At 26.3% G+C, this 43,632-nt stretch carries 35 protein-coding genes; 29 read left to right on the top strand and 6 right to left on the bottom strand.

Annotated features, from left to right (window positions below; all coding sequences use genetic code 11):
- Positions 1–176 precede the first annotated feature (176 nt).
- Positions 177–986, top strand: coding sequence for a tetratricopeptide repeat protein (locus NG918_RS00175; protein ID WP_252212230.1), 810 nt, complete (start codon positions 177–179; stop codon positions 984–986).
- Between the two features lie 58 nt (positions 987–1,044).
- Here NG918_RS00175 and NG918_RS00170 read toward each other — a convergent pair whose 3' ends face one another.
- Positions 1,045–1,434, bottom strand: a complete 390-nt coding sequence (locus tag NG918_RS00170) for a bacteriohemerythrin (RefSeq protein WP_252212231.1) — start codon at positions 1,432–1,434, stop codon at positions 1,045–1,047.
- A gap of 226 nt (positions 1,435–1,660) precedes the next feature.
- Between NG918_RS00170 and NG918_RS00165 the strand changes: the two genes are divergently transcribed.
- The 8 genes from NG918_RS00165 to NG918_RS00130 all read left to right on the top strand — a co-directional run bounded on the left by NG918_RS00165 (position 1,661) and on the right by NG918_RS00130 (position 12,554).
- Positions 1,661–2,128, top strand: a complete 468-nt coding sequence (locus NG918_RS00165; RefSeq protein ID WP_252223851.1) for a hypothetical protein — start codon at positions 1,661–1,663, stop codon at positions 2,126–2,128.
- A gap of 135 nt (positions 2,129–2,263) precedes the next feature.
- Positions 2,264–4,045, top strand: a complete 1,782-nt coding sequence (locus NG918_RS00160) for a M3 family oligoendopeptidase (RefSeq protein WP_252223849.1) — start codon at positions 2,264–2,266, stop codon at positions 4,043–4,045.
- A gap of 214 nt (positions 4,046–4,259) precedes the next feature.
- A complete protein-coding gene (locus NG918_RS00155; protein ID WP_252212234.1) occupies positions 4,260–5,603 on the top strand; it encodes a TrkH family potassium uptake protein in 1,344 nt (447 codons plus the stop codon).
- A gap of 403 nt (positions 5,604–6,006) precedes the next feature.
- Positions 6,007–7,218, top strand: a complete 1,212-nt coding sequence (locus NG918_RS00150; RefSeq protein ID WP_252212235.1) for a sensor histidine kinase — start codon at positions 6,007–6,009, stop codon at positions 7,216–7,218.
- Between the two features lie 193 nt (positions 7,219–7,411).
- Entirely contained in the window at positions 7,412–8,128 is a 717-nt protein-coding gene (locus NG918_RS00145) for a response regulator transcription factor (RefSeq protein ID WP_252212236.1), read from the top strand.
- Positions 8,129–8,369: 241 nt separating this feature from the next.
- Positions 8,370–10,781, top strand: a complete 2,412-nt coding sequence (locus NG918_RS00140) for a glycyl radical protein (RefSeq protein WP_252223845.1) — start codon at positions 8,370–8,372, stop codon at positions 10,779–10,781.
- A 67-nt stretch (positions 10,782–10,848) separates the two neighbouring features.
- On the top strand, positions 10,849–11,781 hold the full coding sequence (locus NG918_RS00135) for a glycyl-radical enzyme activating protein (RefSeq protein WP_252212238.1): 933 nt from the start codon (positions 10,849–10,851) through the stop codon (positions 11,779–11,781).
- 212 nt (positions 11,782–11,993) lie between these two features.
- On the top strand, positions 11,994–12,554 hold the full coding sequence (locus NG918_RS00130) for an NUDIX hydrolase (protein WP_252212239.1): 561 nt from the start codon (positions 11,994–11,996) through the stop codon (positions 12,552–12,554).
- Between the two features lie 56 nt (positions 12,555–12,610).
- Here NG918_RS00130 and NG918_RS00125 read toward each other — a convergent pair whose 3' ends face one another.
- Positions 12,611–13,063: an NUDIX hydrolase gene (locus NG918_RS00125; RefSeq protein ID WP_252212240.1), complete on the bottom strand. Its 453-nt coding sequence runs from the start codon at positions 13,061–13,063 to the stop codon at positions 12,611–12,613.
- A 240-nt stretch (positions 13,064–13,303) separates the two neighbouring features.
- On the opposite strand from NG918_RS00125, the gene NG918_RS00120 reads away from it, so the two are divergent.
- Positions 13,304–13,918 (top strand): superoxide dismutase, encoded by a 615-nt coding sequence (locus NG918_RS00120; protein WP_252212241.1) that lies wholly within the window; start codon positions 13,304–13,306, stop codon positions 13,916–13,918.
- A gap of 38 nt (positions 13,919–13,956) precedes the next feature.
- On the opposite strand, the gene NG918_RS00115 is transcribed toward NG918_RS00120, so the two are convergent.
- The 3 genes from NG918_RS00115 to NG918_RS00105 all read right to left on the bottom strand — a co-directional run bounded on the left by NG918_RS00115 (position 13,957) and on the right by NG918_RS00105 (position 17,643).
- Positions 13,957–15,063: an amidase domain-containing protein gene (locus NG918_RS00115; RefSeq protein WP_252212242.1), complete on the bottom strand. Its 1,107-nt coding sequence runs from the start codon at positions 15,061–15,063 to the stop codon at positions 13,957–13,959.
- A 28-nt stretch (positions 15,064–15,091) separates the two neighbouring features.
- Positions 15,092–15,997, bottom strand: a complete 906-nt coding sequence (locus NG918_RS00110; RefSeq protein WP_252212243.1) for a M15 family metallopeptidase — start codon at positions 15,995–15,997, stop codon at positions 15,092–15,094.
- Positions 15,998–16,149: 152 nt separating this feature from the next.
- The gene (locus NG918_RS00105) at positions 16,150–17,643 is read right to left on the bottom strand and encodes a phytoene desaturase family protein (protein ID WP_252212244.1); all 1,494 of its coding nucleotides are present in this window, start codon (positions 17,641–17,643) and stop codon (positions 16,150–16,152) included.
- 317 nt (positions 17,644–17,960) lie between these two features.
- Between NG918_RS00105 and NG918_RS00100 the strand changes: the two genes are divergently transcribed.
- The 18 genes from NG918_RS00100 (at position 17,961) to NG918_RS00015 (ending at position 42,230) form a co-directional block, all read left to right on the top strand.
- The gene (locus NG918_RS00100; RefSeq protein ID WP_252212245.1) at positions 17,961–18,380 is read left to right on the top strand and encodes a hypothetical protein; all 420 of its coding nucleotides are present in this window, start codon (positions 17,961–17,963) and stop codon (positions 18,378–18,380) included.
- A 243-nt stretch (positions 18,381–18,623) separates the two neighbouring features.
- Positions 18,624–20,555 (top strand): ABC-F family ATP-binding cassette domain-containing protein, encoded by a 1,932-nt coding sequence (locus NG918_RS00095; protein ID WP_252223839.1) that lies wholly within the window; start codon positions 18,624–18,626, stop codon positions 20,553–20,555.
- Positions 20,556–20,568: 13 nt separating this feature from the next.
- A complete protein-coding gene (locus NG918_RS00090) occupies positions 20,569–20,757 on the top strand; it encodes a hypothetical protein (RefSeq protein ID WP_003374128.1) in 189 nt (62 codons plus the stop codon).
- A gap of 22 nt (positions 20,758–20,779) precedes the next feature.
- Positions 20,780–24,040: a DEAD/DEAH box helicase gene (locus tag NG918_RS00085; protein ID WP_252223836.1), complete on the top strand. Its 3,261-nt coding sequence runs from the start codon at positions 20,780–20,782 to the stop codon at positions 24,038–24,040.
- Between the two features lie 270 nt (positions 24,041–24,310).
- Complete coding sequence (locus NG918_RS00080) at positions 24,311–25,009, top strand: MgtC/SapB family protein (RefSeq protein ID WP_035787225.1); 699 nt, start codon at positions 24,311–24,313, stop codon at positions 25,007–25,009.
- A gap of 249 nt (positions 25,010–25,258) precedes the next feature.
- Positions 25,259–25,984, top strand: a complete 726-nt coding sequence (locus NG918_RS00075) for a glycerophosphodiester phosphodiesterase (RefSeq protein ID WP_252212249.1) — start codon at positions 25,259–25,261, stop codon at positions 25,982–25,984.
- A gap of 164 nt (positions 25,985–26,148) precedes the next feature.
- Positions 26,149–26,847, top strand: a complete 699-nt coding sequence (locus NG918_RS00070; protein ID WP_252212250.1) for an MgtC/SapB family protein — start codon at positions 26,149–26,151, stop codon at positions 26,845–26,847.
- A 244-nt stretch (positions 26,848–27,091) separates the two neighbouring features.
- The gene (locus NG918_RS00065) at positions 27,092–28,570 is read left to right on the top strand and encodes a methyl-accepting chemotaxis protein (protein ID WP_252223832.1); all 1,479 of its coding nucleotides are present in this window, start codon (positions 27,092–27,094) and stop codon (positions 28,568–28,570) included.
- A 421-nt stretch (positions 28,571–28,991) separates the two neighbouring features.
- Positions 28,992–30,014: a spore photoproduct lyase gene (gene splB, locus NG918_RS00060; protein WP_252223829.1), complete on the top strand. Its 1,023-nt coding sequence runs from the start codon at positions 28,992–28,994 to the stop codon at positions 30,012–30,014.
- A 327-nt stretch (positions 30,015–30,341) separates the two neighbouring features.
- Entirely contained in the window at positions 30,342–33,182 is a 2,841-nt protein-coding gene (mutS, locus tag NG918_RS00055) for a DNA mismatch repair protein MutS (RefSeq protein WP_252223827.1), read from the top strand.
- 27 nt (positions 33,183–33,209) lie between these two features.
- A complete protein-coding gene (locus tag NG918_RS00050; RefSeq protein WP_252212254.1) occupies positions 33,210–33,377 on the top strand; it encodes a hypothetical protein in 168 nt (55 codons plus the stop codon).
- Between the two features lie 157 nt (positions 33,378–33,534).
- Positions 33,535–34,941 carry a PTS system trehalose-specific EIIBC component gene (gene treP / locus NG918_RS00045; protein WP_252223824.1) on the top strand — a complete coding sequence of 469 codons (1,407 nt, stop codon included), beginning with the start codon at positions 33,535–33,537 and terminating at the stop codon, positions 34,939–34,941.
- Between the two features lie 34 nt (positions 34,942–34,975).
- The gene (gene treC, locus NG918_RS00040) at positions 34,976–36,634 is read left to right on the top strand and encodes an alpha,alpha-phosphotrehalase (RefSeq protein WP_252223821.1); all 1,659 of its coding nucleotides are present in this window, start codon (positions 34,976–34,978) and stop codon (positions 36,632–36,634) included.
- A 36-nt stretch (positions 36,635–36,670) separates the two neighbouring features.
- Complete coding sequence (gene treR / locus NG918_RS00035) at positions 36,671–37,384, top strand: trehalose operon repressor (RefSeq protein WP_252223818.1); 714 nt, start codon at positions 36,671–36,673, stop codon at positions 37,382–37,384.
- Positions 37,385–37,617: 233 nt separating this feature from the next.
- Positions 37,618–39,648, top strand: coding sequence for a DNA mismatch repair endonuclease MutL (mutL, locus tag NG918_RS00030; protein ID WP_252223815.1), 2,031 nt, complete (start codon positions 37,618–37,620; stop codon positions 39,646–39,648).
- Between the two features lie 3 nt (positions 39,649–39,651).
- Entirely contained in the window at positions 39,652–40,581 is a 930-nt protein-coding gene (gene miaA, locus NG918_RS00025) for a tRNA (adenosine(37)-N6)-dimethylallyltransferase MiaA (RefSeq protein ID WP_252223812.1), read from the top strand.
- A gap of 50 nt (positions 40,582–40,631) precedes the next feature.
- Positions 40,632–40,865: an RNA chaperone Hfq gene (gene hfq / locus NG918_RS00020; RefSeq protein ID WP_252212260.1), complete on the top strand. Its 234-nt coding sequence runs from the start codon at positions 40,632–40,634 to the stop codon at positions 40,863–40,865.
- Between the two features lie 75 nt (positions 40,866–40,940).
- Complete coding sequence (locus NG918_RS00015; protein ID WP_252223808.1) at positions 40,941–42,230, top strand: methionine gamma-lyase family protein; 1,290 nt, start codon at positions 40,941–40,943, stop codon at positions 42,228–42,230.
- A 169-nt stretch (positions 42,231–42,399) separates the two neighbouring features.
- On the opposite strand, the gene lexA is transcribed toward NG918_RS00015, so the two are convergent.
- Complete coding sequence (gene lexA, locus NG918_RS00010) at positions 42,400–43,005, bottom strand: transcriptional repressor LexA (protein WP_252212262.1); 606 nt, start codon at positions 43,003–43,005, stop codon at positions 42,400–42,402.
- Between the two features lie 168 nt (positions 43,006–43,173).
- On the opposite strand from lexA, the gene NG918_RS00005 reads away from it, so the two are divergent.
- Complete coding sequence (locus tag NG918_RS00005; RefSeq protein WP_252212263.1) at positions 43,174–43,605, top strand: hypothetical protein; 432 nt, start codon at positions 43,174–43,176, stop codon at positions 43,603–43,605.
- Positions 43,606–43,632 lie beyond the last annotated feature (27 nt).

Below are 43,632 nucleotides of genomic sequence, written 5' to 3'. Positions count from 1 at the left end.
AGTCCAATTACAATGCCACTTTACCTATTGCATATATCAACACTCATTTAAAACAGAGCCTAAAATAAAAATATATAAAATGGAAAAACATATTGTTTTTAAATAGTGTATAATAATATTGAATCAAATTTATATGCAAATTAAATTTTAATTTGTAATAAATGGGGGATGAAGCAGTGGGTGGAATAATAACAATAAAGAACATTATAGATAATTATAAAAATGCAGATATAGATTTTGAAAGTTTAAGCTTAGAAAAAATAAGAAAATATGCAGATAGAGAAAACAAAAAAGCACAAAATGTTTTAGGTGATAGATATTATACTGGTGAGGAGATTACGCAGGATTATGAAGAGGCTGTTAAATGGTATATAAAATCTGCTAAGCAAGGCTATGATGTTGCACAATATAATTTAGGAGATATGTACTATTGTGGAAATGGAGTAAAGCAAGATTATGAAAAAGCTATAGAATATTTTAAATATTCAGCTAATCAAGGAAATCCAGATGCACAATGTAATTTAGCATGTATGTATGAAGAGGGATTAGGAACTGAAGTAAACTATGAAGAAGCTATTAAATGGTATGAAAAAGCCGCATTACAAGAAGATTTTTATGCACAATATAACTTAGGTAATTTATATATGTATGGAAAAGGCGTTGATACAGATTATAAAAAGGCATTTAAATGGCACATGCGAGCTTCAATTTTAGGCTATGAGAAGTCTCAAAATACATTAGGTTATATGTATGAACAGGGTATTGGAATAGAAAAAAACTATGAAGAAGCTGTTAAGTATTATAAAAAAGCTGCATATCAAGAATACTCATATGCAGAATATAATTTAGCTACTATGTATTATTTGGGAAATGGAATAGCTCAAGATCGTAAAACTGCATATATATGGTATAAAAAAGCTGCAAATCAAGGATTAAAAAAAGCAATGATAGCTTTAAAAACTAAATATAAAGAAACAAATATATAATTTAAAATAAAGTATAAAAAGTAAATAAAAAAATAATACTATNNATAGTATTATTTTTTTATTTTCCGATAAGTTTATCGCTATATAATATATGTTCAGTTAACCAAGTATTTAAAAATTCTAGTATTTTTTTTATACCTTCATCTTGGTTTTCATCCACAATTTTTAAATCCACATTATTAAGTTCTTCAATGAATTTTTCATGTGCGATTTTTTGAGAGAATCTTCGCTTGTAATTTATACTATCCATGTATTCTTCTTCAGATTTAAAATGAAATGTTGTATAGTCTTTTAATTCTTCAATAATATTTACAACAGAATCATATTTATCTAATGTGAAATTATTGGTTAGTAAATTATATGCCTTATCAGCTATCTCAAAGAGTTTTTTGTGTTGTTCATCAATAAATTCAATGCCTGTTTTAAATTCTTCTTTCATTTTATACATTTATAATAAACCTCAACTTTCTTTAGATAAATAATATATTATAATTATACATTGAAAACTTATATTTTTCTATAAAATTAAGTTAATATATATTATTAATTATAATGCAATATATTACATTAAATAATAAACAGTGTTATAACAAAAATATAATTATATGTACATAGCAAACAATAACAGTATGTATGGTTATATGCATAAAATATAATTGAAAGGAATTTATTGTATGGGATATAATGGAATTGATATCATTGATAAAGCTATAAATATTGAAGAAAGAAGAAAAATAATAATTAATAGTGTTGTAAATGAAAATACTAATAATCCTGCTGTAAAAGTAATAGCAAAAGTATTATCTAATCAATTAGATGCAATGATAAAACATTATGAAGAATTAAGAAATGAAGTGAGTAATACAGAACTTGAAGAAATAGACATTATGACTTATGATAAAATGTCTTTTTTAATAAATGAATTTAACAATAAGTTATATAATCCAAAAGTGAATAATGTTAGGGAATATTTAGAATTCTCACTTAATTTAGCTAAAGATAAATATTCTTTATTTGTTGATATACAAGGTAGACTTGTAAATAATACAAAAGACACTCAGCCAAAAACTTATGAAATATTAAGCAATATAATAAAAACTATAAGTAAACAAATAAGAACTATTGAAAAAACATTAATATAATAAATTTAAAGAGGAATAATTTGAAACAAAAGCTTATAATCCATTATTTACATGATACAATATATAATGGTTATGTAGATTATTGATTTAGGCAAATTTTACATAGCTAATAATAATGAAGTAGAGGTAAAGAGAATGGAATTAAATTGGAGTTTAAAAGAAATATATTCATCATTTAATAGTGAGGAATTTAAAGGTGATTTAGAATCGCTTAACTATATGATAGAGAATATTAATGAGTGGAGTAAAGAGATAACTTTAGATAAAGAAAACTTAAAAATTAAATTAGAAGAATATATAAAGAAGTTTACTAAATTTACTGATTTAGCAAGTAAATTATCAATATATATAAATTTGGTTTTAAGTGTTGACACTACAGATAAAGAAGGTTTAAAATATTCAGATGTTATAGAGAAAAAGTTAACAGAAATTGTTGAAAGCAGTACTAAATTAGAAAGATGGATTAGTAGCATAGAAAATATAGATGAAGTTATAAGTAATTCAAGATTACTTAAAGACCATGAGTTTATATTAAAAAATATAATTGAAAATAGTAAATATTTACTTAGTGAGAAAGAGGAAAATATAATTGCTAGTATGAAAAATACGGGATCTAATGCTTGGCTTAAACTTAAGGATAAACTAATTTCTAACTTAAAAGTAGAAATTGAAGAAAATGGAGAAATTAAATCTATACCACTAACTTTAGTCTTAAATATGGCATATGATAAAGATTCAACTGTTAGAAAAAAAGCATATGATGCTGAAATAGCTTCTTATAAAAAGGTTGAGGAAGGGGTAGCAGCAGCTCTTAATGGAATAAAAGGAGAAGTTTTAACTGTATGTGATTTAAGGGGATATAAATCTCCATTAGAACAAACACTTAAAGATTCAAGAATGGATGAGGAATCCTTAGATGCTATGATTTCTGCAATGAAAGAAAGTTTACCTATTTTTAGAAAGTATTTAAGAAGAAAAGCCGAAATTTTAGGATATAATAATGGATTGCCATTTTATGAATTATATGCACCGATTAATGATGCTGATATGAAGTTCAGTTATGAAGAAGGAACTAAATTTGTTATTAAAAATTTCAATACTTTTAGTAATAACTTAGCTGATTTTGCTAAGAAAGCTATAGATAATGCATGGATAGATGTAATGCCAAAGTCTGGTAAGGTAGGAGGAGCATTTTGTGAAAATCTACATTTTATAGGTGAAAGTAGATTCTTACTTAATTATGGTGAAAGTTTTGGTGATGTTGTAACACTTGCTCATGAATTAGGTCATGGATTTCATGGTGAGTGTTTAAATAATGAAACAACATTAAATTCTGATTATCCTATGCCAATAGCAGAAACTGCATCGACTTTCTGTGAAACTATAATAAAAAAAGCAGCTATAAAAGAAGCTACTAAAGATGAGGCCTTATCAATATTAGAAACTGAAATAAGTGATTGTACTCAAGTAATAGTTGATATATATTCAAGATTTTTATTCGAAAAATCATTTTTTGAAGTAAGAAAAGAAAGCGCTCTAAGTGTAGATAAAATTAAAGAATTAATGTTAAATTCTCAAAGAGAAGCTTATGGTGATGGATTAGATCAAACTTACTTACATCCATATATGTGGACTTGGAAGCCACATTATTATTATGCAGATAGTAATTTTTACAATTTTCCATATGCGTTTGGGTTATTATTTGCTAAAGGGCTATATGCTGAATACTTAAAAAGAGGAGAGTCATTCCCTAATGAATATGAAAAATTACTTTCAATTACAGGTAAAAATAAAATAGCAGATGTAACAAAAGTTATGGGAATAGATATACATGATAAAGAATTTTGGAAAAACTCTTTAAAGACAATAGAAGAAGACATAGAAGAGTTTATGAAACTTAGTGATAAATTATTATAAATTAGATGTAAAATAAAGTCAGCTATTGACCAATTAAGCATATAAATTTAAATATTAATCATAGAAGTATAACATTTACAACGCTATTTTACCATAAGGTTCAAATTTTGTAGTAAAATAGCGTTATATTTATGTTAAATAATATATTAATTGGTCATTAATGATAAAAAATATATTATAATATATGAATACTATATTATGTGGAGTGATCGTTATGTCAATAATAAATAATAAATTTAAATTAAATCCTGTGCAGATACTAGCAATAGGTTTTGTCATACTAATTTTTATAGGAGGATTATTATTATCTTTACCAATGTCATCAGCTTCGGGAGAATCAACTAATTTTTTGGATGCGTTATTTACGTCTACATCTGCAAGTTGCGTAACTGGTTTAGTTGTAAAAGATACAGGTACATATTGGAGTAGCACTGGACAAGTAATAATTTTAATACTTATTGAAATAGGTGGCTTAGGATTTATGTCGTTTGCTACATTTATAGCTATGCTATTTGGTAAAAAAATCACACTGAAAAATAGATTAGTTATGCAAGAAGCTATGAATACATTAAGCATACAAGGTCTTGTAAAGATGTTAAGGTATGTTATGGGAATTACTTTCTCAATACAGATATTAGGCGCATGCATTTTATCAACACAATTTGTACCTGAATTTGGATTGAAAAAGGGTAGCTTTTATAGCATTTTTCATTCAGTATCTTTTTTTTGTAATGCTGGATTTGATGTAATAGGGAATTTTGAAAGTTTAACAAGATATTATAATAAGCCTGTTGTATTATTAACAGTTAGTAGTTTAATTATTATTGGTGGATTAGGATTTACTGTTTTACTTGAAATATATAATTTCAAAGGTATAAAAAAATTATCTAGTCACACTAAGTTGGTTCTTTTAGTTACTGCTGCATTAATAGTATTTGGAGGTGTTTTCATATTTGCATTAGAATATACTAATTTAAATACAATTGGTAATATGAATTTAAAAGATAAAATATTTAATTCATTGTTAGCATCAGTATCGCCAAGAACAGCAGGGGTTAATAGTATACCAATAGATGAAATGCATACTGCAAGCAAGTTTTTTACCATTATACTGATGTTTATTGGTGGATCGCCAGGATCAACTGCTGGAGGACTTAAGACTACTACTTTTGGCGTGATAATTCTTACTGTTCTTTGTGTTATAAAAGGGAAAGAAGATACTGAACTTTTTGGTAGGAGATTTCCAAAAGAATTGGTATACAAAGCTTTTTCATTGTTATTTATTGGTATGACTTTAGTTATTGTTGTTACTATGATATTAACAATAACTGATCCTAATGAATCTCTTATTTCACTTTTATATGAAGCTACATCAGCTTTTGGTACCGTGGGGTTAACTACAGGAGTTACTCAAAGGTTAAGTAGTATGGGTAAAGGTATGATAATTATAATGATGTATTTAGGAAGAGTAGGACCTTTAACAGTTGCATTAGCATTAACTAAGAGAAGAAAAAGGACTTTATATAAATATCCAGAAGCTAAAATACTAATAGGATAAATATGAGCATTAAATTTTCAGTTAAGTGAAGACGATATTATAAGAATCACTGAATTAGATGAAAATATTAGATGTTGATCAGATCCAGACAGTATTTATTCACAAGGTCATAAATAATTAAACAGCAAAAAATAAATTAGTATTAATATACTAATTTATTTTTTGTGATTTTTGTTAAAAAACTAATTTGGATATTTTATATTATAACGTTAATGTAACATACCTTTAAAACATAACTCCACAATAAAATAAAAGATAAAAAAACAAAAGAAAACACAAAAAAGTAAAAAACCATCAAATTCTTGACAGCATAAATTAATATGGGATAATATTATTAGAATTAGCTGTGGAATAAAAAAGATTAAATGTAAAAAATATACTAACCAAAAGGTGGTTAATTTAAATGATTGGTAATAGAAATTTAAATGATATAATTGATATTAATTTATTAAAATCAATACAAGATAGATTAGCTGAAATTACTGGACTTGCATATAATATAGTTGATTTTAAGGGTAATCCAATTAATAATTATTCAAACTTTTGTGATTTTTGTAGTAAAGTTAGAAATACTAAAGAAGGTATGAAAATATGTTATGATACAAATGCGCATGCAGGATTAGAAGCGGCTATAAGACAAAAACCATATGTTTTTAAATGTCCAGCAGGTTTAGTAGATGTTGCTATTCCTATTATTGTAAATGGTAATTATCTTGGCGCAGTTTTTTTTGGACAAGTTAGAACTAATAAAGATAAGCTTGAACCAATTAGAAAATCAAATTATTATTCTAAAATGTGTAGAAATGATAATGAATTATTAAATGACTTCAATAGCACAAAATTTATAGATTATTCTAAGATTGAATCAATATATTCTTTAATTAATATAATTGTAAATTTATTGGTTGAAAAATCTGAACTTAGTTCAATTCAGGAAGAATTAAGCTTTAATAATATAAAGCTTATTAGAGAAAAACAGGAAAGAAAAGAATTAGAAGAAAAACTTAAGTTTTGTGAATTGGATTCTTTGGAGACACCTATAAGTTTTGAATTTATTCTTAATACATTAAACACAATATCTAGTCTTGCACTAATAGAAGATGCTCCTAAAACTCAAGAAATGATATATTCTTTAACAAAACTATTTAGATATAACTTTAAAAATATTGGTAACTTAGTTTCTATGGAGAAAGCTATAGAAAACATCAAAACATATTTAAAGATACAATCAACTAGATTTGGTGAGAGAATAAGATATGAAATTAATATAGATGAAAAAATTAATCACATTAAAATACCAACTATGATTTTTTTACCATTTATAGAATATTCAATATTAAATGGACTATGCCCTAAAAAAGATGGAGGAACTATTTTTATTAAAGGAGACTGCTGTGAAAATAATGCTACTATTTTAATTCAAGATAATGGCATAGGAATTTCTGAAGATGAATTATTTTCAATATTAAATGGTAAATGCAAAAAAGGCTCTTTAGGAGCAGGCATATATAATGCTAATAATGTTCTCGTTAAATATTATGGAAAAGAATATAAAGTTAATATAAAAAGCGAACTAAATATAGGGACTAATGTGAGTTTTAAACTACCATTATAGATTTTTTTAGTAAAACGTTGATATATGTATAAGTGTATAGGCAAAATAAGGACTTAGTAATTGGAATTAGGAATACTAAAATGTATAGTCTAATTACAAGAAAACTTTACCTAAACAATATATCAACACACATTAAAAATAGAGTCTAAAATTAAAAAAATCAGGGAAATGTAAAGGGGGGGAGAGCATTAGTATGTGTAAAGTATTAATAGCTTCTGATGACATTTTAGAACTTGAAGCTTTAAAAATAATTATATATAAAAAGATAAAAAATATTAGTATTGTTGGATTAGCTTGTAATAGTGATGAAGTAATTAGCATGAATAATAATTTAAATCCAGATATAATTTTTTTAGATACTATGCTTCCAGGAAAAGATGGATTTGAAGTAACTAAAATTATAAAGAAAAATTATAAAGAGAAAATAATTGTATTAATGAGTATTTATGATAACTTTGAATCTTTACAAAGGGCTTTAAAAGTAAAGGCAGATGACTATTTATTAAAACCAGTCAAACCAGAAAAGGTTATAGAGATACTAAATGAATACATGAAAAATAATGAGTGTATGCTTTTAGATGAAAATCTATCTAATGAATATAAGTTAAATCAAACTTTAAATTATATAGAAAAAAACTTCAAAAAAAATATAACACTTAAAGAAGTAGCAGAGTATATGAATTATAGTACAGCATATTTTAGTAAGAGCTTTAAAAAATATGTGGGTGTTAATTTTAATAAATATATAACACAAATAAGAGTACAAGAAGCAAAACGTGTATTAAAAGAAACTAATATTAGCATAAATGATTTGGCATTTGATATGGGGTACAATGAGCCTAATTATTTTTGTAAAGTATTTAAAAAAGAAGAAGGCATTACCCCATCTGAATATAGAGAAAAAGTATGACATAAAAATATAGCTTATAGTTAAATAATTACTTAAATTTAATAAAAAACAGCGATTATAATATTTACTGGAAAAATATTATAATCGATTGGACACATAAGTATTAAAAAATATCTAAGTCAACCTGTATTATAGTATATAAGAAATAAATTATTTGAGCTAAAATAAGTAAACGTATTCTTATAAAAATTACCTTGATTAGCTTACAAATAAAATATCTTGTAATAAGAGGGGGAGAACTATGGATATATTAGCAAAAGGATTTATAAATCCTACTAAAAGAGTAGAAAAATTAAAAGAAGAGATATTTTCAGCAATTCCATGTATTGAAGCTGATAGAGCAATAATATTAACTGAATCATTTAAAGAAACAGAAAATGAACCTATAATTATTCGAAAGGCTAAATCTCTTGAGAAGATACTAAGTGAAATACCTATAGTAATTAGAGATAATGAACTTATTGTAGGAAGCTTAACTAAGAATCCTAGATCATGTCAAGTTTTTCCTGAATTTTCAAACCAATGGTTAGTAGATGAATTTGATAAATTTGAGAAAAGAACTTCAGATTTATTCAAAATTCCAGAAGAAACAAAATCTAAGCTTAAAGAAGTTTTTAAGTATTGGCAAGGAAAAACAGTAAGTGAATTAGCTACATCTTATATGTCTAATGAAACTAAAGATGCTATGAATACAAAAGTATTTACAGTGGCTAATTATCATTTTAATGGTTTAGGTCATATTTCTGTAGATTATCCTAAAGTACTAGAAAAAGGATTTTTAGGAATTATAAATGAAACAGAGAATGCTATAATTAATGCTGATAAAAGCAATCCTGAATATGTTAAAAAGAAAGTATTCTGGGATTCTATAATAATTTCATGTAAGGCAGCAATAAAATATGCAAATAGGTATAGTGAATTAGCTAAAAAATTAGCAGGCGAAACACTAGATATAGATAGAAAAAATGAATTGTTAAAAATTGCTGAAATCTGTAGCAAAGTTCCAGCTAATCCAGCAGAAACATTTTATGAAGCATGTCAATCATTTTGGTTTGTACAAGCTATAATTAGCTTAGAATCTAACGGACATGCTATATCTCCAGCACGTTTTGACCAATATATGTATCCTTATTATAAGAATGATATTGATAATAAATTTGCAACTAAAGAAATAAATACAGAAATTCTTCATTGTTTGTGGGTTAAATTTAATGATCTTACTAAAGTTCGTGATGAAACAACAACTAAAGCTTTTAGTGGCTATTCTATGTTCCAAAACTTAATTGTGGGTGGACAAACTCCAGATGGAAAGGATGCAACAAATGAATTATCTTATATGTGCCTTGAAGCTACTGGAAGTTTAAAATTACCACAACCATCTCTTTGTGTTAGAATATGGAGCAAAACTCCTGATGAATTTTTAATTAGAACTTGTGAATTAACTCGTTTAGGAACTGGTCTGCCAGCATTTTATAATGATGAAGTGGTTATTCCAACCTTGATTAATCAAGGTTTAACAATAGAAGATGCTAGAGATTATGCAATTGTAGGATGCGTTGAACCTCAAAAGCCTGGAAAAACTGATGGTTGGTATGATGCTGCATTCTTTAACTTAGCAAAGATATTAGAACTATCTATGAATAATGGTAGACTTAATGGCAAGCAAGTTGGTCCTGAAACTGGTGAGTTTACTTCATTTAAAAATATAGATAATTTTATAAATGCATATAAAAAACAAATAGAATATTTTGTATTCCATATGGTTGCAGCAGATAATTGTGTTGATATAGCACATGCTGAAAGGGCACCACTTCCATTTTTATCATCTATGCTTGATGATTGTATTGGCACAGGAAAGTCAATTCAAGAAGGTGGAGGACACTATCGTTTTTCAGGACCTTTAGGTGTTGGAATTGCAAATGTTGGTGATTCATTCATGGCTATAAAGAAGCTTATATTTGATGAAAACAAAATTACTTTATTAAAATTAAAAGCTGCTGTTGATAGTAACTTTGGTGAAAATGAAGATGATCCAATTAAAAAAGCAGAATATGAAGATATAAAACAATTAATTTTAAATAGAGTTCCTAAGTTTGGTAATGATATAGATGAAGTAGATGAATTTACACGTGATGGTGCACTTATTTATTGTAAAGAAGTATTAAAATATACAAATCAACGTGGAGGAAAATTCATTCCAGGATTATATCCGGTTTCAAATAATGTATATTTAGGCAGTCTTGTTGGTGCAACACCTGATGGTAGAAGTGCATTTAAACCTTTAGCAGATGGAGTATCTCCAACTAGAGGTGCAGACGTTAATGGACCAACAGCTGCTGCAAATTCAGTATCTAAATTAGAACATTTTGCAGCTCCAAGTGGAACATTATTTAATCAAAAGTTCAATCCAAATTCTCTACAAGGAGATAATGGGTTGAAAAACTTAGGATCTTTAATAAGAAGCTATTTTGATAGAAAAGGTATGCATATACAATTTAATGTAATAGATAAAAAAATTCTTCTTGAAGCTCAAGAACATCCTGAACAATATAGAGATTTAATAGTACGTGTTGCTGGTTATAGTGCTCAATTTATTTGTTTAGATAAGGGCGTACAAGATGATATTATAAAGAGAACAGAACAAAATTTATAAATAAGTTACTATAAGTAAATTTTAAATATAGAAATAAATATAAATACTCTTATGAAAGGAAAAAGCTATGCTAAAAAACGAAGTGGATTTAAACAAAATAGGTACTGTTTTTAATATACAAAGATTTTCAGTAAATGATGGACCAGGCATACGCACTATAGTATTTTTAAAAGGATGTCCATTATCTTGCCATTGGTGTAGCAATCCTGAATCTCAAAATGTAAATAAACAATTACTTTTTAATATAAAGAATTGTACAGGATGCCATAAGTGCGAAACTATATGTGAATATAATGCTATTGATTTTAATAATCTTAATAGAATAGATAGAGATAAATGTATTAGTTGTGGAAAATGTGCAGAAAACTGTTATCCAGGAGCTCTTGTTGTTTCAGGAAAAGAAATGAGCGTTAAAGAAGTTTTAGATGAGTTAAATAAAGATTCCTCTCAATTTAGAAGATCTAATGGTGGAGTTACACTTTCAGGTGGAGAGCCATTATTACAACATGAGTTTGCGCTAGAAATATTAAAAGGATGTAAAAGCATAGGAATTCATACAACGATAGAAACCACAGGGCATGTAGATAAAGAGGTTTTTAAAAAAATAGCACCTTGGGTTGATTTAGTACTTTTAGATATAAAGACACTTAATGAAGATAAGCATATAAAATATGTTGGAGCAAGCAATAAGATAATACTAGAAAATGCAAAGTTAATATCAGAATTGGTAACTAGTACTATTATTAGAGTTCCTGTTATACCTCAGTTTAATTGTGATGAAAAAAGCATACAAGATATTGCTAAATTTACAAAAAGCTTAAACAATATAACAGAGATTCATTTATTACCTTATCATAAATTAGGTTTAAATAAATATGATTGCTTAGGTAAAGAATATTTAATGCAAAATGATATTAATACCCCAAGTGAAGAAGTAATGTTAAATTTCAAAAAAATTGTTGAAGATATAGGACTAACATGTAACATTGGAGCCAATTAACCCCATTTAATATAATAGGACTATGTTAAAAGAATTATTTTAAGATAGTCCTATACTTTTATAAATTATTGTGTTATTGGAATTAGAATTTTTAAGTAATAACAATAATAAAGTCGCAAACATTTCTTACTAAAGATGGATATGTTACAATAAAAACAGATGGATAATCTATAAGTATAGACCCAAATAATATATATAAGGGGAAGATTTTAATGAATTGGATTAGAGAAATAGAGAATTATAATCCATATAATAAGCAGGAAGCTAGTGATAAAAAATTTATATTAGACTGTATAAATCAATATGATAATTTGCTTACTAGAGAAAATTCATTGGCTCATATGACCAGCTCTGGATACATAGTAAATAAAAACAGAGATAAAGTATTAATGATTCATCATAATATATATAATACATGGGCATGGACTGGTGGTCATACTGATGGTGATAGTGATTTTCTACATGTTGCAATAAAAGAAGCTCAAGAGGAAACTGGTGTTAAAAATTTTAATGTAGTTACTAATGAGATTTTATCATTAGATGTATTACCTGTTAAAGGACATTTTAAAAAAGAAAATTATATATCTGCACATTTACATTTATCAGTGGCTTATGTTTTAGAATGTGATGAAAATGAAGAACTTATAATAAAGAAAGATGAAAATAGTGGTGTTAAATGGATTCCTATAAGTGAAATTAATTTATATTCAAATGAACCTGATATGATTGAACTTTATAATAAATTTAATGAAAAAATTAAAAAGCTTTATTAAAGAAAAGTGTGCTATATATTAAAAATACTAAATATATAGTACACTTTATATTATTTCTATCTTTTATTTAAATTTTCGTTAAAGATAGCTCCTTCTTTTATAGCCCAAGCTTGATGTGCCAAAAACATTTTACTATATGCTTCTTCAATATTAAGCCAAACTAACTCATGATCTTTTTCTATTGGATTTGCTACTTTTTTTAATGAATCTGCTAAATAAAAATTACCAATGCTATGAATATAACCATTAAATCTACGTCCCCAATGATAAGAAGAACCTATACATACAAATTTTTTTATGTTTATTGTGCAACCTAATTCTTCCATACATTCTCTTCTTAAGCATTCTTCATTACTTTCATTTTGTTCTATACCACCACCAGGTAAGAAATATCCACCTGGCAATTTTATAACAGCTACTTTATTTTCTTTAAAGATTAGTGCATATGCACCAATTCTTTGCCTGTATTCTTTATCTTTAAGTTTTTCTCCAAATGTCATTTGTTTCATATTTATAAACCTCTTTTTATTTAATTTACCCAAATATTAAGAAATTATAATTCTATAGATTATAATAGTTGAAATTAATTTATTATTAAATAATTATATGAAGTGTGGAATAGAAAGTAAACAATAATATTAAAATTTATATATTTTATTAAATGAAAATAGAGTAATTTTATAACTAAAATCAATTTTTAGAATATTAATATAATATAACCAAAATATTGTTGTTGAAAGGGGAAACACATGTTTGATAAAATAAAATTACCATATGAATATAATGCATTAGAACCATATATAGATGCTGAAACACTAAATATACACTACAATAAACATCTTCAGACTTATGTTAATAACTTAAATAAAATATTAGAAAAACATACAGATCTGGTTGAAGGGAAAACCTTAGAGCAAATACTATTAAATGTAGAATCTTTTCCAAAAGAGATAAGGCAAGATATAATAAATCAAGGTGGAGGAGTTGCTAATCATAACTTATATTTTTATAATTTATCTCCAAATCCTAAATTAAAACCAGAAGGAACTTTATTATATGAGATAAATAGCAAGTTTGCAGATATAGAGAATTTGAAAATTCAATTAACTAATTTGGCCATAAGTCAGTTTGGATCAGGTTATGGATTTTTAGTAAAAGATAATAATGGAAATTTATCAATTTTAAAAACCTTAAATCAAAATAGTCCAATTAGTAATGGGTTAACTCCAATTCTTTGTATAGATGTTTGGGAGCATGCTTATTATTTACAATATAAAAACTTAAGAGCAGATTATGTCAAAAATATATGGAATATAATTGATTGGAATAAAGTTCAAGACTTATACGAAAATTACATTATTTAAAAAAGTAGGCTATGTTTTAACGTAGCCTACTTTTTTATCTAATAGTGAACCCTAATTAGCCAAAATTTCATTTTTTTATCGCTCCAGCCTAAATCCCAAGGGACATTATTTCTATCTGTATTGTGACAAGTAACTAGACTATAACCTTTAGAGTCAGCACCAGTAACAACAGAGACATGCGTTATATGACCTTTTTTTTCATAAGCTATAAAATCTCCAGGTAGTAATTTATAAGAGGCTTTGTAAACTCTCTCATAATTACCAGTAGCTATAACAGAAGCTCTACCACTGTTTAACATATAACGAGTAAATTTATCAGCATTTACCCATGGACCAGTAGCACTACCTTTATCATAATTCCAAACAGAATTTTTTTTAAATTTACCCCCTTCATGAAGCACTTGGGAAGCAAAATTTGCACAATCTCCACCTTCACAATTAAAATTTTTATATTTTTTATTGTATTTAAATTTATGTTCATCTAATGAAGATACACCACAATGTTTTTCAGCATATTCTAATGCATTCTTTCGTTTCTCATCTAAAGAAGAAAAATCTCTTGAAGTCTGATTTTTAATATGTTCTTTAATATCATCTACTTTAATGTTTTCTAAACTTAATGAATCAGCAAAGGGATCATTGTACCATTCTTTTGTTATTATCCATTCATCATCATATTTAGTGAGTCTCATTGAATGTGAAGTCCCAATTCTAGAACTGTTAATTATATTAGGTTTGTCTAAATATTCATACTTATACTCAGTGTCACATAACACATAAAAAGAACATATTTTATCACCAATATTACATTTGGTAATTTTTATTTTTGGTATTATATCTAAAAACTTAACTCCTTGCTTTTCTGCCCAGTTATTTATATATTTAACTTTCTTTTCTTCATATTCATAGGCCCATTGAGCAATTTTTGTATTATCACAATATAGACTTCTTAGACAATCTAAATCTTGAGTTAATACAGCTCTACTCTTTATTAAAAAAATATTTTCTATATGTTTTTTTAACTCATCTTCTGTGTCACTAGCAAAAGCATTTTTAAATGAAAATATATTAAATAATGTTAAAATTATAGTAAATAATATAATTGCTTTTTTTAGAGATAATTTAGTGAATTTAAATATGTACATATATTACTACCTCTTTCTAAATAGTATTTTAAGTTAATGCTTTTTCAATAATATCAATATAATTTTTTGTAGTTTCATCTTCTAAAAGAACTCCATAAAACCAATTCTCTTCATTATTCCAATTAGTAAAATACTTAGCTTTTAAAATAATTTCAGGCCTATATTCAAAGTGTAATATATCGAAATGCCCCCATTTTCCACCCCAAACAAAGTTATTATTTTCAAATGTTTCTACTAAATCTTTAGGATATTCAGAAAGCCTTTTTTGTGCATCTTTTTCAGAACCCCATTTCCAATAATCTCTTTTATCACTTTTTAAGTCAATTGCTATTCCATAAGAATGAGGACTTAACCTACCAGTACCAGATATTACTCTATAATTGTAAGTTCCACTAGCAGGATAAAGTATACTAGCTATATCATTTCTAGTTTTGCATAAAGGAACAAGGTCTTTTAAGGCATTATCTAAAGAGGCGTTAGCATTATTTTGTTTATTAAATTGGTAATTTGTATATCCATATTTTAAGTTCTTTAAATTTTTTTCTATGGCATTTCTTGAACTACCGTATACTTCATTTAATAATTCATAATTTCTACCTCTTCCAGGATCAATGCTTTTATCCATAATTACATCATTTTTATCAAGGGGATAGTACTGTTCTAACATATCTTGAAGGTCTGGATTTGCTAATTTTTCTTCATGACTTTTTTGAATTTTATCATCATATAAGATTTTTTTTCCAGATTTCATAACAATATAAACTTTATCATCGCTTTTTTCAATTCCTACAATGTCGTTAGGATATGATAACATTAAGACCAATAAATCTTGTTTCATTTGTACTTCATAATCTCTAATTTCTTCAGCCTTTGATATTATAGGTATATTAAAAAGTATAATAAAGCATATAAAAAAAATGCTCAATTTTCTCATAAATTTTCACCACCATTTAAAATTAATATGAATGTAGTTTATCCAAATAAGAGTATGTTTATGTGTTAAAGAAATTCTACTTATCTTAATATTTAAAGTAAAACTATAATATAAATAAACTTATATAAATAGACTTAAGATATATTTTCACTCTATTTATATAAATCACAGATTCTATCACTACAAATTTTAGAAGATTTAATAACCATGGACACTCCATTACCTGGATGAGTAGAAGCACCTGTAAAGAATAGATTATTAATATTTTTGATTTCACATTGAGGTCTAAATATATTAGTCTGATTTAGTGTATGACTTAAACCAAATGCAGTTCCACCATATGTATTGAATGCGTACTTAAAATCAAGTGGCGTTAAATATTTTTCAAGTATTATATGTTCCTTTATATCACTAAGGGTATCTATTGATGATAATATATCTAAAAGTTCTTTCTTTATCATATTTTTGGTTTTTAAATTCCAAGTAATATTATTGTAAAGTAAATTAGGAACTCTAATCATAACATTAATACATTCATATCCATTTGGACAAATAGTGGTATCTACTGAACTAGGGCAATAAATATATATTGATGGATCTTTTGAAAGTATTCCTTTAAAAGGAGCTTTTAAGTTTTTCTTGAAATTTTTATTTATATAGATATTATTTACGTTAAGCATAGGATATTTCTTATCTAAGCCTAAATATAAAATAAATGTTGAACAAGAATATTTTAATTGTTCTACTGGTTTAACTGAATCTTTTATATCCTTATCCTGTATAAGATTATCAATTGTATAAGAGTAATCACTACTGCAAATTACTGCATCTGCATTTAATTTTTGATTATTAACTATTACCCCTATAGCTTTCTTATCTTCAAATAATATTTTCTTTACATTACAATTAGTATTTATAATTCCACCTTGATTTAATATTAAATTTTCTAATGCTTTTATGTAAGAATATATTCCTCCTTGCATATGATATAACCCTTCTATTTGAGTTACAGCTGGAATTGAATTATATATGTTTGATAAAGTGTATGGTGATCCTCCTATATACATAGTTTGAAACATAAAATAATTTATAAGCTTTTCATTTTTAATATATTTCTTACAATCCTTATAAGATGAATGAAGTATTTTCAAATCAAGATGTGTATTACTAATTATAGATTTAAAAAAATTATTATTATTAGAAAAATTTTGGTTTAAAAAATACTTGTTTACAATTTGATATTTTTCATAATTAGAAGATAAAAAGTTAAAATAACCGTATATGTCCTCTATATTTCCATTTGTAATTTGGTTGATATTTGAAGAAAGTGATGAAAATTTATTTGAAAAATCATAAATGCTATTATCAGAATAAAACACTCTATAGAGTGTTTCTATAGGAATAAGAGAAAAATAGTCCTTATAATTTTTATTACAATACTCAAAAACCTCAATATAGTCTCTAAAAAACATGATTAATGATGCTGTTAAATTAAATTTAAATCCATTAACTTCAAAAAAGTTAGTTTTCCCTCCTATTGTTAAATTTTTTTCTAATACTGTAACATTAAAACCCCTTGATAAAAGGCGTGCAGCTACAGATAGTCCACCAATACCGCTTCCAATTACTATGATTTTTTTATTCATATCTAATACCTCATACAAAAATTAAATAAGTAGAAAAACCAATATTTTATTGATTTATTCTTTAATTTTATTGTTATTATTGTCAAATAATCAACAAATAATCTTGGTAAAATTATACACACTGAAAAGGTGATCGATAAAGCATAATACAAGTTAATTAAAATAAAATTATTAGTTAATTAAAATAAAATTATTAATTAATTTGAAGGAATGAAAAATAGTGTTATAATGAGGTATCATAGTTATGAAACAAAGCTATGTTTTATAATTGATATTTTAAAACATAGCAAATAAAAAAAGAAAAGTGAGAAGATTAAATGAAATTTGAGAAATTAGAAAAAACAATAAATAAACTAGATGCTGATATTGAGGCATTAAGGAGAGTTAAACACTATTTGTCAAACATAGATGAAATTAATGAAATTTCTGATCTTTTAAATAAGGAAAGACAAGTATATTCAGATGAGTTATATTTAGAAGATCCAATGGCTTACAACAAATGTTGTGAAAAAATAAGAGACTTATTAGATCAAAAAATTGAAAAAAATGAACAAATAGAATTATTAGAATTTATAAAAGAAGTTCATGGAAGAAAATCGCCTAATGTTAGTAAAAAAAGTCATGGACTTAATGCTTGGCTTAAATTTCTTGATATTGAATGTAAGTGGATTCAAAATCCAGAAACTGATTGGTCAGTGTTAATAATAATTGATATTGGAGCACACAATCAAAAATAATACATATTAATCCTTATGCATATATCAACACTCTGCTAAAACAGAGCCAATAAAAAAACAAAAGTAAGAATAGAGTCAGTGTTTCTTTTATAAGAAATGTTGACTCTATTTGCTATAATCATAGATATATAATTATTTAAATTCTATTGGATCTTTCTTTTATAAGGTGGAATTTTTAAAAATGTGTTAAAATAAGAGGTAGATTATTATTATGAAGAAATACATGAAGGAGTTTTAATTTTAATGAATATAATTACTTTAGAAAATATATATAAAAGTTACAGTGAAAAAATATTATTAAACAATATATCGTTAGGAATTAACGATGGTGATAAAATTGGACTTATAGGCATTAATGGAGCTGGAAAATCAACATTTTTAAAAGTTGTAGGGGGAAAAGATGAATTTTTTGATGGCTCTATAACAAAAGGAAAAAATGTTAGAATAGAATATCTTTCTCAAAACCCAGATTTTAAAAGTGGAGCCACAGTTTTAGAACAAATATTTAGAGGTGACACTAAAGAAATGAAACTTCTTATGGAATATGAAGATATATTAGTAAAGATAAACGCTTGCAACGGTGAAGAATTTAATAAATTAAATGATAAACTCATAAAACTTCAAGGTCAAATTGATTCTTTTAATTTATGGGACTTAGAAAGTGAAGCTAAAAGTATTTTAAATAAGCTAGGAATATCTAACTATAATGAAATAATGGATAATTTATCTGGTGGACAAAAAAAGAGAGTTGCCCTTGCATCAGCTCTTATAACACCTTGTGAATTACTTATATTAGATGAGCCTACAAATCATCTTGACGCTGAATCTATAGAATGGCTTGAAGAATTTTTAAACACAAGAAAAGGTGCACTTTTAATGATTACTCATGATAGGTATTTTCTTGATAGAGTTACTAATAGAATAATTGAATTAGATAGAGGAAACCTTTATACATACCCTGGAAATTATACTGCATTTCTAGAAAAGAAGGTTGAAAGACTTGAAACAGAACAAGTTAAAGAAGAAAAGAGAGACGCATTAATTAGAAATGAATTAAAATGGGTACGAAGAGGTGCTAAAGCTAGAACAACTAAGCAAAAAGCAAGATTACAAAGGTTTGATGAATTAGTAAATACAAAATCTATTGAAATAAAAGATAATGTTGATATATCTTTTGTAGGAAGTAGATTAGGTAAAAAAATAGTTGAGTTATATGATATAAATAAATCTTTTGATGAGAAACAAATTATAAAAGATTTTAATTATCTATTTTTAAGAGATGACAGAATAGGTATAGTTGGAGAAAATGGAGCTGGAAAAACAACTTTAGTTAACTTAATTAGAGGTTTAATACTACTAGATAGTGGTAGAATTGAAATAGGCGACACTGTAAAGATAGGTTGCTTTGCACAAGACAATGCTCATATTGATCATAATTTAAGAGTTATAGATTATGTAAAAGAAGGTGGAGAGTATATTCCAACTGAGGATGGAACTAAAATAACAGCCTCTTCTATGTGTGAAAGATTTTTATTTGATAGCACAATGCAATATACTCCAATTGAAAAATTATCTGGTGGAGAAAAAAGAAGATTACATCTTTTAAGAGTATTAATGGAATCTCCTAATTTCTTGATATTAGATGAGCCTACAAATGATTTAGATATTGAAACTTTAAAAATTCTAGAATCATTTTTAGATGAATTTATGGGTATTGTAATTGTTGTATCACATGATAGATACTTTTTAGATAGAATCTGTAATAAAATATTCTCTTATGAAGGCGATGGATTAATTAAAGAATATAATGGTAATTATAGTGATTTCTTAATAGCAAAAGAGATAGAAAAAAATAATAAATCTTTAGAAAATGAAAAGTCTACTAATAAAGTGAAAAAAGAAAGAATTAAAAATAAAGAAGATAAACCTAAGTTTACCTTTAAGGAACAAAAAGAATTTGAAACTATAGATGGAGATATATCTACTTTAGAAAGTAAGATAGAACAGCTTGATAAAGATTTAGAGAAAAATGCTACTAATTATGGAAAGCTTAATGAATTGATGAAGGAAAAAGAATCTCTTGAGCAAGAATTAGAGCAGAAGTATGAGAGATGGGAATATTTAAATGAAATTGCAGCTTCAATAGAAGAATATAATTTAAAGAAAAAACAATAATGGAGGATTTATAGTGGAACTACAAGTTTACTTAAAAGGAAAGAAAGAACCTCTAATATTTAAAGGTGATAGAATCGATGTTTTAGATATGGAGCTTCAAGGGAAAAAGTATAAGCAGATAAGATATTTTAGAAAAGGATTTTCTAAATCTGAGTATATAGAATCTTCTTTAATAACAAGAATGAGAGAAATAAATAAGTAATTTATAAATATGGTGATAATTTATGATAAAACAAGTATTAATGGAAGGATTCAATAATAGCATAAGCGGACGAAATAGAGTTAAAGCTGAGGTAATACTTAAAAATGATTTAGTAAAAGATATAAAAGTTAATGTAGATAATCATATGATAGATATTATCTCTTCTGTAATATCAGAAAGTCTTTTTAATGAATATTCCTGTAAAATAGAAATTGATAGTAAAACAAAAGAGGTTATAGGTACATATTGTAGTTGTACAGATTTTGAGAAAAAAGAATTTTCAAAGGATAATTACTGTTGTAAGCATTTAATAGCATCTTTTTACTATTTTTTAAATAGTTTAGATAATGATAAAGAGTTAAAAGAAAAGTTATTATTTTTGCAAGAGAGCAAAGATGATGATAAGAGTTTTTTTTCTAAAGCAGCAAAATCTCAAGATTTATTAAGTTCACTATTAGAAGATAATAAAGAAAATGTTAAATTTGAGATAACCTTAAATAGAAATACATGGTCTTCAAAACTTCAAGCCGAATTTAAAATCGGTTTAAAAAGTTGTAATAATAAAATGTATGTGTTAAAAGATATAAATCAATTTTTAACATGTATGTACAATAAAATGCCCATCAAATATGGAAAAGATTTTATTTTTGATATAAGGAAGCAGAATTTATCATTTGATGATAGAAGACTTATTAAGTTTATTTATAGATTGAGTGAAAAAGAAAATTTACAAAGCTCATTTAAAAGAAGTCAAGATAAAATTATAAATGGAAAAACTTTAACTATACCTGATATCTTAGTTAAAACTTTTTTAGATATAATAAAGAATCACAGAATATATTTAGGCGATGGGTTTTTCTGTAGAATAATCGATTCAGAAATACTTTATGAAGATATACCAATTCCTTTTTCTTTATGTGACAGTGGAAATAATATAATATTAGAAGTTCCTAATGGTATGCCAGAAGCACTTACACAAGATGAAGATGTATTTCTTTATGGTACTTCAATATATGTTCCATCTACAGAACAAAGTGAAAGATTAGTTCCTTATCTTAAAGTATTTAATAATACACAGAGTATAGCATTTGGACAAAATGATGAAAAAAGAGTGTTAAAAGAGCTTATACCATCAATACAAAATGTAAGTAATGGATTAAATTTATCTAAAAAACTTAAAAACAAGGTTGTAATAGCGCCTGTTATTTTCAAATTTTACTTTGATAAAGACAGGGAAAATGTTTATTTAACATTAAAGGTTTCATATGGTGGTTATGAATTTAATTACTTTGAAGAATTCAAAGAAAAAGTTATATATAGAGATTCTCAAAAAGAAAAAGAAGTATATAAATTAGTAAAAAAATTTGGATTTGAAGATGTAAATAATAAATTTATCTTTTTAAAAGATGATGATTATATATTTAGATTCTTCAAATATGATATAGAAAAATTTCAGGATTATGGTGAAGTTTTTTATTCAGAGAATTTTAAAGGAATAAGAAATATATCAAAATCTGACTTTAAAGGCGATGTTAGAAAAGGCAAATTTGATTATTTTGAATTTGAATTTATATTATCAGACCTATCTAAAGAAGAAACCACTAATATATTAAGAAGCTTTAGAAGTAATTTAAAGTACTATAAATTAGAAAATGGTGAGTTCTTAGATTTAGAAGATAAAGACCTAAAAGAAATACTAACTCTTTTAGATAATTTACTTTTAGAAGAGACTTTAAATAATAACACAATTGCTTTATATAAAAATAAAGGAATTTACTTAGAACAATATTTAGAAGATAAAGATTTTAGATTTATAACTGGTAGAGAAAAAATCACTGACATAAGAGATAAACTTAAAAACATTAAAAATAAATCATTTCAACCCCCATATGGTATTCAAGCGGAACTTAGAGAATATCAAAGAGATGGTTATAATTGGTTTAGAACATTAGATTATTTAGGATTTGGTGGAATATTAGGTGATGAAATGGGGCTTGGGAAAACACTTCAAGCCATAGTATTTTTATTATCAAAAGAAAATTCACATTCACTTATAGTAGCACCAACTTCTCTTATATATAATTGGTTTAATGAATTTAAAAAATTTGCGCCTTCAATGAAAGTATGTATAGTAAATTCTAATAAAGAGGAACGTGAAGAGCTTATTAAAGCATATAATAACTATGATGTTATTATAACAACATATAATCTTTTAAGAAGAGATTTAGATTTATATGACATGGTATTTGATTATTGTATTTTAGATGAAGCTCAAAACATAAAGAATGCTTCATCACAAAATGCAAAAGCTGTTAAAAGTATTAAATCAAAATCAAGATTTGCATTAACAGGTACACCTATAGAAAATTCATTAATGGAACTTTGGTCTATTTTTGACTTTATAATGCCTGGGTATCTTTATGATGAAAAAAGATTTACAAGTAGATATTATAGAAGGCTTGAAGAAGAAAAAGAAATATTAGAAGAAATAAATAGACTTGTAAAGCCGTTTATATTAAGAAGATATAAGAAAAATGTAATTAAAGAATTACCCGATAAAATTGAAAAAAGATTAGTTATTCCTTTAAGTGATGAGCAAAAATTAGTATATAAAACTTATTCTGAATATGCTAGAGATTTAATACAAAAGAAAGTTGAAGATGATGAATTTAAGAATAGCAAAATAGAAATTTTATCATATATAACAAAGTTAAGACAGATTTGCTTAGATCCATCAGTTATTATGGAAAATTACTTAGGTACAAGTGGGAAAATAGATGCACTTTTAGAGATACTAGATCATAGCATAAGTTCAGGACATAAAATATTAGTGTTTTCTCAATTTACATCTGTGCTTAAAAATATAGGTAACTTACTTAAAGAAAATAATATATTATTTTCTTATTTGGATGGTTCAGTATCATCTATTAATAGAATGAGAATGGTTAATGATTTTAATGATGGGGAGAATAATGTGTTCTTGGTATCCTTAAAGGCTGGAGGAACTGGTCTTAATTTAACTAGTGCAGACATAGTAATACATTTCGATCCATGGTGGAATCCAGCAGTAGAAGATCAAGCAACTGACAGAGCACATAGAATCGGTCAAGAAAACACTGTTGAAGTAATTAAACTTATAGCACAAGGCACAATAGAAGAAAAGATAGTAGAACTTCAAGATAGTAAACGAAAGCTTATAGATACAATCCTAGGTGATGATTTAAACATAGGTTCATTTATAAATACTTTAAATGAAGAACAAATTATTAATTTATTCAATTAATATTTATGAAGCTATGTTTTAAAAGTAAGTTCAATTGTTTACTCCAGCTTTGTTTATGAATATATAAACTTTTTGCAAAACATAACTTTAAACTTAAATAGAATAAATTAAAACATACAATGTCTATTGAGGCAATGTAGTCAAAATTTTGGTTACATTGTCTCTCTTCTTATATAAAACTTTAAATAAGATTAGGCATTTATAAAATCTCTGTTATTTAAATTAGAAATACAAAAGATTTTTATTAAGAGTTTAAAAGTAGGTGATGATATGCAAAGTTTAGATTTAATAAATTATTTAAGAGAGGTTAATACAGTATCAATAATAGTTAGACTTACTTTAGCAACTATTTGTGCTGGAATTATTGGAGCTGAGAGAGGAAGAAGAAACAGACCAGCAGGATTTAGGACACATATTTTAGTGTGTATTGGGGCTACAATTATAATGATTACAAATCAGTATATGACTGATGTATTAAATTTACCAGGTGATGCAAGTAGGATGGGTGCTCAAGTTATTAGTGGGATAGGCTTTTTAGGTGCAGGTACAATAATAGTAGTTGGAAAAAATCAAGTTAAGGGACTTACAACAGCAGCTGGACTTTGGGCATGTGCTTGTATGGGACTAGCTATTGGAATAGGTTTTTATGAAGGTGCTATTATAACATGTATATTTTTAATGGGGGTAGTCACTGGGCTTCATAAACTTGATGAATATATGCAAACACATTCTAAAACTATTGATATTTATGTTGAACTTGAGGATATTAAAGGGGTTATGAACTTTATGACCTGCGTCAAAAAAGACGGAACTCAAATATTTAATGTTGAAATTAAGAATAAAAATAGTGATGTAAAAGTTATTGCACTAGCCATGACTTTAAAGCTTAATCAAAGTTGTGATCATATGGAATACCTTTTACAACTTCATCATATAGAAGGAGTTTGCATGGTTGAAGAAATGATATAGATTCAAATAAAATAGTCCATTTTATTTGAATTAAAATTTAATAGTAAGAAATAATATATTAAGAGTAGCATATTCTATTAATCCAATTATTGCTACTCTTTAATAATAATATTTATTTTGTTATTATAATCATATAGAATCTATTTTAAAATTTTATTAGATAAAAATAAATAATTAGTATAAAAAACTAGAATAGATTTATGTTTAGTTATTACTTGAAAAGTAGATTGACTTAGGGGGAAACTATAAATGAAAAAAATAGTAAATATTGCTCATAGAGGATTTAGTGGAGTATATCCAGAAAATACAATGCTAGCTTTTGAAAAAGCTATAGAAGTTGGCTGTGATGGAATAGAAACTGATGTTCAATTAACTAAGGATGGATATGCAGTAATATGCCATGATGAACAACTTGATAGAACTACAACTGGCACAGGCTTAATTAAAGATTATACATTAGAAGAATTAATGAATTTTGATGCTGGAATAAAATTTGGTGAGGAATTTAAAGGATTAAAAATTCCAACATTAGAAGAATTCTTAAAGTATATTAGTGATAAGAATATTATTATAAATATAGAAATTAAAAATAGCATAATTGATTATGAAAATATAGAAAAAACAACTTATGATTTAATCAAAAAATATAAGCTAGAAGAAAGAGTCATAGTATCTACATTTAATCATTACTCTGTAAGAAGATGTATAGGACTAGATAGAACCATAAAAACAGGAGTATTATACTATGATTGTATATTTGAACCTCATAATTATGTACAAATGGTTGGTGGAAATGCTCTTCATCCAGAATATCATAGCGTAAATAAAGAAATTGTTGAAAAAGCACATGATAATGATTTAAAAGTAAATGTCTATACTGTTAATGATAAAAATGATATGCAAAATATGATTGATTTAGGAGTAGATGCAATAATAACTAACTATCCAAATGTACTAAAAGAATTATTTATTTGATGATTCAAAGGAAGAAGAATATCGTATACTATAGATTAAAATAAAAAGTTCACATTAATATCTAAGGCGTAAAATCTTAATATTATAGTGTTATAATTATATTAAATATACAAAGGTGGGTGATTAAAAGTCAGCTAATGTAAAATTAGGTTGATTAATAGCGTATGAATGATTTTATTTTATACTTAAGAGAAATTAATACAGTATCAATAATTGTAAGGCTTGCTTTAGCAACTATTTGTGCAGGAATTATTGGTGCGGAAAGAGGAAGAAAAAATAGACCTGCAGGATTTAGGACACATATTTTAGTATGCATTGGTGCCACATTAATTATGATAACAAGTCAATATATGAGAGATGTTCTTCATAGTACTGGAGATATAACTAGACTGGGTGCACAAGTTATTAGTGGAATAGGATTTTTAGGCGCAGGAACAATCATAGTAGTTGGGAAAAATCAAGTTACAGGTCTTACAACAGCAGCTGGTCTTTGGGCATGTGCATGCATGGGATTAGCTATTGGAATAGGTTTTTACGAGGGTGCAATTATAGCATGTGTGTTTATGCTTGCTGTAGTTACAGGACTTCATAGACTAGATTTATATTCAAGAACTCATTCTAGAGTTATGGATGTTTATACAGAACTTCGAGATATAAGAGGCGTTGCTAATTTTATGAAAACTGTACAAGCTGACGGAACTAAAATATCTAATATTGAAGTGAAAAAAGCTACTACGAATAAGGATGATCGTATAATTGCTTTAACAATGACATTAAAACTCTCTCAAAAATGGAATCATTCTGACTACACTCTTCAACTTCATAATATTGAAGATGTCTGTTGTGTAGAGGAAATAATATAATCATTTAAATTACGATTAAATAAAAAAATCACTTAAGATTTAGTTATCTTAGGTGATTTTTACCTTGGCGATTAAAAGAAAGATTCTAATTGAAGAAAATAAACGTGTTTTTATATCTTAGTTATATTTTTAAACATAAAAATACCTTTATTTACAAAATGTTTCATTTAATAACAATAATTGACTATGATATATAAAAATATTATAATTTTTATAAGTTGAATTTAACTAAGGAGGAAATTAAATGAATCACAGTGAAATGTTAAAGCTCAAAAATATAGTTATGTTACTTGGGCTTTTGGTTTCTTTGATTGGAAGAATAAGTTTTGATTTATTTTTTAAATCTGGAATCCATGTTATAATGCCAATAATAGTAATTGGTGGAATTTGTATTTTTATTTTAGGATGTTTAATTAAGAAAGATCATATGATTGGTGCTATGTATTATTCAGTAACAATATTTCCTATATTAAATATTTTAATAATGAATTTAAAGCCAGGTTTAGCTGCTTTTGTACTTATCTACTATGGAATTATCTTAACAAGTATTTATCAAGAAGAGAAAGTTGTTATATACAATTCTATTATAAATATTGGAGTAGTTATATACTTTTTCTTCAAATATAGAGTTGAAGTATTTAATAATGCTAATTATGAACAACTTGGACTTTTTATAGCTTATATTGTTGTTATGACTGGTATATTGGTGTTCTTATCTATATTAACTAAAAAGGCATATAAAAAATCTGAAGAGAATGCTAAAGCAATAATAGAATCAAATTCTAAGTCTAATGAATTATTATCTGAAATTAATCAGACTGTTAATCATTTAACTGATGCAAATATTATGATTAAATCTGGAATTGATAACACCGGAGAAATTTTCAATCAAATTACCCAGTCATCAAATGCTGTAGCAGCAAAAACTACTGAAGAAGTCCTAATTATAAATAAAGTTATTGAATTGATGAAAAATGGTGCAAAAAATCTTAACGAAGTTACAACTTCAATTAAAAAAATGGAGAATTTATCTTTAAAAACTGAAAATGTTGTAACTAACGGTATTAATAGTTTTAATGAATTTTCTATAGAGATGAATAAAGTGAATTCTAACATTATAAATGTGGTTGATCTAATTAAAGAGCTTAGCAATGAAAACAAAAAAATTGTACAAATAATTGATTCAATAGGTGAAATATCAAATCAAACAAATCTTTTAGCACTTAATGCATCAATTGAAGCAGCAAGAGCTGGAGAACATGGAAAAGGTTTTGCAGTAGTTGCAGAAGAGGTTAGAAAACTTGCAGAAAATTCAAGAGATGCAACGGAAAAAATATCATTAATACTAAATAATATATCAGGTAAAACTATAATTGTTTCAGATGAAATATTAAATGAGCAAAAATCAATTGAAGTATGCAATAAGCATACTGAAGCTGTAAAGGACTTATTTAATAATATAAACAACAATACTTCAAATGTATTGCACAATTCAAAAAACATAAATTGCAATTGTAGTATTCTAGAAAAAGAATTTAATGATACATTAAAAGAAGTTAATTATGTAAGTAAAAATATTGAAAATATTGCTTCTTCAATGGAAGAAGTATCATCAAGTATTGATGACTTAAATAACAATATTAACAGTATATCTAAAAGCTACGATGATATTAATAAAATTTGTATTAAATTATCTGAGTTACAATATATACAGGATATATAATGAAATAAATCACAAATTATCAATCTAATGAATAAAATAAAATTATAAAGTTAAAATATATAATAGGTCTTAAAACCACCTGTAATTTATATGGATAATTAACCAAAATAACTGCTTGTTTTATTAAATAAGCAGTTATTTTTATTTAGTAATCATATGCACATTAATAGTATGTAGTTAATTATATGCATTAAAAGATCATAGTTAGTGTTTATACATATAAAATAATTTTCAATATGTATAAATATCTAAATTTAACTAAAAATAAAAATTAGATTATGTTAGATTTCTATACTTAAGATTTTCAAATATTAAAAAATATGTTTGAAAACAATTATTGAAAAATGTTAACTATTGATTTAATGGTAATTTTACAAAATAAAATCTATAAAATCAACTTTTTGAGAGGAGAAAATTATATATGTTTATTCCTAAAAGAATATTATTTGAAAAGGGAAGTTTAGATTATGAGATTGGTCAAAGTATATATAATACATTTAAAGATAATAAAAATGTTGATATTATAAATATAAGTGGAAATAGGGTAAAACAGCATATTCCAGGAGATGATACTTATAGTTATTATAGAGAAGGTAAAAATACGTTAGTAGTTGGAATTAAAAAGGGTTTTAAGTTCCAGTCATGTAAGCCTTCAGCACATTATCAATTGCCTCTTCTTTCTGGATGTACAGGACATTGTGAGTATTGCTATCTTAATACTAACTTAAGTACTAAACCATTTATTAAAGTTAATGTAAATATAGATGATATATTAAATCAAGCAAAAAAGCATATTATTGAGAGAAGTCCTGAGATAACAATATTTGAAGGTGCTGCTACATCAGATCCTATACCAGTAGAACCATATACTCATTCTTTACAAAAAGCTATTGAATTTTTTGCAAATGAAGAAAAAGGTAAATTTAGATTTGTAACTAAATATAATGATGTAGATACGCTTTTGAATATAGATCATAAAGGAAAGACAGAAATTAGATTTACTCTAAATACGAATAAAGTAATAAATGATTTTGAAAATAGAACATCTTCTTATGATTTAAGACTTGAAGCCTGTGAAAAAGTTGCAAAAGCACAGTATCCAATTGGAGTTATAATAGCTCCAGTATTTTTATATGAAAATTGGAAAGAAGACTACAATGAGCTTCTGATAAGATTACATGATAAGATGCCTAAGGATTTAAAATATCCATTATCATTTGAAGTTATAACCCATAGATATACTACAAGAGCAAAAAATGTTATAAATGAAGTATTTCCAGATAATACTTTACCAATGAATGATGAAGAACGTAAATATAAGTACGGTCAATTTGGATATGGAAAATATGTTTATACTAAAGAACAGCTAGAAGAGGTTAAATCATTTTTTACAATTAAAATAAATGAATTGTTTGAAAATAGTGTTATAAAGTATATTATTTAAAAGAAAGTCTTCCATTTTATTTTGGAAGGCTTTTTTATATTTTGTTTAAAATTTTTATAAATTATATTATTCAGTTATATGGGTAGTAATTATTATTTTAGCCTTGCTTGTGGTTTTTAATGTTTTAAATAACGGACTATTATTAACAATGGTGATAATATTTTGTTTTTTAGTTATATAGTAAAATTAATATTATTTGAATAAAGTAATTTTTAAGTTAATTTTGATTACTGGTTCCCCCTATGATAAAATAAGACTTGATTTTAAGTTTAAAATTAGGTAAGAATATTAAATGTTATTATACCTAATTAAAAGGAGGAAATTATTATGGCTTTAACGCCAATGATGGTAGAGTACATGAAAACAAAAGAAGAATATAATGATTGTATTCTATTTTATAGATTAGGTGACTTTTATGAGATGTTCTTTGATGATGCACTAACTGTATCTAGAGAGCTTGAACTTGTTTTAACAGGCAAAAATTGTGGACTTGAAGAAAGAGCACCAATGTGTGGTATTCCACATCATGCAGCTGCTGCATACATCCCAAGACTTGTTACTAAAGGATATAAGGTTGCTATATGTGAACAACTTGAAGATCCCAAGCAAAGCAAAGGAATAGTAAAAAGAGGAGTTGTAAAAGTAATAACTCCAGGAACATTTATAGATAGTAATTCTAATTTAGAAAATGATAATACATATTTAATGGTGATATATGGATATGAAGATAAATTTGGAATAGCAATGTCTGATATAAGTACTGGTGAATTTAAAACTACATCTTTTAATAATATTAAGATGAGCTTATTAGATGAGATTTCAAAGGTTTCTCCAAAAGAAATACTAGTTGACAATAATATAAGCGAAGAATTGTTAGAAGAAATAAACAATGTACTTCCTGTTCTTATAACGAAAAAAGATTTTAATGAGTTTTTAGTTTCAAAAGAAGAACTTATAGAGCAGTTTTCAGACTTAGAAGTAAGTGGATTAACAATAGAAAGAGAGATTCCAAGTAAAGTACTTCTTAAATATATAAATGAAACTCAAAAGATGAGTTTAACGAATATCAATTTATTAGAACAATATGAAATTATAAATTATATGACCATAGATGGAAATTCAAGAAGAAACTTAGAGCTTACAGAAAGTATAAGAGAAAAAACTAAAAAAGGATCTCTTCTTTGGGTTCTTGATAAAAGTGCAACATCTATGGGAGGAAGAACTTTAAGAAAATGGATAGATGAACCTCTTATAGTTAAAGATGAAATAGAAAAAAGATTAAGTGGAGTTGAAGAAGTATTTAATTCAATAGGTTTCAATGAAGACTTAAGAAGCGCTTTAAAAGAAATTTATGATATAGAACGAATTGTTGGTAAAATATCCAATAAAAATGTCAATGCTAAAGATTTATTATCTCTTAAATCATCTTTAGATAAACTTCCATGTATTAAGGAACTTTTAAAAGATACTAGTTCTGAATTGTTAAAAGGATACTATGAAAATTTAGATGAATTGATTGATGTAAGAGATTTATTAAATGACTCTATTAAAGAAGATCCTGGTTTAAGTTTAAAAGAAGGAAACATAATAAAAGATGGATATAATACTTTAGTAGATGAATTACGTCAAAGTAAACTTCATGGAAAAGAGTGGATTGCTGCTCTTGAAAATAGAGAACGTGAATTTACAGGTATTAAGTCTTTAAAGGTTGGTTATAATAAGGTATTTGGATACTATATAGAAATAAGTAAATCAAATTATAATTCTATCCCAGAAGGTAGATATATAAGAAAGCAAACATTAGCTAATGCTGAAAGATTTATAACTGAAGAACTTAAAGTTATGGAAGATAAAATTTTAGGTTCTGAAGAAAAACTTATTAACTTAGAATATTCTATATTTGTTGAAATAAGAGATAAAATTGAAAAAGAAATAAGCAGATTAAAAAAGAGCGCTAGGATAATATCAGATTTAGATGGTATTTCAACTTTAGCTTTAGTTGCTTTAGAAAATGATTATATTAAACCTGAAATAAATACAGATGGATTAATTAAAATAACTGATGGAAGACACCCTGTAGTTGAAAAAGTAATTGGAAAGGGAGACTTTGTATCAAATAATACTGCATTAAATCAAACTGATAAGGAATTATTATTGATTACTGGACCTAATATGGCTGGTAAATCTACATATATGAGACAGGTGGCCCTTATAACATTGATGGCTCAAATAGGTTCATTTGTACCTGCAACTAGTGCAAACATATCTATCTGTGATAAGATTTTTACAAGAATAGGAGCATCTGATGATTTAGCAGGTGGAAAGTCTACATTTATGGTTGAAATGTGGGAAGTTTCTAATATTTTAAAAAATGCTACAAGTAATAGTTTAGTTTTACTTGATGAAGTGGGAAGAGGAACTTCAACTTATGATGGACTTTCAATTGCTTGGTCTGTTATTGAATATATAACTAAAAATAAGGATTTAAGATGCAAAACTTTATTTGCAACTCACTATCATGAACTTGTTAAACTTGAAGGGATTTTACCTGGAGTTAAAAATTACTCTGTAGCAGTTAAAAAATTAAAAGATAGCGTAGTCTTTTTAAGAAAAATAGTAGAGGGCGGTGCAGATGAATCTTACGGTATAGAAGTTGCAAAGCTTGCAGGACTTCCTGAGAATGTTATTAATCGTGCTAGAGAAATTCTTGAGGATTTAGAAGGCAAAAATGCCTTTGATATAAATAAAGTATCAGCATGTTCAATGGATTCAGATGAAGAAAAAGAAATTGCTATTGATTCTGCTAAAAATGAAGAGGATAAAATTATTTCTAATGCACAAAATAATCTAGATCAAAATATAGATATAAATGAAACTAGTTGTAACTATACTGAAGAGAGAATCTTAAGAGTTGAAACTCAAAATGCAGAGTATGAAGAAACTATAAAATCTTTAAAATATGAAATAAAAGAGTTAAAAGAATCAAACAATAATAAACACACCAAGAAGCATAAAGATGTTTCTAATGACAATATGCAAATTAACTTTGAATTTATAGAAAAAGAAAGTTTTATAAAAGAACTTAGTGAAGTAGATATATTAAACCTTAATCCTATGGAAGCTATGAATACTTTATATAAATTAGTTACAGATGCAAAAAAACTTTAATAAAAATAATAAATAGGAGATAAATTTATGAATTGTGGTTGTAGTATTCCTTTAGAATGTCCAAAATGCAGTAAAAATCTACTTAGAAAACGTAAAATAGATGGAGCATATATAATAATAGAGAGAGCTTGTCCAAATCCCCAATGTAATTATGTAATTAGAGAAGCTAAGATTTTTAATGATGATGTAAATTAAATTTAAGATACCTTAAAACATTCTAATCTAATAGTTTGTTTTAAGGTATTTTTTACTAAATAAAAAAGTTTAATGTAAACATTGACAATACATATACGTATAGGTTATTATTTAATCACAACATATACGTATATGTATTGAGAGGGAGGGAAAAATAATGTCTAAGTATAATAAGGAAGTTAAAGAGTTATTAGAATTCATTGGTGGAAAAGAAAATATAAGTGCTGTATCACATTGTGCAACAAGAATGAGATTTGTTTTAAATGATACATCTATTGCAGATGAAGAAAAAATTAAAAAAATAAAATCTGTTAAGGGTACATTTACTCAAGCAGGGCAGTTTCAAGTTATTATTGGAAACGATGTAGCGGAATTTTATAATGATTTTACTGCATTAGCTGGAATTGATGGAGTAAGCAAGGACAACTTAAAAAGTTCAGCTAAATCAAATATGAATATTGTTCAAAGAATGATGGCTAATATAGCAGAAATATTTTCACCCTTAATACCTGCAATTATAGTAGGAGGACTTATATTAGGTTTTAGAAATATCATAGGTGATATTAAGATGTTTGAAAACAGTACAAAAACTCTTATTGAAATATCACAGTTTTGGGCAGGAACGCATAGCTTTCTATGGTTAATAGGTGAAGCGATATTCCACTTCTTACCTGTTGGAATTACATGGGCAGTAACCAAGAAAATGGGAACAACTCAAATACTTGGTATAGTACTAGGTATTACATTAGTATCACCTCAACTTTTAAATGCTTATGCTGTTGCAGAAGCTGACATAATTCCATTTTGGGATTTTGGTTTTGCAAAAATAGATATGATTGGTTATCAAGCACAAGTTATACCTGCTATTTTAGCTGGATTTGTACTAGCATATCTTGAAAAAGGAGTTAGAAAAATAGTTCCTTCTTCAATTTCAATGATATTTGTACCATTCTTTGCTTTAGTACCAACGGTATTAATAGCACATACTGTTCTTGGACCTATAGGTTGGACAATTGGATCTTGGGTTTCAGCAGTAGTTTATGGTGGATTAACATCAGCATTTGGTAGTATATTTGCTGCAATCTTTGGATTCCTTTATGCACCGCTTGTTATAACTGGATTACATCACATGACTAATGCAATAGACTTACAATTAATGGCTCAATTCAAAGGAACATCTTTATGGCCAATGATAGCTTTATCAAATATAGCTCAAGGATCAGCAGTTTTAGCCATGATTTATCTTCAAAGAAAAAATGAAGAAGAAAAACAAATAGCCATTCCAGCATGTATATCAGCTTACTTAGGTGTAACTGAACCTGCATTATTTGGTATAAATATAAAATATAGATTCCCATTTGTATGTGGAATGATAGGATCAGCTATAGCCGCTGTAATATCTGTATCAACTGGAGTAATGGCAAACTCTGTAGGAATTGGTGGATTACCTGGTATTCTATCAATTAAACCACAACATATGCTTATGTTTGCAGTAGCAATGGTAATAGCTATAGTAGTACCATTTGTGTTAACTTTAATAATTGGAAAGAAAAAACTAAGCTAATAAATAATAATTTTAAATTGGAGGAATTAGCAGTATGAAAGACTTTAAAAAAAGTACTGTTTATCAAATATATCCTAAATCATTTAATGATTCAAATGGAGATGGAATAGGCGATTTAAATGGAGTAATAAACAAACTAGATTATTTAAAGGAATTAGGGATTGATTATATTTGGCTTACTCCTTTTTATGTATCACCACAAAAGGATAATGGTTATGACGTAGCTGATTATTATAATATAGACCCTTTGTTTGGAACTAATGAAGATTTTGATAAACTTGTTAAAGAAGCTAAAAAAAGAAATATTAATATAATGCTTGATATGGTATTTAACCATACTTCAACAGAGCATAAGTGGTTTAAGAGTGCTCTAAATGGAGAGGAAAAGTTTAAAGACTTCTATATATTTAAAGAAGGTAAAGAAGATAAACCACCAACTAATTGGCAATCAAAATTTGGAGGGAGTGCTTGGGAATATATAGATAAATTTGATGAATACTATTTGCATTTATTTGATAAGACACAAGGAGACTTAGATTGGACCAATTCAGAAGTTAAAAACGAAATATACAAAATAGTAAACCATTGGATAAACAAAGGTGTTAAAGGATTTAGATTTGATGTTATAAATTTAATTTCAAAACCAGAAAAATTTGAAGATGATACTATGGGCGATGGAAGAAGATTTTATACAGATGGTCCTAATATACATAAATATTTAAAGGAATTAAATAAAAATACTTTCGGTAAATATAACGATATAATAACAGTTGGAGAAATGTCCTCTACAACTATAGATAATTGTATTAAATATTCAAATCCGGATGAAAAAGAGTTATCTATGGTATTTAACTTTCATCATTTAAAAGTCGATTATGATAATGGTGATAAATGGACACTTATGAACTTTGATTTTAAATTACTAAAATCTATCTTCAAAGAATGGCAAGAAGGTATGGAACAAGGGAATGGTTGGAATGCAGTATTTTGGTGTAACCATGATCAGCCAAGAATAATTTCTAGATTTGGAAATACTGATAAATATCATAAAGAAAGTGGAAAAATGCTTGGAACTTGTATTCATATGATGAGAGGAACACCATATATTTATCAAGGTGAAGAATTTGGAATGACAAATCCTAATTTTAATTCAATAGATGAATATAGAGATATTGAATCTAAGAATTATTATGATATTTTAAAAGCAAATGGTGTTAATGAAGAAGAAATATATAAGATATTAGCATCAAAATCAAGAGACAATTCAAGAACCCCTATGCAATGGAATGATAAAAATAATAGTGGATTTTCAACTAGCGTACCTTGGATACCAGTAGGTAAATCTTATAAAGAAATAAATGCAGAAAATGCATTAAAAGATAGTGATTCTATATTCTATCATTATAAAAATCTTATAAAGATTAGAAAGGAACATGATGTTGTTTCAAATGGATCATTTAATATGATACTTGAAGAACATGAAAAAGTTTTAGCATATACTAGAGAATATAACAATGAGAAATTAATAGTTTTAAATAACTTTTATGCTGAAAAGACTGAGGTATTATTACCACATAATCTTTTATTTAAAAATTGTAGAATATTAATTTCAAATTATAAAGATAGTATGGATTTAAATGATAAAATTTTACTTAGACCATATGAATCTGTTGTTTATATTGTTGAGAATTAAGTATATATTATGTTAAAATGTTTATGGTGATAAATTATGGCGAGTAAATATTTTAATATATATAGTGAAATTGCAAATAAAATAGAAAATGGGATATTTAAAGCAAATGATGAAATTTCTTCAGAAAGTGATCTTATGAAAGAATATAAAGTTTCTAGAGATACTGCAAGAAAAGCATTAACTTTGCTTGAGGAAAATGGATATATACAAAAGATAAAAGGTAGACGGTCTTTTGTGTTAGATATAAATAAATTTGATTTTCCTGTATCAGGTGTAGTTAGTTTTAAAGAAATTGCAGATAAACTAGGACCAAATTCTAAAACTAAAGTTGAAGTTTTAGAATGTGTTCATCCAAATGAAAGTATGAGTAGAAAACTAGAATTAAGCTCTAAAGATAAGGTTTGGAAAATAATAAGATCTAGAAGTATCGCAGATGAAAGAATAATCTTAGATAAGGATTATTTAGTAAAAAAATATGTTGAAAATATCACTGAAGAAATATGTGAAGAATCTATTTATAAGTATATTGAAGATGAACTTGGATTAAAAATAGCTTATGCAAAAAAAGAAATAACTGTTCAATTTGCAACAGAAGAAGACAAGAAGTATTTAAATATGAAAAACTTTAATATGATTGTTGTTGTTAAAAGTTATACTTACTTAGATGATACAAGTCTGTTTCAATATACTGAGTCTAGACATAGACCAGATAAATTTAAATTTGTAGATTTTGCAAGAAGACGTAAATAAAAATTAGAATGATTTATTAAATAATTAAAAACTCTTAGGTGTTATTTTCAGAAATATAACCTAAGAGTTTTTAATTTGTATTTGTAAATATAATTTAGATTTGTTATTAGCAATTAAATTGGATATAATACATTTGAAGAAACTTATAAATGGGAATTAAATATCTAAATATACATGCAATATGTTATATTAGATTTACTTATAAAGTAGAGACTTACAAGGGGGTGCAAAATGTGAAAAGAATTAATATATTAAATGAAGATACAGCTAATAAAATTGCAGCAGGTGAAGTAGTAGAAAGACCTGCATCAGTAGTAAAGGAATTAGTCGAAAATGCTATAGATGCAAATTCTAAGAATATATTAATAGAAATAGAAGAGGGTGGAAGTTCTTTAATAAGAATTATTGATGATGGAGATGGCATTTATAAAGAGGATATAGAGAAAGCTTTTTTGCCACATGCCACAAGCAAGATAAAAGAGTCTGAAGATATATATAGTATTAACACATTAGGTTTTAGGGGGGAAGCTCTTCCATCTATTGCATCAGTAGCTAGAGTTAATTTAAAAACAAAACAAGAAACTGAAGAATGTGGATATGAAATTACAATAGAAGGTGGAAAATTTTCAGAAGTTACAGAATGTGGAGTTAATAAAGGAACTATAATGGAAGTAAGGGATTTATTTTTCAATGTTCCAGCAAGAAAAAAGTTTCTTAAAACAACATCTAAAGAATCATCTTTAATTAATGATATTATAACTAGAATAGCTTTATCTAACCCTAACATTAGTTTTAAACTATTTAATAATGGGAAAAAGATTGTTCATACATATGGTAATGGCAACATGAAAGATGTTATAAGAACTATATATGGTAAAAGTATAGTTGAAAATGTATTATATTTTGAAGATACATCTGATATTGCTACTATTTATGGTTACGTAGGAAAAGAGGATATCGCTAGAGGTTCTAGGAATAATCAAAGTATTTTTGTAAATAGCAGATATATAAAGAATAGAAGTTTAGGAATTGCAGTAGAGCAAGCATTTAAATCATTTTCTACTGTAAGTAAGTTTCCCTTCTTTATATTATTTATAGATATATACCCTGAATATATAGATGTGAATATTCATCCAACTAAATCAGAAGTAAAATTCAATGATGAACGTTTTATTTTTAAAAAGATATTTGGTGCTGTTCATACATCTTTAAAGGAAGAAGTTTTTAGTACATTTTCAATACCTGAAGAAGAAAACGAAGCTACTAGTAAGAATGCTAACTTAAATATTGAAGAAATAACATTTAAAATTGAAGAAGAACAAGAAAAAGTTAAACTTAATACTAATCATTTGTCACAAAAGAACATATGTTCTATACACGAGGATAATAGCATAAATAATCATATTTATGATGAAAAATACAAAAAAGACACTGATATTCATAATAAGATTCCTTTAAATGTTAATATTCCAGTTGATTTAAAAAGTGATCACATTAAATTAGAAGATGATGCTAATAGTTGTTCTAATAAAGAAGTGATTTGTGACAATAATGAAGTAAATTATGAAACCTCTTATACATCTAACTCTAATAAGCATGAAGATAGCTGTAAAGGTGATAAATATAAGGAAAGTAAATCAAAAACAATAGGAACATCAGAATTATTAAAAGAAAAAATTCCAAAGTTTCCTGCTATAAAAATTATTGGTCAATATAATAAAACGTATATATTAGGGGAATATGCAGGAACTCTTTATATGATAGATCAACACGCAGCTCATGAAAAAATAATGTTTGAAAAGTATTTAAATGATATAAATTGTGGAGATATAATAATACAGCCCCTTATGATACCAACAGTAATTGATTTAAGCATGGATGATTACTCGTATTTTGAAGAAAACAAAGATATATTTAAAGAAGCTGGTTTTACTATTGAAGAATTTGGTGGCACATCTATAGCATTAAAAGAAGTACCTTATTTTCTAGGTAAGCTAAAACCTAAGAATTTGTTTTTAGAAATATTAGATAATCTTAAAAATTTAGGATCAGGTAAAACTACTGAAGTTAAATATAATGCTATAGCAACTAAAGCATGCAAATCAGCAGTAAAAGGAAATGATTCTTTAGATGAGTTAGAGATGGTTAAATTAATAGAAGAGTTACGGTATATAGATGATCCTTTCCATTGTCCTCACGGAAGACCAACTATTATTCAATTTACTAGTACAGATATAGATAAAAAATTTAGGAGGATTGTTTAAATAATGAAACAAAAGATTTTAGTTCTTGGAGGTCCTACAGCTGTTGGGAAAACAGAACTTTCAATAAAACTTGCAGAAAAATTAAATGGAGAGATACTATCAGCAGATTCAATGCAAATATATAAGAACATGGATATAGGTTCAGCTAAAGTTACAAAAGAAGAGATGAAAGATATAAATCATTATATGATAGATATTGTTTCTCCAGAAGAGGAATTTTCAGTTGCAGATTTTAAAAATATAGGTGAAAAAGCAATAAAAGAAATTATAGCTAAGGAAAAGCTTCCTATGATAGTTGGAGGAACAGGACTTTATATAAATTCTTTAACTTGTAATGTTACTTTTACAGAATCTGAAAAAGATGATGAGTATAGAACTTATCTAGAATCACTTGCAGAAGCTAATGGTAATACCTATGTCCATGAAATGCTTAAAAAAATAGATGAAATAAGTTATAGAGAGATACATCCTAACAATAGAAAAAGAGTAATAAGAGCTCTTGAAGTTTATAAAATTACTGGAAAGCCATTTAGTTCATATAATGTAGGTGATGATTTTTATAAAACAGATTATGATGTATTTTATTATGTATTAACTATGGATAGAGAAAAGTTATATAATAGGATTAATAAGCGAGTAGAAATCATGATTGAAAATGGACTTATTGATGAATGCATAGAATTAAAAAAACTTGGATATATTTCTGATATGCAATCTATGCAAGGAATAGGATATAAAGAAATATTTTATTACTTAGATAAAAAAATTTCATTAGATGAAGCTATTAATTTGATAAAGCAGGGTTCAAGAAATTATGCTAAGAGACAATTAACTTGGTTTAGAAGAGATCCTAGATGTACTTTTTTAGATAAAGATGTATTGTCTGATGAGGAAATATTAAGCAAAATTGTTGATGACATAACAAATAACTAGGTTTATAATGGTATAAAGAGAATTAATAAAATGGAGGTAAATATGGTTTTATGAATAAGCAACAGAATAATCTACAAGACATATTTTTAAACAGTGCAAGAAAAAACAAAATACCTGTAACAATATATCTTTCAACTGGTTTTAAACTAAATGGAACTGTAAAAGGGTTTGACAGTTTTACTGTTATTTTAGATAGTGAGGGTAAACAAATGCTTATATATAAACATGCAATAACCACTGTAACTCCAGAAAAACCAATTTTATTTGTAGATAATGAAAACTAAAATAAATAGGCAATTATTTGCCTATTTATTTTTGAGGAAATATACTTGTAATACCTAGGAGGAGAATATACAAAAATGTTAAAGAAAACAGAAGAATTTTTAATTAATAATTACAATATTAGTGAAGAAGCATTTAAATTATATAAAAAAGCTTTAAAAGAGACTGAAGATATATTTGTACAGTACGATGAAATAAGAGAATTTAATCAACTTAAAGTATTAAAAGCCTTTCAAGAAGAAAGAATAAGTGAATCACATTTTACTAATACAACAGGATATGGTCTTGATGATTTTGGAAGAGATACTTTAGATAGAGTTTATGCTAGAATATTTAAAGCTGAAGCAGGTTTAGTTAGACCTAATTTCGTAAGCGGAACTCATGCTATTGGTGCTGCTATGATGGGAAATGTAAGACCTGGTGATAAAATACTTTGTGTTTCTGGAATGCCTTATGATACTCTTTTAGGAGTATTAGGACTTGCTGACAAAAAAACTAAAGGTTCATTAGATGAATACAATATAAAAACAGATGTTATTGAATTAGATGAGAATGGAAAATTTAAATTCGATAAAATTAAAGAGACATTAAAAAATGATAAAGCTATAAAACTAATACATATACAAAGAAGTACAGGATATGCTTCTAGAAAATCTTTCTTAGTTTCAGAAATTGAAGAAGTAATAAAATTCATAAAAGAAGTAAGAGAAGATGTTGTGATTTTTGTAGATAATTGCTACGGAGAATTTATTGAAGCTATTGAACCAACAGAAGTTGGAGCAGATCTTATGGCAGGATCTCTTATGAAAAACATAGGTGGAGGTATTGCTCCAGGTGGTGGATATATAGTTGGTAAAAAAGAATATGTTGAACAAGCCTCTTATAGATTCACTGTTCCAGGAATAGGAGGCGAGTATGGCGCAACTTATGGACTTATGAGAAGTTTATATCAAGGATTATTTTCAGCACCACACATTTCTATGGAAGCTGTAAAAACAGCAATATTTTGTGCTAAAACAATGGAACTTGCTGGCTTTAAGGGATTCCCAGCATCTACTGATAAGAGAACTGACATAATACAAGCTATAGAATTTGGTGATCCTAAAAAATTAATTCAATTTTGTAACGGAATTCAAGCAGCTTCACCAATTGATGCATTTGCTGTGTGTGAACCATGGGCAATGCCAGGATATGATAGTGAAATAATAATGGCAGCTGGCGCATTTATATCTGGATCAACAATTGAATTGTCTGCAGATGGTCCAATAAGAGAACCTTATATAGCTTATATGCAAGGTGGGTTAAACTTTGATCATGGTAAAATAGGAATCTTAATAGGATTAAGTAAAGTACTTGAAGTAAAATAACTAAAAATTTAATTAGTACTAAACATAAAAAAAGCTGAAATACTAAATTATAACTTAGTATTTCAGCTCATAACTTTTCAGCACTAATTAAAGCATAGTAATTAATTTAATTCACTAATTTAAATTTAATAAAGACTAAATTATATTGTTTTAAATTTAATTGATTAAGTTAGTAAGATCTAAATATTCCAACTAATTTACCTAAAACAGAACAATTATCAACTATTATCGGGTCCATAGAATCATTTTCAGGCTGTAATCTTATATGATCTTTTTCTTTAAAAAATCGTTTAATTGTTGCTTCTTCATCTATTAAAGCAACAACAATATCTCCATTTAATGCAGTCTTACAGCTTTCAATAATTGCTAAATCATTATCTCTTATGCCAGCATTAACCATACTTTCACCAGATACTCTTAACATAAATAATTCATTATCATGTTTTATATAATCAAGAGGTATCGGAAACGAGTCTTCTATATTTTCAGTTGCAAGTATCGGAATACCTGCAGTAATTTTACCAACTATGGGTATGTTTACCATTTCTTTTTTATCTCTATTATTTTTAACTATTTCTAATGCTCTTGGTTTCGTTGGATCTCTTCTAATTAATCCTTTTTTTTCTAATCTTTTTAAATGACCATGTACAGTAGATGTAGATCTTAATGAAACAGCTTCGCATATTTCTCTTACTGAAGGTGGATATCCCTTGTTTTCTATATATAATTTTAAAAATTCATAAATTTCCGTTTGTCTGTCCTTACTCTCGATCATTAATATTACACCTCTCTATCTTATTGTTATTATAACATAGGTTTTATAATATAACAAACTTATGTTCTGTATGTTTCAAAGATTAAAGTTAATATTTTATTTGATTTAAATTTATGGTTTTGATATAATAGAATGACAATTTCATTATAGAAATGAGGGTACTTAATAATGACAAATAAATATAATGATGATGATTATTGCGATATATATGAAAATAAAATATGTGATAATTGTGGTAAATGCTTAGAAATAGATGGTGTTGATATTAAAGCTATAAAAATAGAAGAAATTTCAAAAACTAAAGATGAAAATAAGATTTTAGAAGAAGAATTTTTTAATAACTTAAAATCATCTCTTGATGAAGATCAAATAGAAGAATTAGAACAAAATAATTTAAACTTAAAAGATATTTATTCTAAATTCATTGAATCTAAAGGATTAAATAGTGATGAATTTAAACTTACTGAAGAAACAGAATATGAAGATGCATTCGATCATATTGAATATTTAGATGATAATGAATTATTTAATGATGATAATATAGAAGAACTTACAGAAGAAGTATATCCTGGCGTAAGAAAATTCAAAAATAAAGCATAAAAAAATATATCTTTCTTTTTCACAACT

This window comes from Clostridium sp. ZBS2 (assembly GCF_023845855.1).
Classification (GTDB): Bacteria; Bacillota; Clostridia; order Clostridiales; family Clostridiaceae; genus Clostridium; species Clostridium aquiflavi.
Note: the sequence above shows the minus strand (reverse complement) of the source record. Positions and strands in the feature narration are given on the sequence as shown.

What these genes read in the sequence shown, in the direction of transcription:
- NG918_RS00135 (WP_252212238.1), top strand. Translation starts at nt 10,849, where the DNA reads ATGCTAAAAAACGAAGTGGATTTAAACAAAATAGGTACTGTTTTTAAT.
- NG918_RS00150 (WP_252212235.1), top strand. Translation starts at nt 6,007, where the DNA reads ATGATTGGTAATAGAAATTTAAATGATATAATTGATATTAATTTATTA.
- NG918_RS00080 (WP_035787225.1), top strand. Translation starts at nt 24,311, where the DNA reads ATGCAAAGTTTAGATTTAATAAATTATTTAAGAGAGGTTAATACAGTA.
- NG918_RS00065 (WP_252223832.1), top strand. Translation starts at nt 27,092, where the DNA reads ATGAATCACAGTGAAATGTTAAAGCTCAAAAATATAGTTATGTTACTT.
- splB (WP_252223829.1), top strand. Translation starts at nt 28,992, where the DNA reads ATGTTTATTCCTAAAAGAATATTATTTGAAAAGGGAAGTTTAGATTAT.
- NG918_RS00125 (WP_252212240.1), bottom strand. Translation starts at nt 13,063, where the DNA reads ATGAAACAAATGACATTTGGAGAAAAACTTAAAGATAAAGAATACAGG.
- treR (WP_252223818.1), top strand. Translation starts at nt 36,671, where the DNA reads ATGGCGAGTAAATATTTTAATATATATAGTGAAATTGCAAATAAAATA.
- NG918_RS00005 (WP_252212263.1), top strand. Translation starts at nt 43,174, where the DNA reads ATGACAAATAAATATAATGATGATGATTATTGCGATATATATGAAAAT.
- NG918_RS00145 (WP_252212236.1), top strand. Translation starts at nt 7,412, where the DNA reads ATGTGTAAAGTATTAATAGCTTCTGATGACATTTTAGAACTTGAAGCT.
- hfq (WP_252212260.1), top strand. Translation starts at nt 40,632, where the DNA reads ATGAATAAGCAACAGAATAATCTACAAGACATATTTTTAAACAGTGCA.
- treC (WP_252223821.1), top strand. Translation starts at nt 34,976, where the DNA reads ATGAAAGACTTTAAAAAAAGTACTGTTTATCAAATATATCCTAAATCA.
- NG918_RS00070 (WP_252212250.1), top strand. Translation starts at nt 26,149, where the DNA reads ATGAATGATTTTATTTTATACTTAAGAGAAATTAATACAGTATCAATA.
- NG918_RS00050 (WP_252212254.1), top strand. Translation starts at nt 33,210, where the DNA reads ATGAATTGTGGTTGTAGTATTCCTTTAGAATGTCCAAAATGCAGTAAA.
- NG918_RS00095 (WP_252223839.1), top strand. Translation starts at nt 18,624, where the DNA reads ATGAATATAATTACTTTAGAAAATATATATAAAAGTTACAGTGAAAAA.
- NG918_RS00130 (WP_252212239.1), top strand. Translation starts at nt 11,994, where the DNA reads ATGAATTGGATTAGAGAAATAGAGAATTATAATCCATATAATAAGCAG.
- NG918_RS00120 (WP_252212241.1), top strand. Translation starts at nt 13,304, where the DNA reads ATGTTTGATAAAATAAAATTACCATATGAATATAATGCATTAGAACCA.
- NG918_RS00075 (WP_252212249.1), top strand. Translation starts at nt 25,259, where the DNA reads ATGAAAAAAATAGTAAATATTGCTCATAGAGGATTTAGTGGAGTATAT.
- NG918_RS00140 (WP_252223845.1), top strand. Translation starts at nt 8,370, where the DNA reads ATGGATATATTAGCAAAAGGATTTATAAATCCTACTAAAAGAGTAGAA.
- NG918_RS00085 (WP_252223836.1), top strand. Translation starts at nt 20,780, where the DNA reads ATGATAAAACAAGTATTAATGGAAGGATTCAATAATAGCATAAGCGGA.
- NG918_RS00165 (WP_252223851.1), top strand. Translation starts at nt 1,661, where the DNA reads ATGGGATATAATGGAATTGATATCATTGATAAAGCTATAAATATTGAA.
- miaA (WP_252223812.1), top strand. Translation starts at nt 39,652, where the DNA reads ATGAAACAAAAGATTTTAGTTCTTGGAGGTCCTACAGCTGTTGGGAAA.
- NG918_RS00160 (WP_252223849.1), top strand. Translation starts at nt 2,264, where the DNA reads ATGGAATTAAATTGGAGTTTAAAAGAAATATATTCATCATTTAATAGT.
- NG918_RS00100 (WP_252212245.1), top strand. Translation starts at nt 17,961, where the DNA reads ATGAAATTTGAGAAATTAGAAAAAACAATAAATAAACTAGATGCTGAT.
- NG918_RS00115 (WP_252212242.1), bottom strand. Translation starts at nt 15,063, where the DNA reads ATGTACATATTTAAATTCACTAAATTATCTCTAAAAAAAGCAATTATA.
- mutS (WP_252223827.1), top strand. Translation starts at nt 30,342, where the DNA reads ATGGCTTTAACGCCAATGATGGTAGAGTACATGAAAACAAAAGAAGAA.
- NG918_RS00015 (WP_252223808.1), top strand. Translation starts at nt 40,941, where the DNA reads ATGTTAAAGAAAACAGAAGAATTTTTAATTAATAATTACAATATTAGT.
- NG918_RS00170 (WP_252212231.1), bottom strand. Translation starts at nt 1,434, where the DNA reads ATGTATAAAATGAAAGAAGAATTTAAAACAGGCATTGAATTTATTGAT.
- NG918_RS00105 (WP_252212244.1), bottom strand. Translation starts at nt 17,643, where the DNA reads ATGAATAAAAAAATCATAGTAATTGGAAGCGGTATTGGTGGACTATCT.
- NG918_RS00155 (WP_252212234.1), top strand. Translation starts at nt 4,260, where the DNA reads ATGTCAATAATAAATAATAAATTTAAATTAAATCCTGTGCAGATACTA.
- lexA (WP_252212262.1), bottom strand. Translation starts at nt 43,005, where the DNA reads ATGATCGAGAGTAAGGACAGACAAACGGAAATTTATGAATTTTTAAAA.
- NG918_RS00110 (WP_252212243.1), bottom strand. Translation starts at nt 15,997, where the DNA reads ATGAGAAAATTGAGCATTTTTTTTATATGCTTTATTATACTTTTTAAT.
- treP (WP_252223824.1), top strand. Translation starts at nt 33,535, where the DNA reads ATGTCTAAGTATAATAAGGAAGTTAAAGAGTTATTAGAATTCATTGGT.